This is a genomic window from Microcystis sp. M079S1, assembly GCF_020246425.1.
GTDB lineage: Bacteria > Cyanobacteriota > Cyanobacteriia > Cyanobacteriales > Microcystaceae > Microcystis > Microcystis aeruginosa.
Genome location: NZ_JADBSZ010000176.1, coordinates 1 through 43,228 on the forward strand (window position 1 = coordinate 1; position 43,228 = coordinate 43,228).

Annotated in this window: 29 protein-coding genes, 2 pseudogenes and 1 riboswitch; of the genes and pseudogenes, 13 read left to right on the plus strand and 18 right to left on the minus strand. The window is 42.7% G+C overall.

The genetic code is table 11. The features are described from left to right. Window positions 1-254: 254 nt before the first annotated feature. Together IM456_RS11355 and IM456_RS11360 are read right to left on the minus strand one after the other, a co-directional pair. Complete coding sequence (locus tag IM456_RS11355) at window positions 255-1,223, minus strand: cysteine synthase A (protein ID WP_149986323.1); 969 nt, start codon at window positions 1,221-1,223, stop codon at window positions 255-257. A gap of 6 nt (window positions 1,224-1,229) precedes the next feature. After that, window positions 1,230-1,448 (minus strand): annotated as a pseudogene (locus IM456_RS11360) (PhoH family protein); the annotation flags it as partial. Window positions 1,449-1,656: 208 nt separating this feature from the next. On the opposite strand from IM456_RS11360, the gene IM456_RS11365 reads away from it, so the two are divergent. Next, a complete protein-coding gene (locus tag IM456_RS11365) occupies window positions 1,657-2,577 on the plus strand; it encodes a hypothetical protein (RefSeq protein WP_149986324.1) in 921 nt (306 codons plus the stop codon). Window positions 2,578-2,798: 221 nt separating this feature from the next. Here IM456_RS11365 and IM456_RS11370 read toward each other — a convergent pair whose 3' ends face one another. The 3 genes from IM456_RS11370 to rpmI are packed head-to-tail and all read right to left on the minus strand — an operon-like array spanning window position 2,799 to window position 4,351. Beyond that, window positions 2,799-3,755: a PhoH family protein gene (locus IM456_RS11370; RefSeq protein ID WP_002772048.1), complete on the minus strand. Its 957-nt coding sequence runs from the start codon at window positions 3,753-3,755 to the stop codon at window positions 2,799-2,801. A gap of 13 nt (window positions 3,756-3,768) precedes the next feature. Further along, window positions 3,769-4,116: a 50S ribosomal protein L20 gene (gene rplT, locus IM456_RS11375; RefSeq protein ID WP_002739593.1), complete on the minus strand. Its 348-nt coding sequence runs from the start codon at window positions 4,114-4,116 to the stop codon at window positions 3,769-3,771. 31 nt (window positions 4,117-4,147) lie between these two features. Beyond that, window positions 4,148-4,351, minus strand: a complete 204-nt coding sequence (rpmI, locus tag IM456_RS11380) for a 50S ribosomal protein L35 (protein WP_002740108.1) — start codon at window positions 4,349-4,351, stop codon at window positions 4,148-4,150. Window positions 4,352-4,560: 209 nt separating this feature from the next. Between rpmI and IM456_RS11385 the strand changes: the two genes are divergently transcribed. Then, a complete protein-coding gene (locus IM456_RS11385) occupies window positions 4,561-5,736 on the plus strand; it encodes a transaldolase (protein WP_287691364.1) in 1,176 nt (391 codons plus the stop codon). Window positions 5,737-5,783: 47 nt separating this feature from the next. On the opposite strand, the pseudogene IM456_RS11390 reads toward IM456_RS11385, so the two are convergent. Then, window positions 5,784-6,620, minus strand: a pseudogene (locus tag IM456_RS11390) (RNA-guided endonuclease InsQ/TnpB family protein); the annotation flags it as partial. Window positions 6,621-6,706: 86 nt separating this feature from the next. Continuing rightward, a riboswitch (TPP riboswitch) is annotated at window positions 6,707-6,803 on the plus strand. A gap of 8 nt (window positions 6,804-6,811) precedes the next feature. On the opposite strand from IM456_RS11390, the gene thiC reads away from it, so the two are divergent. Beyond that, window positions 6,812-8,194 (plus strand): phosphomethylpyrimidine synthase, encoded by a 1,383-nt coding sequence (thiC, locus tag IM456_RS11395; protein WP_110544450.1) that lies wholly within the window; start codon window positions 6,812-6,814, stop codon window positions 8,192-8,194. Window positions 8,195-8,281: 87 nt separating this feature from the next. Here thiC and IM456_RS11400 read toward each other — a convergent pair whose 3' ends face one another. Continuing rightward, on the minus strand, window positions 8,282-8,821 hold the full coding sequence (locus IM456_RS11400; protein ID WP_287691367.1) for a phycobiliprotein lyase: 540 nt from the start codon (window positions 8,819-8,821) through the stop codon (window positions 8,282-8,284). Between the two features lie 379 nt (window positions 8,822-9,200). Here IM456_RS11400 and IM456_RS11405 point away from each other — a divergent pair, with 379 nt between their 5' ends. Further along, a complete protein-coding gene (locus IM456_RS11405; protein WP_149986326.1) occupies window positions 9,201-10,121 on the plus strand; it encodes an NAD(+) kinase in 921 nt (306 codons plus the stop codon). Between the two features lie 365 nt (window positions 10,122-10,486). Here the strand turns inward: IM456_RS11405 and IM456_RS11410 are convergent, their stop codons facing one another. From IM456_RS11410 to IM456_RS11440, 7 genes are all read right to left on the minus strand, one after another. Beyond that, entirely contained in the window at window positions 10,487-11,554 is a 1,068-nt protein-coding gene (locus IM456_RS11410; protein ID WP_002757166.1) for a ribonucleotide-diphosphate reductase subunit beta, read from the minus strand. 53 nt (window positions 11,555-11,607) lie between these two features. Continuing rightward, a complete protein-coding gene (locus tag IM456_RS11415; protein WP_110544455.1) occupies window positions 11,608-12,060 on the minus strand; it encodes a DUF29 domain-containing protein in 453 nt (150 codons plus the stop codon). Between the two features lie 37 nt (window positions 12,061-12,097). Continuing rightward, on the minus strand, window positions 12,098-12,550 hold the full coding sequence (locus IM456_RS11420; protein ID WP_110544457.1) for a DUF29 domain-containing protein: 453 nt from the start codon (window positions 12,548-12,550) through the stop codon (window positions 12,098-12,100). A gap of 12 nt (window positions 12,551-12,562) precedes the next feature. Continuing rightward, window positions 12,563-13,015, minus strand: a complete 453-nt coding sequence (locus tag IM456_RS11425) for a DUF29 domain-containing protein (RefSeq protein ID WP_079210017.1) — start codon at window positions 13,013-13,015, stop codon at window positions 12,563-12,565. Between the two features lie 3 nt (window positions 13,016-13,018). Beyond that, window positions 13,019-13,495, minus strand: a complete 477-nt coding sequence (locus IM456_RS11430) for a DUF29 domain-containing protein (RefSeq protein ID WP_147069396.1) — start codon at window positions 13,493-13,495, stop codon at window positions 13,019-13,021. Between the two features lie 38 nt (window positions 13,496-13,533). Further along, the gene (locus tag IM456_RS11435) at window positions 13,534-14,025 is read right to left on the minus strand and encodes a DUF29 domain-containing protein (RefSeq protein ID WP_079210015.1); all 492 of its coding nucleotides are present in this window, start codon (window positions 14,023-14,025) and stop codon (window positions 13,534-13,536) included. A 62-nt stretch (window positions 14,026-14,087) separates the two neighbouring features. Continuing rightward, window positions 14,088-17,447 carry a ribonucleotide reductase barrel domain-containing protein gene (locus tag IM456_RS11440; RefSeq protein ID WP_149986331.1) on the minus strand — a complete coding sequence of 1,120 codons (3,360 nt, stop codon included), beginning with the start codon at window positions 17,445-17,447 and terminating at the stop codon, window positions 14,088-14,090. Window positions 17,448-17,932: 485 nt separating this feature from the next. On the opposite strand from IM456_RS11440, the gene IM456_RS11445 reads away from it, so the two are divergent. After that, window positions 17,933-20,926: a plasmid replication protein, CyRepA1 family gene (locus IM456_RS11445; protein ID WP_149986332.1), complete on the plus strand. Its 2,994-nt coding sequence runs from the start codon at window positions 17,933-17,935 to the stop codon at window positions 20,924-20,926. A 25-nt stretch (window positions 20,927-20,951) separates the two neighbouring features. Here IM456_RS11445 and IM456_RS11450 read toward each other — a convergent pair whose 3' ends face one another. Both IM456_RS11450 and IM456_RS11455 read right to left on the minus strand, forming a co-directional pair. Continuing rightward, a complete protein-coding gene (locus IM456_RS11450; RefSeq protein ID WP_149986333.1) occupies window positions 20,952-21,443 on the minus strand; it encodes a GNAT family N-acetyltransferase in 492 nt (163 codons plus the stop codon). A 150-nt stretch (window positions 21,444-21,593) separates the two neighbouring features. Then, window positions 21,594-27,731 carry a translocation/assembly module TamB domain-containing protein gene (locus IM456_RS11455; protein ID WP_287691369.1) on the minus strand — a complete coding sequence of 2,046 codons (6,138 nt, stop codon included), beginning with the start codon at window positions 27,729-27,731 and terminating at the stop codon, window positions 21,594-21,596. 458 nt (window positions 27,732-28,189) lie between these two features. Here IM456_RS11455 and IM456_RS11460 point away from each other — a divergent pair, with 458 nt between their 5' ends. The 4 genes from IM456_RS11460 (at window position 28,190) to IM456_RS11475 (ending at window position 33,581) form a co-directional block, all read left to right on the plus strand. Continuing rightward, window positions 28,190-29,380, plus strand: coding sequence for a DUF3747 domain-containing protein (locus tag IM456_RS11460; protein WP_149986335.1), 1,191 nt, complete (start codon window positions 28,190-28,192; stop codon window positions 29,378-29,380). A 344-nt stretch (window positions 29,381-29,724) separates the two neighbouring features. Then, the gene (zwf, locus tag IM456_RS11465; protein WP_287691371.1) at window positions 29,725-31,254 is read left to right on the plus strand and encodes a glucose-6-phosphate dehydrogenase; all 1,530 of its coding nucleotides are present in this window, start codon (window positions 29,725-29,727) and stop codon (window positions 31,252-31,254) included. A gap of 126 nt (window positions 31,255-31,380) precedes the next feature. Continuing rightward, entirely contained in the window at window positions 31,381-32,736 is a 1,356-nt protein-coding gene (gene opcA, locus IM456_RS11470; RefSeq protein ID WP_287691372.1) for a glucose-6-phosphate dehydrogenase assembly protein OpcA, read from the plus strand. A 260-nt stretch (window positions 32,737-32,996) separates the two neighbouring features. Beyond that, the gene (locus IM456_RS11475; protein WP_287691373.1) at window positions 32,997-33,581 is read left to right on the plus strand and encodes a Uma2 family endonuclease; all 585 of its coding nucleotides are present in this window, start codon (window positions 32,997-32,999) and stop codon (window positions 33,579-33,581) included. 132 nt (window positions 33,582-33,713) lie between these two features. On the opposite strand, the gene IM456_RS11480 is transcribed toward IM456_RS11475, so the two are convergent. Continuing rightward, window positions 33,714-34,922 carry a phosphoglycerate kinase gene (locus tag IM456_RS11480; RefSeq protein ID WP_287691375.1) on the minus strand — a complete coding sequence of 403 codons (1,209 nt, stop codon included), beginning with the start codon at window positions 34,920-34,922 and terminating at the stop codon, window positions 33,714-33,716. Between the two features lie 163 nt (window positions 34,923-35,085). Here IM456_RS11480 and IM456_RS11485 point away from each other — a divergent pair, with 163 nt between their 5' ends. From IM456_RS11485 to IM456_RS11495, 3 genes are all read left to right on the plus strand, one after another. Beyond that, window positions 35,086-35,496 (plus strand): universal stress protein, encoded by a 411-nt coding sequence (locus tag IM456_RS11485; protein ID WP_045361308.1) that lies wholly within the window; start codon window positions 35,086-35,088, stop codon window positions 35,494-35,496. Window positions 35,497-35,775: 279 nt separating this feature from the next. Beyond that, window positions 35,776-36,258 (plus strand): photosystem I reaction center protein subunit XI, encoded by a 483-nt coding sequence (locus tag IM456_RS11490; RefSeq protein ID WP_061432019.1) that lies wholly within the window; start codon window positions 35,776-35,778, stop codon window positions 36,256-36,258. A 56-nt stretch (window positions 36,259-36,314) separates the two neighbouring features. Next, a complete protein-coding gene (locus tag IM456_RS11495; protein ID WP_004162778.1) occupies window positions 36,315-36,431 on the plus strand; it encodes a photosystem I reaction center subunit VIII in 117 nt (38 codons plus the stop codon). Window positions 36,432-36,603: 172 nt separating this feature from the next. Here IM456_RS11495 and IM456_RS11500 read toward each other — a convergent pair whose 3' ends face one another. Beyond that, the gene (locus IM456_RS11500; RefSeq protein ID WP_149986339.1) at window positions 36,604-38,805 is read right to left on the minus strand and encodes a hybrid sensor histidine kinase/response regulator; all 2,202 of its coding nucleotides are present in this window, start codon (window positions 38,803-38,805) and stop codon (window positions 36,604-36,606) included. Window positions 38,806-39,297: 492 nt separating this feature from the next. Here IM456_RS11500 and cobN point away from each other — a divergent pair, with 492 nt between their 5' ends. Continuing rightward, window positions 39,298-42,939, plus strand: coding sequence for a cobaltochelatase subunit CobN (gene cobN, locus IM456_RS11505; RefSeq protein WP_149986340.1), 3,642 nt, complete (start codon window positions 39,298-39,300; stop codon window positions 42,937-42,939). The last annotated feature ends 289 nt before the right edge of the window (window positions 42,940-43,228 follow it).

Consider the following 43,228-nt stretch of genomic DNA (forward strand, 5'->3'; position numbering starts at 1 on the left):
ACTCGATTGTCTATCTTTTGGTATTAACTTGTTTGTGCCTTAAGTCCTTCTCTATATGGATTTCAGCTACTTTTGAGCGTAGGCGCTCTCATCGAATTTTATTTTAAGTTAATTATTTGCATAACAATTCCCGAAGAGCCTCTTGTCTCAAGTGTTTGCCCAACCGAAGCGCCTCATTTTCCCTTGCTGCCTTCCCTCATTGTTGCCCTCCCCCTACCATTATCTCAACTAATTTATGAGCCGATAATTCCTGATTAAGCCAATCCTTTCTCAGCCAACCATCGAGGATTATATAAACGAGATTGATAACGGGCCCCACCATCACAAAGAACAGTAACGATGGTGTGTCCCGGCCCCATTTGTTTAGCTAAAGCCACGGCAGCAGCCACATTAATACCCACAGAACCCCCCATAAATAAACCATCTTTTTGTAATAGTTGATAAACAACTTTAATGGCAGTGGGATCATCAATTTGAATGGCATCATCTATGGGTGCGCCTTCCATATTAGCCGTAATACGACTATTACCAATCCCTTCAGTAATTGAACTACCTTCCAGGGTAATTGTCCCGGTTTTCACATAACTATATAAACCGCTACCCATCGGATCCGCCACCACACAACGCACCTGCGGATTTTGGTCTTTTAAAAACATCGCCACCCCCGCATAGGTTCCCCCGGTTCCCGTGGCAGCCACCCAAGCATCAATTTTACCGTCGGTTTGTTCCCAGATTTCCCGGGCGGTGGTTTCGTAGTGAGCGCGACGATTAGCCAGATTATCGAATTGATTAGCCCAGATAGCATTTTCCATCTCACTGGCCAATCTCCCCGATAATTTAACGTAATTATTGGCATCTCGGTAGGGAACGGCGGGAACAGTACGCACTTCCGCGCCAAGGGTTCTTAAGAGGTCGATTTTCTCTTGGGATTGGGTATCGGGAATGATAATCAGGCATTTATAACCTTTAGCATTGCAGATATGGGCCAAACCGATGCCAGTATTGCCGGCGGTTCCTTCGACAACGGTTCCCCCCGGTTGGAGAGTACCGGCTTTTTCCGCTTCTTGAATAATATATAAAGCGGCGCGATCCTTGACCGAACCACCGGGGTTAAGAAATTCGGCCTTACCGAGAATCTCGCAGCCGGTTTCCTCGCTAAAACTATTGAGACGAATTAGGGGAGTATTACCCACCGCATCGACGAAACCATTTTTAATATCCATAATCTGTTATTTTTCGTGCTGTTCGTAGGCTGAGACGATTTTTTGTACTAAGGGATGACGCACCACATCGGCCCGCGATAGGTAACAAAAAGCGATCCCTTCTACTGATTTTAGGATTTTTTGAGCGGCAATTAACCCCGATTCCTGTGGTTGCGGTAAATCGGTTTGGGTGACATCTCCAGTTACTACCATGCGCGAACCGAATCCCAAGCGAGTTAAGACCATCAATGCGATCGCCCTTTCTCAACCGGGGAATTGAATCGTTGGCCAAATTCTACCACTTTAGCAAAAGCGACGGGAGCGAGGACGGCTAATTAGTCCAAAATTTTCCGATTGTTGTCTTAGCTGGAAATATTGATTAAATTGGAAGTTTTTTAGCTGTGATTAGTTACCTAACCTAATATAGTGGTGGCATTCTGTAAGGAGTCCCACCGTGACTAACAATTCCATCGAGCCTTTGAATATTGGCAATACGATTAATACTGCCTTCCGTCTTTATCGTGATCGCTTCCCAACTTATGTATTCTTTGCTGTCCGCGCCTGTTTGTGGTCGCTTCTTCCCTTAGTTTTGCAATTAATTCTCAGTCAATTACTTTATCAAACAATTACCCCCGAAGAAGGCAGCGATATTGGTTTACGTTTATTTCTTTTCCCAGTACAAATTTTCTCGGCCGCTAAGTCTCTTTTTAATAGTGCGGTTATCTCACGATTAGCTTTTCAAGACATCATTTATCAGCCGGAAACTGCCGGACAAGCGGAAAAAAAAGTTAAGCCGAAAATGTGGCGCTTGTGGTGGATGCAGGTTTTGCTCGGTTTGTTGGGAGCGGCAATAATCTTGCCGATAATGCTGTCTCTGGTGCTAGTCAGTTTTATCCCCATCCTTGGTGTATTGCTTATTTTACTGGCTTCTTTCTGTCTTGCTTTTTTCTTCCTTTGGTTATCTGCTCGCATTTGCATTGCCGAATTGCCCTTAGTAATTGAAGATAATTTAGGCAGTTGGCAAGCAATCAAGAGAGGTTGGCATTTAACTAAAAACTCGGCTTGGAGAATTGTGGGAGTGATATTTATTGCCAGTTTATTAATTATTCCAGTTTATATTCTGTCATGGGCTTTGGCTTCAATTCCCTTTTGGGTCAATTTTTCCTCTTTTTATAGTAGTTTGGAATCGGTGGAGGACTGGCAAACGCTCGCAGAAAATCCTCTTTTTTTCCAACAAATGGCGATGTTTCCCTATGGTCTGACTACTATTTTCTTACTTCTGAATATTTTATTAGTTCCTTTTTGGCAATCTCTCAAAAGTGTGATCTATAATCATCTTTTAGACCAGAAAAAAAATGATGGGGGAGAATACTAATAACTGAGCGGCTGTTGATGTATCTAAATTACTTGTTAAGACTGTCTATGAGAGGGGAGCAGGAGGAGGGGTTTTGAGCATTTGTACTAAAAAACCCTGTAGGTAGTTTAAATACAGTACAGCTTAACAGAATCACTAATTACTAAGTACCTAAGCAAAATTAATTAGACATCTTGCTAACCCTCTCGCAAGATTACAAGAGCGACTATCTCAACAATCTGTTATTTTTCGTGCTGTTCGTAAGCTGAGACAATTTTTTGTACTAAGGGATGACGCACCACATCGGCCCGCGATAGGTAACAAAAAGCGATCCCTTCTACTGATTTGAGGATTTTTTGAGCGGCAATTAACCCCGATTCCTGTTGTTGCGGTAAATCGGTTTGGGTGACATCTCCAGTTACTACCATGCGCGAACCGAATCCCAAGCGAGTTAAGACCATTTTTAACTGTGCTGGGGTGGTATTTTGGGCCTCATCAACGATAACAAAAGCATTAGCTAGGGTTCGTCCCCGCATATAAGCTAAGGGTGCGATTTCGATTTTACCCCGTTCCATCAGGTCGGGAATTTTGGCCGCTTCGATAAATTCGTATAAAGCATCGTAGAGGGGACGCAAAAAAGGATCGACTTTTTGCTGTAAATCCCCCGGGAGAAAGCCTAATTTTTCCCCCGCTTCCACGGCCGGCCGGGTGAGGATAATCCGTTCTACTTTATCTTCTAATAAAGCTTGTACTGCTAAAACGGCGGCTAAAAAAGTTTTACCTGTGCCGGCAGGTCCAATACAAAAGGTGATATCGTGACTTTGAATCGCTTGGATATATTGACGCTGACGGAAGGTTTTCGCCCGAATTAGCTCCCCGCGACGGGTACGAGCGAGAATATCCTGCTGTAGTTCTTTATACTCGCTAGAACGCCCCGTATCGAGGGCATGGATAGCGGTCATAATATCGGCTTCGGCGATTAACTTGGCCTCTTGCCATAAAATACTTAAGGAGCGCACAATCGCTGTGGCACGCTCCACCGGGGTCGGTTGCCCCGCAATCCGCAATTCCATGCCTCTGAGGACTAAATTCGCCCCAGTTTGCCTGGCGATCAATTTGAGGTTAGCTTCTTGATGACCCGCTAAAGCGATCGCACTTTCTGAACTGGGGAATTGAATCGTTTGCCAAGTTTCCGTCATGCTTGGGGCTAAATTATCCTTTGGCTGTTTCTACCACTTTAGCAAAAGCGACGGGATCGAGGACGGCTAATTGGGCCAACATTTTCCGATTCAGGAGGATATTAGCTTTCTTTAATTGTCCGGTCAGTTGGCTGTAACTGATGCCCTGTTGACGGGCAGCCGCGTTAATGCGGGTAATCCAAAGACGACGAAAATCGCGTTTACGTTTGCGACGGTCTCTATAGGCATTCCGCAAGGCCTTCATTACCTGTTGGTTAGCTGTACGGAATAAGCGCGAGTGAGAACCGCGAAAACCTTTGGCTAATTTGAGAACTTTTTTGCGTCGCTTGCGGGCGACATTCCCCCGTTTTACTCTAGACATGATAATCCTTTAGACGATTTTTCTGGAAAATTTACAAATAGGGCAACATTAAGCGCACTTCCTTCTCGTCGCGCTCGTCCACTAGGGTAATCTGGGACAAGCGACGGCGCTTGCGTTCGGCACTTTTATGATCGAGTAGGTGATTTTTGAAGGCTTTGCGACGTTTGATTTTTTTGCCGCTTCCCGTGGCCTCGAATCGTTTGGCCGCCGCCTTTCGCGTTTTTAGCTTGGGCATAAACTCCGTTTTATTAAATCGACACAATCACTAATACTATCACAAATAAAGGACTTTGGGCAAGGAGTGGCCAAAAGATTCCCCGGCTCATCCTTACTTTGGCCAGGTCTGTGCTTGGGAATTAAATCAATCGGGAATTTTCCCCTTCCTCTCGATCGAATCGCTAAGATCCAGATAAAGTCTTGCGTTAACACGCATCTGGAGAAGTTATGGCTAAAACCCTACTAGAACAATTACGGGAATTTACAGTGGTTGTTGCTGATACTGGCGATATCCAAGCGATCGAAGCTTTTACACCCCAGGATACCACCACTAACCCCTCCCTGATTACGGCCGCGGCCCAAATGCCCCCATATCGGCCGATTGTCGATCAAACCCTGCAAGCGGCCAGAAAAGAATTGGGAAAGCAGGCCACCCCGGAAGATGTGGCCAAATTAGCTTTCGATCGCCTAGCGATCGGTTTTGGTCTGCAAATCCTGCAAATCGTCCCCGGCCGCGTCTCCACCGAAGTAGATGCTCGTCTTTCCTACGATACCCAAGCTACCATCGACAAGGCCCGTTATCTCATTTCCCAGTATGAAAAAGCGGGTATCTCTAGAGAAAGAGTCTTAATTAAAATTGCCTCGACTTGGGAAGGGATTAAAGCCGCAGAAGTCCTCGAAAAAGAGGGAATTCACTGTAATTTAACCCTATTATTCGGTTTCCATCAGGCGATCGCCTGTGCGGAGGCGGGAGTAACCTTAATTTCTCCCTTTGTCGGTCGGATTCTCGATTGGTATAAAAAAGAAACCGGTAAAGACTACGTTGGCGCTGAAGATCCCGGAGTCCAATCCGTTACCCAGATCTATAACTACTATAAAAAGTTTGGCTATAAAACCGAAGTTATGGGGGCAAGTTTCCGCAATATCGGTGAAATTTGCGAGTTAGCTGGTTGTGATCTTTTAACCATTTCTCCGAAACTGCTCGAACAATTGCAAGGGACAGAAGCCGATTTACCCCGTAAGCTCGATCCAGCACAGGCCGCAACCCTTGATATTGTCAAAATTGCCATGGATCAAGCCACTTTTGAGAAAATGCACGCCGAAGATGCCATGGCTTCCGAAAAACTAACGGAAGGTATTCAAGGTTTTACCAAAGCTTTAGAATTATTAGAACAATTGCTGATTCAACGTTTAACCCAGTTGGAAGGTCAGTCAACCCTAGAACACGCCGCCGAAGATATTTTTCGAGTCTATGATCATGATGGGGATGGTTTCATCACCCGGGAAGAATGGGCGGGAACCGATGCGGTATTTGATGCGATCGATATTAACCATGATGGCAGAATTTCTCCCGATGAGATCGCTGTCGGTTTGGGTGCGGCTTTTCGTTTAGTGGAAGCTTGACTCTCCCCCGCTAAACCGCTCGCGCGGTTTAGCGAGGGATTCTTGGTTCATAGGCTCTTGACTAGATCAAACAGGTTTAACTGAACGACCCCCAACCGACCGCCTCCGCAAGCGTTTTCTAACACGGTCAGTCCGACCGCGTTTTTTCCTCGGTTCTCGATTACCTTCGCTGATGCCGTATCTCTTGGTTCAATGTGGCCGCAAGAATCACACCGGTGAACTCTTTCCGATAAGGCTTTTTTACCGGTAATTGCGCCACAATTCGGACACTCTTGCGAAGTTCCGTTTTTATCGACTTTAAGATAATATTTTCCCCGTTTCCAAGCGACAAACGGTAGTATCTCGTTAATAAAACTACCGATGCCCGAATCTAGAGATTGTTTTCTAACAATCCCTCTAGACCAGGAAACGAAGTTAATATCCTCAACGAAGATATTATCGGCAAGATCACAAAAGTAATGAGCTAGTTTAAAGTGCCAATCTCTACGGGTATTAGACACTTTTTCGTGTAATCTTGCTATCTTCTCCTGAAGTTTTAACCAATTGTTCGAGCCTTTAGTTTTCCGTTTCAAGCGTCTTTGTAGCAATTTAAGCTTACTCTGTACTTTCAACAAAAATCGAGGGGCTTTGATTAAATCTCCCCGTGAAGTAGCGACAAAACTTTCAATTCCCGCGTCAATTCCTAAACAGGTCTTCCCTACTGTCATATCGGGAACTAATTCCGTAGATTGGAAGGAAACCGAAACGTAAAATCCCGACGCTTTTTGGATAATTCGAGCTTGTTTAGGCTCGAACCAGGGCGGGTACTTTCTGGATTTCCTAATCCGAATTTTTCCCAATTGTGGAAAATTTAAGTATTCGTCACCTAAGAAGTTTATTGTAGGGGGTCTAAGTGGGTTTTAGCCTAACTGCCCAATCAAACAACAATCTTAAGCTTTATCTCCTCAGTCCTCAACAGTGGTACAATTGCCGTCATAGCTAGGGGTGTCTGAGGCAATCAGGCTGAGAAAGACCCTTAGAACCTGAGACTGGGTAATTCCAGCGTAGGGAAGCTGTTTACAGAGGAAATAAAATTATGAGACAAGAATGGGTTGCCCCCCGGCGCGGACAAGCAAATGTATCGCAAATGCACTACGCCCGTCAGGGGATAATTACCGAAGAGATGGCTTATGTGGCAAAACGGGAAAATCTCTCTCCCGAATTGATTCGCAGCGAAATCGCCCGAGGAAGACTGATTATTCCCGCTAATATCAATCACCTCAACCTCGAACCTATGGCGATCGGTATTGCTTCTAAGTGTAAAGTTAATGCTAATATCGGGGCTTCCCCTAACTCCTCGAATATTAACGAAGAACTGGAAAAATTACACCTAGCGGTCAAATACGGCGCGGATACGGTGATGGATCTCTCCACCGGTGGCGGTAATTTGGACGAAATTCGCACTGCGATTATCAATGCTTCTCCCGTCCCCATCGGTACTGTACCCATCTATCAAGCGGTGGAAAGCGTTCACGGCAATATTGAAAAACTCACCCCCGAAGATTTCCTCCATATTATCGAAAAACACGCCCAGCAAGGGGTAGATTACATGACGATTCACGCGGGAATCCTCATCGAACACCTGCCTTTAGTCAAAACCCGTCTGACCGGGATTGTCTCCCGGGGCGGTGGTATTATTGCTAAGTGGATGCTGCACCACCACAAGCAAAATCCTCTCTACACCCATTTCGATGAAATTATCGAGATTTTCAAGCGTTATGACGTTTCTTTTAGTCTCGGTGACTCCCTGCGTCCCGGTTGTACCCACGATGCTTCCGATGCGGCCCAATTAGCGGAATTAAAAACCCTCGGCCAACTGACGCGCCGCGCTTGGGAACACGATGTACAGGTGATGGTGGAAGGACCTGGCCATGTTCCCATGGATCAAATTGAATTTAATGTGAAAAAACAAATGGAGGAGTGTAGCGAAGCACCTTTCTATGTTCTTGGTCCCCTTGTCACCGATATTGCTCCAGGGTACGATCATATCACTTCGGCGATCGGGGCGGCTCTGGCGGGTTGGTACGGGACGGCGATGTTATGTTATGTCACCCCGAAAGAACATCTCGGTTTACCCAACGCTGAAGATGTGCGAAATGGCTTAATTGCCTACAAAATAGCGGCTCATGCGGCAGATATCGCCCGTCATCGTCCCGGAGCGCGGGATCGTGACGATGAACTCTCCATTGCTCGTTATAATTTCGATTGGAATCGTCAATTTCAGTTATCCTTGGATCCCGATCGCGCTAAGGAATACCACGATGAGACTTTACCCGCAGATATCTATAAGACGGCGGAGTTTTGTTCGATGTGTGGACCGAAATTCTGTCCCATGCAAACTAAAGTCGATGCCGATGCGATTACGGAATTAGAGAAGTTTCTCGCTAGTCAGAATCAAGACAATTTAACCCCGGTTTAAAGGGGAGTTAAGGGAAGGGCTGATTTGATTTCAGCCCTATTACTAGGATAGAAGTCAAAATTATGGGAATAGCCGCCGATTTTTTGACTAATTGACCCGTTTTTCTAGATATTGACCGATCATCAATTCTTGACCGGCGCGAGAGATAATAGTTTGTCGGGTGCGATATTGTTGACCGATGAGTTTAATTTCTTCTTCAAAGACAGAACCGGCGTATTCTGTTCTCAGACAGAGAGTAGAGGGGTTAGGAAAGGTATAAATAGCGCTAACGGGTTTATCCGTCGCAAATCCCCGATCGCGATAGAGAATATTATCTAAAATGCCGAATATAGTCGAACCGTTGGAGGGTTTTTTACTCTGGGGACGGAGATAATTACTTTGCCAAGTGACTTCCGTACCACCTAATAAGGCTGTATCTTCCAGATTATGTAAACGGGCAAGTTGAATTAATGGCTCGCTGCCTTGGGGTAAATATTTAATCTCGATGGTGCTGATAACTTCTTGGGGTTCCGTTTCTTGGGTGAGGGTGTAATAACGTCTCTGGGATTGCCAGCGTCCTTCTGTCTGCTTAAAAAAGGCTAAAGCCGAGGTTTCCAGCGATAATTGGGCGGTTTGAATTAATGTCATAGAAATAAAACCTTTCCTGTTTTTTGGGAGAGCAGATTTGTTATCCTTGGTCAAGAGTTTGCCAGAGAATTGTTACACATCTTAATAGAATTATAGCCCTGCATGGAAATTAAGTGGTAGGTGTGTTGAGAGAGATAATTGGGAAAAAGCCGCATAGATACAGCATTTACAGGGAAAAAACGGGATAACATTGCTAAAACCTGCGAGCTTATCCTAGTTACTTCCATCTACCCCTATCTATCGATTAATTCTGTCAAATTGGCTACAGTGAGGCCGAGGTGATTCCCCCAATCCCCTTTTTTACCTGTTACTTTTCACCCGATCTGCCCAGTCTTGGTATTGTTAAAAATATAGAACCTCCGAACAAGGTCTCAACTCCGTGCAGTTAAAACAAGTAATCATTGCCCATAAGGCCAACCATCCCCAAAGTAAAGCATGGGCGGAAAAATGCGCTAAACAGTTAGAAGCCCGTCAGTGTAAAGTTTTAATGGGACCCAGTGGCTTTAAAGATAATCCCTATCCAGTATTTTTAGCCTCAGCATCGGAAAAAATCGACCTCGCCATCGTTTTGGGCGGAGATGGAACCATTTTAGCCGCCGCTCGCTATTTAGCTCACGAAGACATTCCGATTTTAGCGGTGAATGTCGGCGGCCATCTGGGATTTTTAACGGAACCTTTTGAGATTTTCCAAGATACGGAGACGGTCTGGGAGCGTTTACAATCCGATCACTATGCGGTACAACAACGGATGATGTTAAAGGCCAGAATCTATGAAGGGGATAAAAGAAACCCCCAGGCAGTGAGCGAGGCATTTTATGCCCTGAATGAGATGTGTGTGAAACCCGCTAGTATCGATAGGATGCCCACCTCGATCCTGGAAATCGAAGTGGACGGGGAAGTAGTAGATCAGTACCAAGGGGACGGCCTATTAGTGGCTACTCCCACGGGGTCCACCTGTTACACCGCTTCCGCTAATGGCCCGATTATACACCCCGGCATGGAGGCGATCGCTGTCACCCCGATTTGTCCCTTGAGTCTCTCCAGTCGGCCGATTGTCATTCCCCCAGCATCTCTGGTCAGTATTTGGCCTCTGGGAGACTACGAATTAAACACTAAACTCTGGATGGATGGTGCTTTAGCCACTTCCATTTGGCCCGGGCAATGGGTGGGAGTTACCAAAGCTGAAAAATTCGCCCAATTTATTATCCTGCGGGAAAGCTATTCTTTTTATCAGACTCTACAGGAAAAATTACAATGGGCCGGGGCGAGAATTCATTATGATGGCAATCGTCATAATTAGGGTTTGCGGCAAAAAGTTTTTCGTGGGTGTAGGGTGTAGGGTGTGGGGTTTTACCGATTTTCAGGGGGTCAATTAGCTAATTTTCAGGGAAAAAGTGCCTAAATTTCCCCCCCGATCACTCCAAGGGCTGGCACTTTTTGATTTCAAAAAAGCCTAAAAATATTATCCAACAAGGTTTTTAGATTTATTCAGCAACCCCTACTTATAATTACCGAGATACCGGTAGGGATCGTTAAAGGTTGAGCGGGGGCCAAGGAGCAAAAGGCCCCTTGGCTCCCAGCAAATAGAGGGTCAAAAGTTGTCAAAATATTTGACAAAATTGCCACTTTATGGTAGGGAATTGGGTTATTCTTGTCCCGTAAATTTTAAATTTCATCCCATCCAGTTAAGCCAGAAGACATAACATAACTGGTAACGGTTGCTTCAAAAAAGTTCGCTTTGGTGTGGCCTTCTTTTTTGGTATCGGAGAAGCGTTCTAGATGGTTATAGGGACTTTTGTTATACTTTTCTTCCTTGTATAAAGGCTCAAGTCCGATCGCTTTCAGCCGAATATTAGCGAGGTATTTGGTGTACTGTTCGGTACTGTATTCGGTAATACCTAAAATGTCGTTGCCAACAATGTGATTTGTCCAGCGACATTCGTGTTTAACGGCCGTATCGAACATCTCATAAATCTGTTCAACGGAATGGGAAAAAGTTGCCATGGCTTCGGGAATAAGTTTCTGATACAAACGGACGTGACTTAATTCGTCCCGGTTGATCATTTTGAAAACGTCAGCACTACCGGACATTAGCTGTCGAGAAGCGAGATTATAGAAAAAGATAAAGCCGTTGTAAAAATACAAACTCTCTAGCAAATAATCGGCGACAAGGGCGATAAAATAGCTTTCAGTAGTTTGTTTATCGATATATTGCTGGTAGAGACTAGCAATAAATTCACAGCGATCCTTGAGAACTTTATCGGTACGCCAAAAGTCATAAACTTCGCCTCTGCGATCCGAGGGAATAATGGTTTCAATTAAGTATTGATAACTTTGATTGTGCATGGCTTCTTGGGAAATTTGTTCCGCCATACAAAGACTAATTTCTGGCGCAGTGACGCTACCTTTTAGGTGGGGAATATTACAGGTTTGCACGGAATCAAGAAAAGTTAGATAGGATAAAATACCATCATAAGCATATCTTTCTTCGTCGGTAAGATGCCCGTATTCAGTTACGTCTTGAGTGATATCTAAGCGTTGCGGAATCCAGAAATTTTCGCGCATTTGTTGATATAAACCCACGGCCCAGGTGTAGCGGACATCGTTTAACTGCATCAGGTTGGTGGTGTTACCAAACCAGATCGAACGGTTTTCGATCGCATCATCTCCCGCTGGATTGAAGATCGGGGAAATGGGCATCGAATGGCAAGAATTAACTAAATGTAAGGACATGATTACTTGGATATTATGGCACTTTTAGGTTATAATAGATTTTCGGTAAAAAGTCAAATGTTTTGATTTTGATTAGGAATAAATTCAAAATCTAGGGCTTCTGCCAAAGTAAATGGGCAATCCTTCGGGAATTTCTCTAGGTTTATCCCTGTTTCAATAGCGGCTTTTTTTCTGGCCTTATTATAGCATTTTTTTAAATTGTCTTCTGTTAAAAAACTCTTAAGACTAGGGCTATTTTCTAAATCTTCTTCGATTCTCTCGCGATGCTCAAAAAGGGTTAATGCCCAGCTTCTGGTTTGTTTTTCTGGCTCTTGTAAGTATTTTAGTAAATGCCATAAAATTACGATCAGATTGCTTTTTAATGCTTTCTGTTGACTGATAGACATAGATTTTATTTCGTCAATTAAATTCTCTAAATCTAAATCAGAAAATTGATGATTTTCTAGTAAAGATATGGTTTTCTCTAGCCAGAGATAGTAGTCCTTTTCGTATAATTTCTTTTCCATAATTACCCACTTCACTTGCTTTTATACTCTGTCAATATTATTTTGAGATTTCAGGAAACCAATCCTCATTTAAAGCCTGTTCTATAGTGCAAATTGGAGCTAAACTGACCAAATTTTCAGCCATTCCAGATAATTCGATCAAAGAAATACGAGCTTCTTGAAAAGAGTTGTTAAAAATTTCAATTAGATAAGGCTGTAAACTAGGACTATCGGCAATAATTCTTTTTATGGCACGACGGAAATTCCTAATTTCATTTTTCCATCCTCTTTGATTATATTCTAATTCCGATTCCCAGTAAGCTAGTTTCAGCAAATGTTCTAATAACCGAGTTAAATAACTTTCTAAACTTCGTTTCTCACTTTTACCCATGCTACTAATTTCGTCAATTAAATTCTCTAAATCTAAATCAGAAAACCGATTATTTTCTAGTAAAGATATGGTTTTCTCTATCCAGAGATAGTAATCTTTTTCGTATAAGTTCTTTTCCATAATTATCCCCCATTATTTTGATATTTCAGGAAACCAATCCTCATTTAAAGCCTGTTCTATAGTGCAAATTGGAGCTAAACCGACCAAATTTTCAGCCATTCCAGATAAATCCAGAAACAATTTACGGGCATTTTGATAACAGGACGAGAAAATTTCCGCTAGATAGGGCTTTAAACTGGGACTGTCTTCAATAATTTGTTGAATTCCTAGGCGAAAGTTACGAATTTCATTTTTCCATCCTCTTTGATTATATTCTAATTCCGACTGCCAGTAAACCAGTTTTAGCAAATGTTCTAATAACCGAGTCAAATAACTCTTTAAACTTTGTCGTTGGCTTTTGCCCATGTCGCTAATCTCCTCGATGAGATTATCCAAATCTAAATCGGAAAATTGATGATTTTCTAGTAAAGATATGGTTTTCTCTATCCAGAGATAATAATCTTTTTCGTATAAATCACTCTTCATTGCTTAATCCTCTCCGAGAAACTCAGGAAACCAATTTTCATCTAAAATTTGGTCGATTGCTCCCATAGGTGTAGCACTTAAAAGTCTTTTATCGATGCCAGAACCTTCGACAAATAGATGGCAAGCATCCTCATAACATTGCTCAAGAATCTCGGTGAGGTAAGATGCTAAGTTTGTATTATAAGTTCCATCCTTTTTGTTGCTAATAATTCTTTTTATTTGAATGCGAAAATTTAAAATCTCCCGTCGCCACTTGTTTTTATTGTAATCGCGCTTAGATTGCCAATAAGTTAATTTAAGTAAATGTTCCAAGAGTTTAGTTAGTAAACTCTCTAACTTCTGACGTTCTCTTCTGGACATATCTTTGATTTCTTCAATTAAATTTTCTAAATCCAACTCAGAAAACTGGCGATTTTCTAGTAAAGATATGGTTTTCTCTAACCAAAGATAGTAATCCTGTTCGTATAAGTTCGTTTCCATAGTCCCTCACCTTAATTAACTATACTCCAACCAAATCATCAGTTATTATTATCCTCATATTCAGGAAACCAATCATCATCCAAAGCTTGGGCAAGAGTGAGAATTTTTTCCCTGGGCAAAGTATTGATTTTTACTCCCATTTTTCTAGCTAGGATACGAAGGGCTGACTGATAACATTTATCAAAACTATTCTCTAGATAGGACTTTAAACTTGGATTATCATCAAGAACTTCCCATAAATCAATTCTAAAAATAGTAATTTCTCCTTTCCAGTGATTAGCATTATATTGGCTTTCCGATTGCCAATAAGCGAGTTGCAGCAAATGTTGGATTATTCTAGTCAATAAACTTGTTAAGGTATGTTTTTCCTTGATACCCATACTTTTAATCTCCTCGATGAGATTATCTAAATCTAAATCGGAAAATTGATGATTTTCTAGTAAAGATATGGTTTTCTCTATCCAGAGATAGTAATCCTGTTCGTATAAAGTCTTATCCATAGCTGTGATTAGGTGATCAATAAAACTCATTTTATCAGTCCTAATCTTTGATGTAAAAAAATTAAGGTGGGCATTGCCCACCGAAGTTAACCTTAATTAGCGCAACTAGAACAACTATCGTCAGACTCTCGAAAATTGTCCTTTTGTACGGTACGGATATAATAAATCGCTTTACACCCCAATTCCCAGGCCATAACTAGGGTATCAAAGATATCTTTGGCAGTGAGACAACGGTTGGGTTCTTCGGGGAAATAAACCCCTTCATTGAGGTTGAATAATAACTCCATAGAAATCCCCGTATCGATCCATTCTTGCATAGTAGCGATCGCTTTCACCACTTGCTGCTGTTCGAGATTTTTGTTCTCTGAATAAAACCAGAAAGCTTCTTCAATAAAAGGTGGTGCGATGGGAACGGTTCCCTTTGCCCATTTATCGTAGAAAAAGCGACTATAAACCGGCAAAACACTAGCGGTACATCCCTGTACCAAACTAGAGGAAGTATTAGGAGCAATGGCGGTAATATGGGAATTACGGATGCCAAATCGTTGAATATCTGCGGCTAATTGTTGCCATCTTTGCGGTTGCACCGCATTATTTAAAAACCATGCCACTGGTTTTGCTCCGATTAATTTACCTTGGCTCCATTCACTACCCAAGAAAGCTTGATAAGCACCGCGTTCTTTGGCTAATTCCATCGAGGAATAGGTACACCAATAGCCAATTTCTTCAAATAAATTACTAATTTCTGACAGGTTATTGTAGGATAATTTCCGTTTAGCTAACCAGTCAGCCAATCCCATCGCCCCTACCCCAATAGTGCGATATTTATCGTTGTGGTTTTTAGCATTATCAAAGGGAGGATTAGTGATATCGATAGTATTGTCGAGAATCCTGACAGCGATTTGACAATTAGACTCGATTTCTTCCCTGTCGATATTGGCTAAATTAAGGCTAACTAAATTACAGCAATGGGCAGTTTTATCGGGGGTGACATTGCTGAAAGATTCGGTGCATTGTCCTGTTAGAATGCCGTTAAACATTCCCAGATGACGCTTGGGTTCTGTAAAACAGTAGGTGTCATCTCGACGACAGGTTAACTCTACCGATTCAATGCGGATAAACTGAGTGGCCGAACGTTGGGGTTCTTTTAAAGTCCATTGTAAGCGATGAGTTTTAAGTCCCAATTGACCAAGTTGAAATAGTCCGACAGAATTAATCAGTAAACGATATTTTGGTTGACAGAGATATTCTTGATAATTTCCCTTTCCATTTGGCATCAATTTATAGCCACCGTCATCCATAACAGTAACTTTGGAATCAACTCCTAAAGTCTGTAACATTAGGCGAATATCGAGCAAAAATTGCCGGTTAACAGAAGCAATCTGGAGAGACTCGTTAGAACCATTGCGGGCAACTGTTCCATCGGCATCAAGTAAACCAGCTAACCATTCTAAACGAGATTTAATTGTGTAACCATTTAGAGGAACTGTAAATTTACTGGGAATATCTAACGGGAGTTTACAGACGATCCGATCTTGTTTACTGTCATGATAGACCGCTAGGGTATCGGTTTCTTTTCTCCAAAAAGTACCTTTTTCAATAGAGCCATTTCCCTGATATTTGTTACGAATAGCCAATAAGGGAAGTAACTCTTTTTTAACTCCGTATAGGTCAACTTCTGGCATTCCATTGTTCCCGTAACTCCCATCTCCAGAAAAGAATCCTGCGGTGTAGGCGTAGGGAAAGTCAAGATCATTTTCTGACTGGATGAGAGGCAGCTGGTATTTAATTAATTTATCCCCTTGTTTGAGGTCTTTTGCCTCCACAATTTCCACGGTTCCCTTGTAGTTTTTCTGAACGTAAAACTTATGGTAGTAAGTACATTCCAAGGACTCTCCGTTAGAGAAATTGACCTTTAATAAAGGCTGGTTTTCTCCAGTCTTTTTAACTAATACTTCTGACCACTCCAATCCATTCCAGACATTAACATATTCCCCCACCAAATCAGCGATTGCTATTTGTCCTCGGTCAGTGAGAATTTTTGTTTCTCCCGCGACGCATAAATTTACACCAGGGATATAGCCATCGTGTTTATTAGGATTAGCGCGATTGATGGTATCTTTGAAGGCAATGTAGGGCATTCCTGTTTCTACTTGGGAACGCATGATACTTTTAAATAAGTCCCGGGCATTGATTTTTTTATAGAGGAGAATCTCTTGATCTAAATTAGCTTCTACTAAACGATAGGCCTCTTCAAATTCTTCCCCCCATAGTTCCGCTAATTCTATACCTAATTTATTGCGAACTTCGTAGGGATCTACTAATGTCCACTCGGCTTTATTTATCACCCGACGCATGAATTCATCGGTGATAACTAATTGGGGAAAAACATCATAAGCTTTACGTCTTTGATCACCGTTTTCTGTCTGCATTTCCAGAAATTCTGGCACATCTAAATGCCAGATGTCAACACCGATAGTTACTGCCCCGGCGCGTCTTCCCCCCTGATTTACTGCAATAGCTGTATCGTTGAGTAATTTAATCCAAGGAATAATCCCCCCGGAAGCATTAGCTTTCCCCATTACCCAGCTACCAGTGGCGCGAATTCTACTCACATTCACCCCGACACCGCCACCATTTTTTGAGATGCGGGCAGCATTAGTAATCTCGTCGAAAATGCTTTCTAAACTGTCGTCAATGGAGAGGATAAAACAACTGGTTAGGGAACCTTTGGGAGTGCGTAAATTGGCTAAAATTGGGGTGGCGAGAGAGATTTTTCTTTGAGCAATCGCTTGATAAAATTTCTTCGCCCAGGGGAGTCTATTAGCTGGTTCTTCCACAGTGGCAAGCAGCAAGGAACAGGTTAATAATGCCTCTTGGGGTAACTCATTTTTGAGTAAATAACGGCTAGTGATTAACAATGCCCCTGCGTAATCATAATCGATGTCCCAATCAGGATTAATCCAAGAACCAGCTTCTTTTAATTCTGCCTCGGAATAGATGAGAATCCTTTCGTCGTATAGCAACTTTTTAACTTGAGTTTTGACAGTTTTCTCGTAATTTCCGTACTGATAACCCCGGGCTACTAAGGTATCTTTCCAAAGACTCCAAATATGCAATCTTCCCGCCACATAGCGCCAATCCGGTTCCTCTGGACTACACATTTCTAGGGCGCAATTAATTAAATTATCCTGTATTTCCCTAGTGGTAATCCCATCCCGCAGGCGTGTGGTTAAACCCGCTTCTAAGGCGATTGAATTGACTTTTTTGCCCTCACAAGCCCACTCTACCACGTCGCGAATTTTGCCGATATTTAAGCTTGTGGTGGAACCATCGCGCCGAATCACTCTAATTGCATGGCTGCCCATATTAGCTAAAGGGGTAGAACGAAAGGGTATTACTTCGTTATTTTTGTGAATGGAAACGGCAGTAGTCAAGGGCTTCGATTGCATAATTGGAAAATTGCGGCGTTAAAAAACTTGACAAATTAATCTATTTGTACTAGGATATTCTATCAGATTTTCTGGGAAAACACAACATCTAGCGTGTTAAATAATCCTATCACTCTATATATGGTATAGCCAGGATTATTTTGTTCCCTAAAAACAGTGTTTTGGATGACATTTTCTGGAAAAAATTCTTGATTTTTCCCAGAAAACAGTTCTTTTGTATGCTTGACAAAAGAACTATTCTTTGATAACGAAAACAGATTGACAAAATACTTTTGATCCGATTCTGCTTGACTGCTGAGGAGGTTGTGGTCAGACTTTATTTGTTCTTAACTTTTCGATAATTTAAGACAAGAGTGGATTAAAAGTCAAATTTCCTCTGAGAACCTCTGAGAGAGGAAATTTTCTCTTTTCGCTATTTAGTGGCTTACCGCTAGAATAATAGGACAAAAACGCTATATATAGCGTCTAGCGAGTAGAGGACAAGGATGAAATATTTAGAAGAATGGCGTGATAGCGGGGTGGACGCGGAGTTAATCGATCTCAATGTCACCGGTTTAGCGGGGTTATCTCCCAGTGAATACCTACTCTACTCCCAAGAATTACCGCGACGCAATGATGGCAGAGTTAGGGATGATATTCTCAAGCGTTATGAACATATCAGTCAAGGCGGTTGGTGGTGTTCAGGAATTGACTTATTAACGGGTAATTATGACCTTTGGGGCTGTTTTAAGCCCGATTTTCCCCGTTTAAGCCTTGATAAGGCTAAACCGATTAAGTACGAACATCCTCCCCAAACCCCTACGGGAGTCTTTGCCTTGCGGGTTCCCCTGAAAATTTGGCAAAGGATAGCCCAGCATATCAGTATTAATATTTTAACTGAAGAAGTGGATAATAAGCAAGAGGATCTCGGTTTTTGGTCCTGGGTAATTAAACATCCAGAGATACCTATTTGTCTTACGGAAGGAGCGAAAAAAGCGGGGGCATTACTAACAGCAGGTTATGTGACAATTGCCTTACCCGGAATTCACAATGGTTATCGTACTCCCAAGGACGAATTAGGTAGAAGAATCGGCAAATCTCATCTAATTCCGCAGCTAGAAAAATTAGCTAATTCAGGACGAAAGATTTATCTAGTTTTTGATCAAGAAACTCAACCAAAGAACCAACAAGCGGTTAATTTAGCTTTACAGAGAATGGGTTATCTATTCAGTCAGGCTAACTGTCAGGTAAAGGTAGTTACTTGGGATGCTGCTGACGGTAAAGGGGTGGATGATTTACTAATCAATCGAGGAGAAGATTACTTCCAACAAGTCTATCAAAAAGCTACCTCTTGGGAAATTTGGAAGGCAGCGAGTTTAAATAGTTTAACTCTCCCACCTCATCTAGAGTTAAATAGCCGTTACTTGCCAGATATTGCTATCCCTACATCAGCGCAGTTAATGGCGATTAAATCGGCTAAAGGTACAGGAAAAACTGAGTTTTTAGCTAAGATAGTTAAACAGGCTATTGCCAATCAACAAAAAGTTTTAGTTATTGGTCATCGAGTCAAACTGGTAGAGGAGCTATGTCAACGCTTTGGTTTAAACTATATCAGCAAAATTAGGGATAATCCTGCGGCACAAATTTACGGTTATGGTTTATGTATTGACTCTCTCCATCCCCAATCACAAGCTAAATTTCAAGCGGAAGATTGGCAAGAAGCTATGATTATTATCGATGAGATCGAACAAGTCCTATGGCATGGGTTAAATGGGGATACTTGTAAAGCTAATCGAGTAGCAATTTTAAAGTCTTTAAAGTCTCTGCTACAAACTGTGGTCAGCAGTGGGGGAAAAGTCTTAGTTGCCGATGCTGATTTAAGTGATATTTCCCTAGAATATCTAACTTCTTTAGCGGCTATTAAACTAGAAACTTTCTTGATTAGTAACGAGTGGAAACCTAATTATCAGCAAGCTTGGCAAGTTTATAACTACTCTGATAATACTCCCCAACAGCTAGTTAAGGATTTAGTTAAACATATTAAAGAGGGAGGAAAACCTTTTGTTTGTCTATCAGCACAAAAATTAACCAGCAAATGGGGGACAATTACCCTAGAATCTTATCTAAGAAAGCAATTTCCTCAGAAGAAAATTCTGCGGATAGATTCAGAGTCATTGCCAGATTCTAGTCACGCTGCCTATCAAGCGATTGGCAATTTAAATCAGTTGTTGCTTAACTATGATATAGTTCTAGCTAGTCCTGCGATCGAAACGGGAATTAGTATTGATATTCAGCAACACTTTACCTCGGTTTGGTGTTTAGCACAGGGAATTCAAACTCCCACTTCTATCGCTCAATTTTTAGGGAGAATTAGAGAGAATATTCCTCGTTATATTTGGTCAGCAGTGTACGGATTTAATCAGGTGGGTAATGGTTCCACTTCTATCCCCAAACTTCTCACCTCTGGACACCGATTAACGGAGGTTAATATTCGCTTACTACACCAATCAGATTTAGAATCTCTTGAGGATTTAGATACAAATTTTCAAGCGGAATCTCTCCTCTGCTGGGCAAAAATGGCTGTGCGAGTAAATGCTTATATGCTTAATTATCGTCAGTCAATTCTAGGTATTTTACAAGCAGAAGGTCATAGAATTAAAGAACGGACTCAGGAAGAAGAACTAGAAATAAATAATCAGTTAACGGAAGCAATTGAAGAAATTAGGGAACATAATTATCGTTCTGAATGCGAGGCAATTGCCAGTGCTTCTGAGATCACGGAATCAGAATATCGTTGTCTTAAAAAACAGTTAATTAAGTCAGTGAAAGAAAGGAGAATTATCAGGAAATATGACCTATACAAACGCTATGGAATCCCCGTCACACCGCAATTAGTGATTAAAGATGATCAAGGATGGTATCAAGAACTACGCTTACATTACTTTTTGACAATTGGGCGACAATTTTTGTGCGATCGAGATGCTTTAATTGCCCGTAAACTGATAGAATCAGGTCACGGAAGTTTATTTATTCCCGATTTTAATAGTAGTCAATTAGGAGTGATTATCGGGACGTTAGAAGTGTTGGGAATTCCCGTATTATTAGCTAACCCTGAAAGAGAATTAACTAATCATGATGCCGATTTACAAAAAATGGCCGAAATCGCCATTAAAAACCGCAACGAGATTAAAACTATCACCAAGATTAACCTCTCTAATGCTTCCCGTCCTCTGACGATTATTCGTAATTGTTTGAACTTGTTAGGTTATCAATTAACCAGCAAGGGCAGCCAGAGAATTGCTAAAAAATCTCTAAAAGTTTATCAGATTGTTGCCCCTCAGGATGGTAGAGAACAAGTGTTTCAACAATGGTTATTTAGAGATGAAAAATGTGCGGGAAGTTCTGAGATTTGGTATGAGGACTATCTCTTTTCTCTCACCCAGAAAACATCTCTAGGCGAACCGGAAAATGCTTATATTCAATTAAGTCTAGAATTATAGTCTAGCTATGGGGAAAATTGCCTATTTAAGCGACTTTTTTGCCTAAAATGACCACATCAGCCAGAAAATCGTCTAGATCGGCAATTTGAGGTAAATAACCCCATCGTTGAAAGCCGAATTTTTCAAAGAGACGAATACTGGCTTGATTGTGGGCAAAGATAATACAGATAAGATTAGATATACCCAATTTGGGACAGCGATTCAGGGCATATTCTACTAATAATTTACCGATTCCACGACCTTGATAATCGGGGGCAATATATAAACTAACCTCTGCCGTTTTTTGGTAAGCGACACGACCATAAAACATCTGTAAACTCAGCCAACCCAGCACCCGACCTTCGATCGCTATTACCCAGATGGGATACTGTTCAGGATCGTGCTTTTTAAACCATTCTCGCCGACTTTCGAGGGAAATAGGCTTTAAATCTGCGGTTGCCTTGCGAGTGGGAACAGCAGCATTATAAATCTCGATAATTGTTGGTAAATCTGTTTCTTTAGCCTCGCGAATAATCATAGAATATCAAGTAAAAAGTCAAAAGTAAAAAGTAAAAAATAATATTTCTTATTTTCTATCTACCTATCGGGTTGATTCTCAGGATGAAGTATAACCTAATTTTGCCTTGTCTCCTAACTTCTGAGTTCTGCTATATCTCTCAATCTTACTTTAAAATTGAGTTTGATAGCGGACGGTAAACTCATTCAAATTGTAATCGTAGGAAAAGCGGATAAAAGACTGGGAATTGACTCGATAGACGGTTTCCAAATTGGGAAGAATATTAAAATCCGTTGCCCCGATCGCATTACTAACCGCATTCTCCACATCATACACGACTCCTTGGGCTAAGAGGGGAATCGCCAACTGAACCACTCCAAACTGAATTAATTGTTCCGTATTTTTCCCCTGTAAACCATTAAAAACCGACAGCAATTGTTCCCCCAAAAGTCGAACGATTTCCCCTTGGCTGCGGGGGGGAGTGCTGGTTAATTTAACTAGGGGAGTATTAAGCAATCCCTCATCTTCACCTCTAGCAAAAGCCAATGCTTGTAAACAATTAGCAGCTTTTTGTAATTCTGTATCTGTATAGTTTTCCTCTAGGGGAAAAGGTGGACTATCGGGACGAATTTGGCACACTTCATTGATATTACGGCCTAAATTTGGTAGCAAGCGGTTTAATTCCCCTTCGACGCTGAGGGTGACATCGATCCGTTGAATGCGATTGAGGCTATCATCGGGAATTTCATTACTAGGAAAATCCCCCCCCGGACGGGAGATAGCAAAATCGCGAGATTGAGAAAATTCGCTGAGAATTGTTCGCAGTTGAATATCAACAAAGGGATTAAAAAGTCCCAACCCGCGACTAGAATCGAAAACAATAACATTTTGATTGCGTCGGTTAAGAAGAAAACGAGTATCGATGTAACTAACCCGTCCTCGATCGAGATTAATCACTCCATTGGTTTGTAATTTCTCCAGTGGAGTGAGCGGACCGTTCAAGGTTAAAGCACCACTAAAATCAAATTGATACAAAGGTTCTTGTTCAATTGATAATCCCGCTAAAGACACTTGGAAATTATTTAAAACTGGAGTAATATTGGTCGTCTGAGGAATGTTGAGAGGCTGCAGCCAGCGACTCACTGGTTTATCCGTTTCTTGATTAATTTCTGCGGTGCGAGGAAGAAAAACTTTACCCCTAGAAAGACGCACATTCCCCCCGATAATTGGTTGCTGAATTGTTCCCGTTACCATGGCATTCCCAGCAATTAATCCCCGATAAAGACCATTAATTGCTATATCTCCTTCTTGAATATTAACTGTTAAGGGATTAGGATTATTTTTGATGGCTTGAAAGAAAGGTAAAACTCCCACCACAGAAATTTGTCTGTCAGCGATCGAGCCTTGTAATTCCTCTACTGTTAAGCTTTCAGGGGTTAAACCAATGCGGCCATTTACGGTTAAAATCTCTGGAAAAGCAACACTGCGGATAGCGGCATTATCGAGAGTAACTATACCATTTGCTTCTAAATCTTTGATTTTTAAACCCTCTTTTATATCTAATCTTCCCGTCGCTGAAAGAACTACCTCTCCCTCACCGTTAACCCATTCGATGGCGTTTTGACTGATAGCTTCAATTAATTTGATTGCATCGGTTCCCAATTTTGCTTGGATTTTTAATTGATCATTACCCGGTAAGGGAGGATAGGGAATGCTGGCATAGATTTGGATTGATTCGGAGGAGGTTGTTCGCAAATCAAAACGATACTGATTATAGGTAAATAAACCAATTACATCTTGATTAATATTTTGGGCATTAATTGCACCATCAATAAAGGCAAAATTACCCTGAATACGAGGATTTAATAAGGTTCCTGCAATTTGTCCTTGAGTTTTTAGACTACCGGATACATCCAAGGGAAACTGCACAAAATTTCTCAAGATATCCAGAGAAAGATTTTCCACGGCAAAAGTTCCCTCTACTTTGTTTAGGGAAAAATCACCCGCTAAAAATACGGAAGAATCCCGTGATTTTAATCTAATCGGTTCTATCCTGAGCAACTGACGATTTAAGTTAAGATTAATTGTTACTTCATCAATCGGAATTAATTGGGTATCGGTGGTGACAATTCCGAGAGGGTTAACAATATTTACTGTCGGTCTTTGGGGTCGCCATTCCCATCTATTGCCCTGAAATTGTACGCTAAGATCGGGATTTTTTAAAGTCCCGGTTAAGGCTATATTTGCCTGATAACGGCCGCGAAAATCTAGTTCAGAAGGTATCCCGACCACCCCTCTTTCCCCTGCTAATTGCTGGATTATTTCTTCAATTTTTGCCCGCAAATTTACCTGTTGTGCTAGGGAAGCTTCGGGATTACCTACTTCTAGGGGACTAAGTTGAATAGCCTGGTTATTCTCGGAGGAGAAAAGGGTGATTAAACTGGTTAAATCATAGATACTAGCAACTGATAATAAATCTTGAATATAACCTTGATCTACCCTGAGTTTAGCTTCTATTGCTTGGGTTTGCCAATTAAATAAACCTTGCAGATTATATTGACTTGCACCCGCTTGTAAACTACCTTCTTGCAGTTGAACTATAGAATCCCGATAAACCAAATTTGCCGTTAATTTTTCCCCGATTAAGTTACCTAAACTAGGTTGATTAATCTCTAGTTGTCCCTCACCCTGTAGGTTAAATAAATTGATGTCTAGATTAGCATTCACTTGTCCAGCAATAATCCCCGGAATATTGTAGGCTGCCGTGGGAGATATTTTCAGGATTTCTAGGGGAAAATTGGCAATCTGAACATTTAAATTTTCTCCGCTTCGTTTAGCTGTTGCTAAAAAAGGAGTTTTATTTCCAAAAGCTTGGCGGATATTTATCCCTAAGGGAAGATAGGGCAGCAGACAATTATTTTGTTGACAAGGATCGAAAGTTAGGTCAATAATGTCCTGATTTCCCCGCATATTTAAACTAATACTTTGACCGATTCCTGCTTGAATTTTTCCTTTTAGTAGGGGTTCAAAGAGTCGCTCATTAATGCTAAAGTTAGCTAAATTTATATCTCCTTTGATTCGTATATTTCCCACTTTTTGCCAAGCACTTAAGAGATTTTTTCCTGTGATTTGTCCTTGAAATTCTCCGATCCCTGTTAGTGTCGATTCTTTGGGTTTTAGGTTAGAATCAATCGGTAAAAGCGATATAATCTGAGTTAGCGGTACAGCAGCAAGGTCGGTTTTTGCCTGTAGATTTAAGTTAACCTCAGCGATATCGGGTTGACTGGTAAGATTAGCTAAAAGAATATTTCCTCGCACATTAAAGCTATTTTCTCCCCACTGTGCCGAAAGATTATTAACCTGAATCGGTGTTACTCCCTGCCAAATTTCTTGAATGTTTCCCGCTAAATTGGCACTAAAATCTAATTTTGGAATCGAGATTGATTTTATTGCTGGTAATTGTCTTAGTACGGCAGCGGGATCGAGATTAGCAGCAATAATATCACTTTGCCAGAAATTATTATTCAGTTGTGCCTTAGCTTTAATTTCTCCTTTGGCTACATTAATACGAGAGTTAAAAACTGCTTTGATACTGCTTAAGTTGAGTCGTTTTTCTAGCAGGGAGTCGAAAATAGTTTGGGCATTTCCTGCTGCTTGAAACCTGGTTTGGGAAATATGCAACGGTATGGGAATATTAGTCTGAAAATTCTCTAAGCTACCGAGAATATTAAAAATACCGTTGTTTAACTGAATATCAGTATTAATCGGATTATTATCCACTAACAACCGAGTATTTACCCTAGCATTGACGGTGGACAAATTAGGGATTTTTCCCGCTAACAATTCCTTGATTGCACCAGTGAAATTGACTTGGGTTTTTCCTAAACTAACAGGAATATTTATATTGGGTAAAAACGGATTTAAGTTAATGCCAGCCGTATTAACTATACCGCTTAAAATACCTTGTTCCAGTTGGGTTGTCGTTCTTAGGGATTGATTATTGACAAATAACTGTATATCTCCCTCTCCGCGCCAAGTTTGTAAATCCGTTAAAGTACCGCTAATCAGAGAATTTATCCTGCCAGCAAAGCTGATTTTTGCTCTGCCTAAACTGACGGGAACTGTTAAATTTTCCACTAGAGGATTAAGACTAATCCCACTGGTATTAACTGTTCCTGTCATGAAACCTTGATTCAGTTTGGCTGTGGCAATTAAAGGATTATTATCTACTAATAACTGCATATTACCTTGACCTTGCCAACTGCTGAAAATATTATTTTTATTATTTAGTAATTCTCCTAAATAACCTTGTAAATTAATCTGTGATCGTATTAATTTAACCTGGGTTGGTAAGTTAGGCAATAGGGAATTAATCGGCAATCCCGCTAAGAAAGCGTTAGCCTGAAGATTTCCTTGCAATACTTGACTATTGACTAAAATTGTGCCTTGTTTACTGCTAATTTCTAAGTTGGCAACTCCGTTTAAAGTATTAACATTAAGTTGGTCAATTTTGCCACTAACTTGAATATTAGCTGTCTCTAAATTTAAGGGTTCTAAGGTTTCTAGGTAGGGGCAAATACTATCTAAATAGTTACAAACAATAGGCACAAAAGGAGTCAATAAAAAGTTATTCCCCGTGATTTTTGCCTGGACTAATTTGCTAGTAAAATCACCATTACCATTAACCTGTAGGTTGCCGCCATTTGTTTTAATGACCGTATCGGTTAAATTTATTTTGTTGCCCCCTAAAAATACTTTCCCCTCCCCGGCAACATTGATTAATCCTGACTGATTAACCGTGGGTATTTGCCAATTAATTAATAATTGTGGCAGTCCTAAACTACCCTTAGCTTTAATATTAGCTTGCAGATCGTTTATATTAATTTTAGCGGAAATTGTTGCCAATTGAGATAAAATTTTTCTCGTGGGAAAATGCGCTTTTAAATTCAAATTCATCGGCATTTTTGTCCCGTCAAGAGGTTGATTTTTTTGCAGGGATTGCAGAATATTTAACTGCAATTTTCCTTCCCCTTTAATTTCTCCACCTGCGACGGGTTTAATTTGAATTTTATCTAAATTAAGACGATTGAGATTTGTTTGAAAATTACTGGTTATTGATTTAATAGGAATTTGCTCAAAAATAATCGGTTTGCTGCTGCTAACGGTTCCTTTAATTAGAGGTTGATCTAATTTTCCCGTCACTTGAAAAGTAGAGCGTGCTTCTCCCCGTAAATCTAGAGGTGATTGCAGATAAATAATTCTTAAAAGCTGTTGTAAATCCACTGATTCTAGAGCGACATTGAGATGATAACCAGTTTGCCAATTTACTTCTCCTCTCACCTCAGTTTTAATCTTGCCAATACTTGCGTTCGCCTGTTCAACTAATACTTTATCTCCCTGTAAATTTAACTTAGTTGTTAGCTTAATTGGATAGGGGAAAGGGTGGAATTTTCCCGCTACTTCCGTCACCTGAAAATTGCCATTACCTTGACTTTGATTTAGCTTTGCCCAACTGGGAATATTGAGAGCAATATTAGCATTTACTTGTCCTTGATTTAATTGAAAATTGCGATTAGGAATTAAAGTTAATAGTTCACTTAAGTTCAAACGATCAATCTGAAGATTAGTTAGGCTTTCACCCGTTTTTAACGCCGTTTCTCCTTGAATTTTTACTTGACTTTTGAGGATTTCTGCGCTAAAATCGTAGGTGAGAGGCTGCCTTTGATTATCAATAAATCTTCCTTGACCATCGGCCTTAATTTCTATCGGTTTTTTCAGGGCATAGGGTTGGATAGTAATAGCTGCCTTCTCCACCTGAAAACCCAGATTTAACTTAATGGGTGCTTCCCGATCTAAGTTACTAGCTATTTTTTCTAAATTATCGAGCCATTGACCATTTTTATCCTGATCGAGATAAATACTGGGATTAATTAACTTGACATCAACCGGCAGCGGCAGACCTAAAAGTAAGGGCAGTGGATTTAATCCCAATTCGATCGCATCAATAGATAAACTATCAGCAGAATTGGCCGTAGCTGGAATTTCCGATTTACCGATACGAATGCGATTAAAATAAAAGCCTTCTATCTTACCTACCCTGACAGGTCTGTGCAGCATTTCACTGAAGATATTGTCTAAAATTGGGGTTAGACGTTCATAAACTAAATAACGAGTCGTAAAATAGCCAAGGGAGGTAATTCCTAGGAGAGTAATTCCCCCGACAATTAAAGTAGAAGGCCGGCGGACAAATCGACCGATACTCAGAAAAAGATTAGGACGAGGAGAAGGATCACCGGGGGAGTTACTCATAATTGTTTACCTCACACACACCAAAGAAAGGGCAATGGCTCACCAGAGCTAATGAACTATGATAATTCACCGCAGCACTGATAGCCCTCAATCGATTAATTGCAATTTTTTAGGCAATTATTGGGCTTAAATCCTGTGAGGAAGTCAAGGGCTGCGGCCAATTAAAAGCCTCTCTCCCCATCTTAGCCTAAGACTCGAATGGCTGGCTAAAATTTTCAACAATTCGCCAAAATCTCCCCAGTTTCAACAGCTAACCGAATTAATATTGATCAACCCACCAGTTCCATCAGAATATTGCTCAGATCAATAGGTTCGGAAATTGAAGATTGAGAGAAAAGTTGTGCGGACAGACAACAATCCGGCGCAGTCTGGAACAACGACCGGAAGCATTCAGTCATAGAATATTGGGATTAGCACGTCTATTTTTACTGCAAAAATCGTCTTATAGATTAAAGATTATGAAAGCCAGATTATCGATCGCCCTAACCGCCCTAATCACCTTGGGCATAACTGCCACACCAGCGGCCAACTTTGACGAACAGGACATCGAGCAGACCCAGGTAGTAGCGATCGCTCGTCCCTACGGAGGTAATAAATTTGACCTCCTAGTATTGGAACAAATCCAGGGAAAACAGAAGTGTTGGAGCGAAAGCGGCTCAAATCCCGTCATGATCGACCCGCTGCTTCTCAACTTTGACTTTACCGGCATTTGTCGCCGCGCCACCGATAGTAATGGTTATTCTATCCGTCTCGATGGCCGGGATTTTGGGCTAGATTACATCCTGCGTATTGTGGAACGCAATGGCGAATTATACTTAGTGGGAACTCCCCGGGATGCTCGCAGACCGGAATTAGTGGTGGGAAGAACCCGAGGAATGCAAACAGGATTTATGAAAATTATCCTCGAACCGGGTTGGAGATTTAGCCGTCGTACTTTCCAAGGCAAAAGTTTAGGCCACTTCTACTTTAGCGGCAAAGAAGCGGAAGTTCTCGCAGCCACCGGCAGACCTCCCCTCAGCGAAACCACTCCTCCCCCCACTGCCGGGGCCAGTTTTGGGGATATTAGCGGCGATATCTATAAAACTGAGATTGAAAAAGCGATCGCGCTTGGGGTAGTGGCCGGTTTTAAAGAAGATAACACCTTCCGCCCCGAAAATCCCGTCACCAGGGAACAATTCGTCTCGATGATTATTGAAGGGATGGGAACTGTCACCAAAATTAACCTAGAAGAGATTCCCCCCGGCAGCGGCAGTTTTAACGACGTAGAAGCGACGCGCTGGAGTGCCAAAAAAATCCAATGGGCCCGGGCCAATGGTATTGTTGCCGGCAAAGCTAACGGCGAATTCCGTCCCACCGACCCCATCACCCGGGCCGAATTGATGGCGATTCTCAAACAGGCCGCCACCTACCTGAAAACTCAGCAAAAACAAGCCCCCGATTTAGCCCAAACTAAAACCCCCGTCAATTTTTCCGATACTTCCGGTCATTGGGCCGCCAGTTTAATTACCCAGATGTCAGGATTTTGCGGTGTGGCCTCTCCCTTGAACGAACGGGGTAGTTCTTTTGTACCAAATGATCCCGCCCGTCGTAACTACGCAGCAGCCGCCATCGTCCGTACCCTCGATTGTGTTAAAACCGCCAAAAAATAAGGGCTTTTCCTCAATCAGGGTTTGCGGCAAAAAGTTTTTCCTAGGGGTAGGGTGTGGGGTTTCACCCATTTTTGGGTGGTCAATTACCTAAAATTCAGGGACTTTTTCCCTGAATTTTCCCCCCGCTCACTCCCATGCCCAGAACTTTTTGATCTCAAAAAAGCCTAAAGATATTATCCAATTACTGATGACTGATGACCGATGACCGATGACCGATGACTGATTACTGATTACTGATTACTGGTTACTGATTACTGATTGTGGTTATTAATTTTTACTTTAGGTATGCCGTCGAGTATTCCCGCTAGACTGGAAAATAATGCACCTCGGCTAGACAAAATCCTATGGTAAAGCTGCTCGAAAATCCTCTCCGAGTGGGATTGCGACAAGAAAGAACCCCAGAACCCTTAATCTTAGTCATTTTTGGGGCATCGGGAGACTTAACCCAAAGAAAACTGGTTCCTGCTCTCTATCAACTGAAACGGGAAAGACGACTACCGGCCGAATTAACCATCGTCGGTACAGCGCGCCGAGAGTGGAGTCATGATTATTTTCGCCAACAGATGCGCCAAGGCATCGAAGAATTTTCCGACGGGATTGGTAGTGAGGAATATTGGCAAGACTTCGCCCAAGGGTTGTACTATTTCCCCGGCAACATGGACGATCCGGAAAGTTACGCCAAAATGAAATTCTTTCTGGAAGAATTAGACGGAATCAGGGGAACCCGCGGCAATCGAGTCTTTTATCTAGCGGTTTCTCCTAATTTCTTCCCCCCCGGTCTTAAAAACCTCGGCGCGGCGGGAATGCTGAAAGACCCGATTAAACACCGGTTAGTGATCGAAAAACCCTTTGGCAAAGATCTCAGTTCTGCCCAAGTTCTCAATCGAGTCGTACAAGAGGTTTGTCAGGAGAACCAAGTCTATCGCATTGACCACTATTTAGGCAAGGAAACCGTCCAAAACTTGCTGGTGTTCCGATTTGCTAACGCCATCTTTGAACCCCTCTGGAATCGTCAATTTATCGATCACGTCCAGATTACCGTGGCCGAAACCGTGGGAGTGGAGGATCGGGCCGGATATTACGAAAAATCGGGAGCTTTGCGGGATATGGTGCAAAATCACCTGATGCAGTTATTCTGCTTAACGGCGATGGAAGCACCCAACGCTATTAACGCTGATAGTATCCGCGGCGAAAAAGTCAAAGTCCTGCAAGCGACTCACCTGGCCGATATTAATAACCTAGAAAAATCCGCCATCCGCGGCCAGTATAAAGCCGGTTGGATGAAAGGAAAACCCATTCCGGGCTATCGGGAAGAACCGGGGGTTAATCCGGAATCCACCACTCCCACCTACGTCGCCATGAAATTAATCGTCGATAACTGGCGTTGGCAGGGTGTCCCCTTCTATCTGCGTACGGGTAAACGTCTGCCCAAAAAAGTTTCCGAGATTGCCATCCAATTCCGCAATGTGCCGTTATTAATCTTCCAATCGGCAGCGCAACAAACCAATGCAAATGTACTGAGTATGCGGATTCAGCCTAACGAAGGTATTGCCCTGCGTTTTGAAGCGAAAATGCCGGGGTCGGAATTACGCACGCGCACGGTAGAAATGGACTTTAGTTATGGTTCCTCCTTCGGTATTGCCAGCGCTGATGCCTATAATCGCCTACTTTTAGACGCTATGCTAGGAGATCAAACCCTATTTACCCGTTCTGACGAAGTAGAAGAAGCATGGCGCATCGTTACTCCCGCTCTCGCCGCTTGGGACGCTCCCGCCGATCCCGCCTCCGTACCCCAATACGAAGCGGGTACCTGGGAACCCACAGAAGCGGAATTTCTCCTTAACCGCGATGGCCGTCGTTGGCGACGACTCTAATACAGTGAACAGTAATCAGTGAGCAGTAAACAGTAAACTAAAAACTCACATCTGATAACTGATAACTCACATCTGATAACTGGTAACTGATAACTGATAACTGATAACTGATAACTGATAACTGACATGACTACCCAAAGCCCCCCCATTGTCTCCCTGCAAGCACCGAAAGATGTTTCCATCGATGTGATCGAGCAGGAACTGCGCGATATCTGGCAATCCTATAATAATAATGAGGATGGTATGGCCGCCACTCGGGCCACCACCTTTAGCTTTATTGTCTATGAACCCGATGCGGTACAGGAATTGTTAACCCTTCTCGGCTATTACACCGGCCCGATTGATGGTATTGCCGGTCCGCGGACTCACGCCGCCATCAAAGTCGCCCAGAAAGACCTAGAACTAGAAGTAACCGGGCTTTCTAGCGATGAATTTGTCACCCGCCTAAGGGCAGCCTGGGAAGCGGAAAAAAACGCCGAGGATGGGGCTAATCATCGTCAATACGCCGCCGATTTGGATGCGATTGGGGTGGCAGATGCGATCGCTGCTTCCAATCCCTGTCGCATTATTACCCTCTGTCCCACCGCCGAGGCCGATGAAGGGGTAAAAGCCTCCGTTTCTGCCTATTGTCCCGTTAACAAACGTAGTCAGAACACTTTAGTTTGCTGTGAATACGTCACTTTAAGCGGTACGGCGGAAGCTTTGGAACGAATTGGCGGCATTATTTCCGAGTTAACTATTCCCAGTTTGCCCAAATTTCTCTGGTGGAAAGCCAGTCCCGATGGGGAATATGGACTATTTAAGCGTCTGGCCAGTCAATGTGATACGATTATCGTCGATTCCAGCACTTTTCGGGAACCGGAAACGGAACTGCTGCAAGTGGGGGATTTACTAGCAACAGATGTACCATTGGCTGACCTGAACTGGAGTCGTCTCGCCCCTTGGCAAGAACTAACCGCCGAGGCTTTTGATCCCCCAGAGCGCCGGGATGCTATTCTGGAAGTCGATCGCATCACTATTGATTACGAAAAGGGCAATCCTTGCCAAGCTTTTATGTTCCTCGGTTGGATGGCCAGCCGGTTACAATGGCGACCGGTGGGATATAGTCACCGGTCGGGAGATTACGCTATTCATCGGATTAGCTTCCTCGGTCAGGACCAGCGTTTAATTGAGGCGGAATTAGCCGGTATTCCCGTGGCCGATTGGGGTGAGATACAAGGGGATCTGATTAGTATTAAACTCACTTCTACTAATCTTCAGGCCGATTGTTGCACGGTAATTTGTTCGGGAACTACCGGCTGTATGCGGATGGAAGCTTCGGGAGGGGCCCAATCTTGCCGGGTTGAACAAGTGTCCCATCTGGAAGACCAAAAAACAGAAACTCTCCTAGGTAAACAGTTACAGCGTTGGGGCCAGGACGTGCTTTATCAAGAAAGCATGAAAGTCACTAGCTCTATCCTCAAATTATCCCAACCAGACTAGCAAATTAGCAACAATAATCCCACCCACTTTGGAGAGACCTTGTTAACAAGGTCTCTCGATATTTATACAGCAGTCAGCACCTGATTAAAACCGATAATTATAAGTAGGTAGGCGTTAAAAATTATCAGACACCCCCCTTATCAAGGGGGGCAGGGGGGATCTAACCTAAAATCCATTTTTAATTTAATTATAACCAGCTACTTACCTTTTGGTGAAAACAGGTTATTATAAAGACAGAGCTTTGCTTTCAAGGGGTCAATATGGTCGCAACCACTGAGAAACGCTACACAGTCGCAGAATACTTTCAACTAGAGGAAGCTGCCACCGACAGACACGAGTATCGAGATGGAGAAATTATTATTATGACTGGGGGAACTCCTAACCATAATCGCATTGCGGGAAATTTTTATAGAAGATTTCCCTTAACTATCCAGAATCAAGCCTATGATATATTTATCACCGATCTACGCTTGGCAATACCCGCCTATAATGTGTACACCTATCCCGATCTTATGATCGTTAAGGGAGAACCAATTCTTGAAAGAGGACGCACCGATACGATTACCAATCCACAGGTGATTATCGAGGTTTTATCAAAATCTACTCAAGACTATAATCGGGGTGATAAGTTTAAATTTTATCGCTCTCTTAATAGTTTTGAAGAATATATTTTAATCGATCAATATGGTTATTATATAGAACAGTTTCATAAAAGAGGCGATCATTGGGCATTCCGGGATTATCACGATCAAGAAGCGATTTTAACTCTGTTTTCTCTAGATTTTCAAATATCCCTGACAGATTTATATCAGCGTGTCGATTTTACCGCGATTGAAGTATCCTAGTGGCTCAACTATTTTTGCCGCAAAAGTCATGGTATGATTAACTCCCAATCCAACTTTAAAAACCCACTCCCTAATTCATAAAAAAAGGTGGGGCAACACCCACCTTGTTTAAACCTGAGATATTAGCGATAATTAGGCTTCATCGAGAGCGGCAATACCGGGTAAAACCTTCCCTTCGAGTAATTCCAAACTAGCACCGCCACCGGTGGAAATATGGCTCATTTTTTCCGCCACTCCCACTTTTTCCACCGCCGCTACCGAGTCACCACCACCGATAATAGTAGTTGTACCCGTAGCGGTTAAATCGGCTAAAGTGTGAGCGATCGCATCTGTACCTGCCGCAAATTTATCGAACTCGAACACCCCCATGGGGCCATTCCAGAGGACAGATTTACAGTTAGATAAAGCTTTTTGGAAAACTTTAACTGATTCAGGTCCAATATCCAATCCCATCCAACCATCGGGAATATTTTCGACCTTGACGATTTGGGACTCGGCATCCTTATCGAATTTATCCGCTAAGACCACATCGGTGGGAAGGAGGAATTCCACCCCTTTTTCTTTAGCTTTTGCCTCTAGGGATTTAGCTAACTCTAGTTTGTCTTCTTCCACCAAAGACTTACCAACACTTAAACCGCGGGCCTTGTAGAAAGTAAAGATCATACCGCCACCGATGAGCAGTTTATCGCACTTTTCTAATAGAGTTTCGATCACGCCAATTTTACTAGAAACCTTAGAACCGCCGATAATCGCCGCTAGGGGACGTTGGGGAGTTTCAATAGCTGACTGTAGGTAGTTTAATTCTTTTTCAATTAAATAACCCGCCACCGAGGGGCTGAGATAGTGGGTAACGCCTTCCGTAGAAGCGTGGGCGCGGTGGGCGGTACCAAAAGCATCATTAACGTATAAATCGGCATTAGCGGCTAATTGTTTGGCAAAATCGGGATCATTTGCCTCCTCTTCACCGTGGAAACGCAGATTTTCCAAAAGGGCCACTTGACCGTTAGACATTTGACTAATCGCTGCCGTAACTCCCTCACCAATACAATCGGGACACATGATTACTTCTTGGCCCAATAATTCCGAGAGACGTTTAGCTACAGGGGTCAGACGCAAATTTTCTTTAACTTGACCGTCGGGACGACCCATGTGGCTGCATAAAATAACCTTAGCCCCTTTTTTGATTAAGTCCTCAATGGTTGGTAGTGCCGCCCGAATGCGGGTATCATCGCTGATTGCCCCGGTGGCTTTGTCCATGGGAACGTTAAAATCGACCCGGACTAAGACCCGTTTACCCGCTAAATCAGCTTCTGTTAAATTGGCTACTGTTTTTTTTGGCACAGCCCATAACCTCCTAGATTGCTTACCGTACAATAAAGATTAAATCAGGGTATCGCTACTTGCGGCAATTACTTTGACAAAGATTATTTCAGATTTGGGGATCAGTTTTGCAGTTCCAAGACCGATTTGCCCAGAAAAATTTGATTGGAGAGACTTGCTAATTATGTTTGAGACGATTTTATTTCCCATCGACCACAGCCGCGAAAGTCGTGACGCGACCAGTAGTGTGATCGAATTAGTCAAAATCTTTGACAGTCGTTTGGTGCTGTTGTCGGTGGTGGAAACGACACCCACCGGAGAAATTGCCCCCGACGATAAGATGAGTTCGATCGAAGCGGTGGATAGATTGTTACAATCGGCGCAAGCGATTTTCGCTCAAGCTGGTATCAAGGCGGAAATGATTGAAAGGGAGGGAATACCTTCTTTTGTCATCTGTGATGTGGCCGATGAAGTTAATGCCGACCTGATCGTTATGGGTTGTCGCGGTTTAGGATTAACCAGCGAAGGTGTCTCCGAAAGCGTCACCACCAAAGTTATTAACCTTGCCCCCTGTCCAGTGTTGATTATCCCTTAATCAGTGATCAGTGATCAGTGATCAGTTATCAGTGAGCAGATTTGAGTTATCAGCCGTCAGCCGTCAGCTTTTTTCTCCCCCATCTCCCCACTCCCTGCTCGGAGTCTCGGAGTCTCGGAGTCTCCCGAGAGAAATGTAACGAATTGTGAGAGTTTCAGCCGTCAACCCTTGAAAACTCGATCGATGGGGTTGCTTGAAGTAATTCTTAGGCCTAAAGTGTAATCTTAAAGTTTTATGATCAATTTTCCCGTTGATCGGAAAAAGGAGAACTCAAACACAATGGCTGAAACTGGATACAAACAGGTGGTGACACCCTACAATGATGATCCGTTCATTGGTCATCTAGCTACCCCCATTTCCGCTTCTGGTTTTACCAAAGCTTTTATTGGTAACTTACCTGCCTATCGTCCCGGTCTAGCTCCGATTCTGCGCGGTCTAGAAGTGGGTATGGCCCACGGTTATTTCCTCGGTGGTCCCTGGGTTGTCCTGGGCCCCTTGAGAGACTCCGAATATGCCAATATCGGCGGCTTAATCCCCGCTTTAGCCATGGTTCTCTTGGCTACGGGTTGTTTAGCTAGTTATGGTCTTGTCTCTTTCCAAGGTAAGGCCGCTACTGGTGATCCTCTGAAATCGTCCGAGGGTTGGAGTCAATTCGCCGCCGGTTTCTTTATTGGTGGTATGGGTGGTGCTTTTGTGGCCTATTTCCTCCTAGAAAATCTTGGTGTCGTTGATGGCATCATGCGCGGGGTTTTTAATCAATAATTAACCCTTTTTCTACCTGTTATCATTTCCTTATTTTTTTACTAGGAGCGTTTGACATGACTGGTGACTACGCAGCTTCTTATCTGCCTTGGATTTTAATCCCGATCGTCTGTTGGTTAATGCCAGCCGTGGTTATGGGTTTGTTATTTATCTATATCGAGAGTGAATCCTAATTTAGCTCTAGGATTCCTACAATTAAGAGCTTGAAAATTAGCTATTTAATAGTTAGTTTTCAAGCTCTATTTTCTGGGGAAAAAAGAAGATGAAAATTGGTAAAACCCTACACCCTACACCCCACACCCCACACCCTACCCGCACCGAAAAACTTTTTGCCGCAAACCCTACTTATAAAGCGGTTAGATAGCGGATTTTTTCCAACAATAGGGAGGGTTGAATGGGTTTGAGGAGATAGTCGTCAATGCCATGACGACCGAGAAAATTAACGCTGATTTCAGGGGTATCATTCAAGATTAGCACTTTACTGGCTTGAGTTTGGCTAGATTTTTTTAAGAGATGACAGAGATGATATATATCGGGCATTTTTCGATCGACAATTATAATACTTGGCTGCACGATCTCAATTTTTTTGATAGCGGAGACACTATCGATTAACCAAATAACTTGATAATGTGCCACCATCAATAACTCACAAATAAGATTGGCAATTTCTTCGTCACTTTCAATCAAAACTATAGTGGGATTGTGGTGATTAAAATGGGGATTATTATCCGAGGGTTGGGGTTGGGATTTGGGGGGCTTTTGTTGAGGTAAACGGACGGTAAAGATGGAACCTTTATCTAAGCAAGATTCTACCTCGATCGTGCCGCGATGGAGTTCCACTAATTGTTTAGTTAAAGCCAATCCTAATCCCACACCACCATAACGACGTTTGCGAGAGCCATCCAATTGGGTAAATTTTTCAAACAGAAGCGGTATTTTTTGAGCAGGAATGCCGATGCCCGTGTCCTCTACCTGAAAAATGACCTGACTGCCTTCTTTCCACAGTCTCAGCGTGACAGCACCCTGTTCGGGGGTAAATTTCAGGGCATTTTTTAACAAGTATAAAAGTATCTGCTGAACTCGATCATAATCGGCGTAAAAATAATGCTCTTTTTCGGTGATTTTCATCTCTAACATCAGATTAATTTCTTTAGTTTCTGCCTCTGTTTTAATGATTTCTAAAACATGATTACAGAGATATTTTAGCGAAAATTGTTTAATATCTAAAACAGCTTTCCCCGCCGAAAGTTGCGAGAAATTAAGCAAGTCATTGATTAATTCTAATAGTTTATTGCCGTTATCCTGAATAACTTTTAGATAGTTTTTTTGTTTGTCGGGGGGTAAAAAATTATTGGCTGCCGAGCATTTTTGCAGGGTACTGGACAAACCGATAATACAAGTTAGGGGAGTTAATAACTCATGACTAATATTATTTAAAAATTCACTTTTGCAGAGGTTAGCGGCTTCCGCAGCCATTAAAGTATCTTGTAATTCTTGGGTTCTTTCTATTACCCGGCGTTCAAAAATATCTTTTTGTTCCTGTACTTGAGAATATAATTGCGCTTGATAGATAGCGATGGCGAGATGTTCACCAATCTGACCTAAAAATTTCTTTTCTTGCGGCAACCATTGGCGTTTTTCTTGACATTGATGGGCAATTAATAAACCCCACAATTCTTCTTGTACCACAATCGGGGCGATTAATTTTGATTGCACTTGGTGTTGTCGCAAAAATTCGGACAAACAGAAGGAAGAAGAATAGTTAGCATCCACATCATCTACGGACAGAATTAATCCTTGACGGTACTTTTCTTTGTATTGGGGAATATAGGAAAAACAATCGTCTTCGGGGGTTAAATTTAACACCGAATTTATCTGGTCAGAAATGCGCGACTCGGAAGTTATTTTTCCCTTTACCTCACCAGTACTGGGGAAAAATTGATAAATTAACAATCGGTCCACTTGCAGAAACTCTCGCGCTTCCCTGACTACGGTTTCCAGAATCACCGGTAACTCCAGACTCTGACGCATTTGGGTGATGACTTGGTTTAATAATCTTTCCTGTTGGATTTGTTGGGATAGGGCAGCTTCTACCGGTTGACAAACGGAGAAGATGCGGGAACAATCTCTATCAGCAGACGGAGAAGAAATTATCGAGAGAATTTTGACTAAAATTTTATTTTGAAAACTGCTGACATTAATGGATAGAGGCAGATTTAAAATTTGATAACCCTGCTGAATTTTTGGGTTGTGGAGAGACTTGACAGCCAGTCCTTGCAGAAAATTTTTAATCGTGTTCGCTTCAAAACTAATGCGGACTTCGTACTGAAAATTATGCCCTTGGGGACTGGCTAACAATAAAGCTTGTAGGTCAGTGGAAAGCAAGAGTTGATAGATTTCCCCCGTCTTTAGGGGCAGCTCTCTTTCACTTAGACTAATCCTCGGTGCTGTCACCTGTATTGCCAACTGTCCCCACCAAGAACGAATTTGTTCGAGGTGAGTAGATGACAACACTTGACAGCAAACATAAGCGGGAGCAGCATTCATTTATCAGTTATCAGTTATCAGTTATCAGTTATCAGTTATCAGTTATCAGTTATCAGTTATCAGAAGGCAGGAGGCAGGAGGCAGGAGGAGATAGGGTGATAGGGTGATAGGGTGATAGGGTTTTGGGGTTTTAGGGTTTTAGGGTGATAGGGTTTTAGGATGATAGGGTTTTGGGGTTTTAGGGTTTTAGGGTTTTAGGGTTTTGGGGTTTTAGGGTTTTAGTTGAAATTCCCCCACTTCCCACTTCCCACTTCCCACTTCCCACTTCCCACTTCCCACTTCCCCACACCCCAGTCATCAGTAAGGGGATGGGGGTTTGGGTTTTGGTGAAGTTTTCTTAATCCCTATCCCCTACTATTCCCTAATCCCTATTGCCTGTTCTTTAAATTGCCGCAGACAGATATAATCATCTCTATCTACCTAAGAATGATCCCTCGATCGAGACCCTGATTCTCAAAACCTAATCATTATTTAACCTGACTCTCAAAACTTATGCACCGAATTGCTCCCCAAGCGGGTGGTTGGACAGCAGATACCGAAGGGGTGATTATTATTGACCAAAATCCGGCCCCGATTGTTCTCCTCACCATGGCCGATACCGATATTCAAACTCTAGCGGCAGCTATCGACCATCTACCCGATAATTTTCCCGCAATTCGCGCCCTGAATTTATCGCAGTTACAGCAGCAATACAGTATCGATAACTATGGGGACAAGGTACTATCCCAAGCAAGAGTGATTATTCTTCGCTTATTGGGGGGACGTGGGAGTTGGTCCTACGGATTGGAAGTAGTTAAGGAAATTGTCGAGGACACCGGTGCGACTTTATTTGTCCTCCCGGGAGAGGATAAACCGGATTTAGAGTTGATGAGTCATTCCACTGCTTCCCTGACTACTGTTAATCAGTTATGGTGCTATTTCACGGAAGCAGGGATAGATAACTGGATTAATGCTGCTAAATTTATCGCGCATACCTGTCTCCATCTCGACTATCCCCCTTTTCCTCCTAGGGTTGTCCCTCGGTTGGGAATCTATTCCCAGACAACCCTATCCCAACCCCAAGCACGGACTTGGATACTTTTCTATCGTTCCCATTATCTCGCGGGTAATACCAAAGCTATCGATGCTTTAATCAGCGCTTTCACCCAAAGAAATATGGAAACTGTCCCTATCTTTCTCTCCTCTCTGCGGGAAATTGAAGTGCAAGAGGAACTATTAACCCTCTTTTCCCACCATCCCCCAGACCTAATTCTCGACACCACTAGCTTCTCTATCCAACGACCGGAAGACAAACAAAATCATCACTTCTGGCAGTCCCTCAATAAACCCATCTTCCAAGTTATCCTCAGCAGCAGCAGTTTAGAAGCTTATCAACAGGGTTATCAAGGTCTTTCCCCCCGGGATGTGGCCATGAATATCGCTTTACCGGAAATGGATGGCAAAATTATCACCCGCGCTATTTCCTTTAAATCTGTCCTCACCCGACATCCCAAACTAGAAACGGAAATAGTTATCTATCAACCCCTCCCCCACCGGGTTGATTTTGTCGCTGATTTAACCGCAAACTATTGTCAACTCTCCTCCCTTCCCAACTCCCAGAAAAAAATTGCCCTCATTTTCCCCAACTATCCCAATAAGGATGGTCGTATCGCTAACGGAGTCGGTTTAGATACCCCCGCTAGTGGTCTGGAAATTCTTCGCGCATTACAAACCCAAGGTTATACCCTCACCGACCTCCCCGACCATAGCGACGAATTAATGCGATTGCTTATTTCCGGTATCACTAATGACTTGGAGACAAGGGAATTAAAACCTATCTATCAATCTCTCTCCCGGTCAGCATATCTAGATTATTTCTCCTCCCTTCCCCCCGATAATCAAAGCGCTCTGCTTGACCGTTGGGGATATCCAGACAAGGATTTTCCTATCCCCGGCATCCAGTTAGGTAATGTCTTTATCGGTATTCAACCTTCTCGCGGTTATGACCTTGACCCGACTCTTAATTATCATTCCCCCGACCTGGAACCTACCCACAGCTATCTCGCTTTTTACCATTGGTTACGACAGGAATTCCAAGTCACTGCTGTGATTAATCTCGGTAAACACGGCAATTTAGAATGGCTACCCGGGAAGAGTCTCGCTCTTTCTCCCCATTGTTATCCCGAAATCGCTTTCTCGTCGCTGCCGAATTTTTATCCTTTTATTGTCAATGACCCCGGGGAAGGTTCCAGCGCTAAAAGACGTTCCCAAGCTGTTATCATCGACCATCTCACTCCCCCGATGACGCGAGCGGAATTGTATGGGGATTGGGAAAAGTTAGAGTCCCTCATCGATGAATATTATCAAGCAGAATCTCTTGATCCTTCTCGTTTAGCTCTGATTCGCGAGCGGATTAACGATCTGGTGGCGAAAACTAATCTCGATCGAGAGCTAGGCACGATCTCGCGTAGCGAGCGCGTTGCGACCAGCGCCTCCTTTAGTCAATTTCTCACCCTCGTGGATGGTTATCTCTGTGAACTCAAGGAAGCACAAATCCGCGACGGTTTACATATCTTCGGTCAATGTCCCCAGGGTCAGCAGTTAATTGATTTAATCCAATCGATCGCTCGTTCTCCTAGTCCTGACCGCCCCGGTTTAACCCGTTCGATCGCCCTTGACCTCCATCTCGACTGCGACCCCCTGACGGAATATAACGATACTACTACCTATCTGGAAAGTCTCGCTCAGGATTTAATTAGCCAGAAAATTGAACCTCTAGGCGAAAATACGGCAAAAGAATTGGTTTGGCTAGAAAATCAGTTAATTCCTGCTTTAAAACAAACCCCCGATGAACTTACCTATCTCTTAAAAGGTCTCACTGGCCAATACGTCCCCAGTGGCGCTTCTGGCGCTCCTACCCGCGGCCGTCCCGATGTTCTCCCCACCGGCAGAAATTTCTATTCTGTCGATACCCGCGCAATCCCCACAGAAACCGCGTGGGAAGTGGGAAGAAAGGCTGCAGAGGCACTAATTGAACGTTATACCCAAGAAAATGGCGAATATCCCCGCACTTTGGCGATTTCTATCTGGGGAACTTCGACGATGAGAAATAGTGGCGAAGATGTGGCCGAAGCCATGGCTTTACTGGGAATTCGTCCCCTTTGGGATGGTTTTTTCCGTCGGGTAGTCGGGTTTGAAATCCTTACCCCGTCTAGCTTAGGCCGTCCTCGCATTGATGTGACTGTTCGGGTATCGGGCTTTTTTAGGGACAGTTTCCCCAGCATACTACATCTTCTTAATTCTTGCATAAATGCGGTAGCTTGTCAAGAGGAAGAGGAAAAAATTAATCCTTTAGCGGCGAAAGTGAAGACAGAGAGGGAGTTTTGGCTAAGTCAGGGCTTAGGAGAAAAAGAGGCGAAACTGAGAGCTACTGCCAGAATCTTTGGCTGCAAACCTGGTGCTTACGGGGCCGGTTTACAGGGGTTAATCGAGTCACAAAACTGGCAAAATGATCAAGACTTAGCTAATGCTTATATTAACTGGAGTTGTTATGCCTATGATAGTCAAGGAACTGCCCATTCTTTACCGGAAGTATTGAGAAATAGACTGCAAGAATTAGAGATAGTGCTGCACAATCAGGACAATCGGGAACACGATATTTTCGACTCCGATGACTACTATCAATTTCAAGGCGGCTTAACTGCCAGTGTCCGGGCTTTAACCGGCAAAAATCCCGTCACCTATTTTGGTGATCATTCCCGTCCGGAAAATCCCCGCATCAGAACCCTAGAGGAAGAAATTCGCCGCGTTTACCGCTCGCGAGTGGTTAATCCCAAATGGATAGCGGGAGTGATGCGACACGGCTATAAAGGCGCTTTCGAGATGGCCGCGACCGTAGATTATATTTTTGCCTACTCTGCCACTACTCACCTAGTGGAGGATTTTATTTATCAGGGAGTAGCCGAAGCTTATTTATTTGACGACAAGGTACAACAATTTATTCAGGAGAAAAACCCCTGGGCATTGCGAGATATGGCCGAAAGATTATTAGAAGCTCAACAACGGGGATTATGGACCCAGGTGGACCAGAAAACTTTAGATCGATTGAGGGCAATTGTCCATGAGGCCGAAGGAGCGATCGAATCGGGTCAGTAATTAGACCTCTTGTAAAAATCAAAAATCTGACCTTAGGTGAGGAGTCAGTAGCCAGTAGTCAGTAGTCAGGAGAATTAAGAATGAGCATTAATCAATTAAATGCTCTATCTAAGGATTTTATGCAATTTTATGCCTATTTTTCTCATTTTTGGCTCTTCGTTACTTGGTATGGTTCGATATGGGGGCATAAATCGACTAAATCCTTATCTGGCAAGAGATTTAATTGATTAGTTCGCTCCAGATCGCAAACAATTGACAAAAATTGCGGTAATGTCTGTTTCTATAAGGG

Bases quoted from the DNA above. Each gene is read 5' to 3' on its own strand.
- IM456_RS11455 (WP_287691369.1), bottom strand. From the start codon at position 27,731: ATGAGTAACTCCCCCGGTGATCCTTCTCCTCGTCCTAATCTTTTTCTG.
- IM456_RS11435 (WP_079210015.1), bottom strand. From the start codon at position 14,025: ATGAGTTTTATTGATCACCTAATCACAGCTATGGATAAGACTTTATAC.
- IM456_RS11495 (WP_004162778.1), top strand. From the start codon at position 36,315: ATGACTGGTGACTACGCAGCTTCTTATCTGCCTTGGATTTTAATCCCG.
- IM456_RS11420 (WP_110544457.1), bottom strand. From the start codon at position 12,550: ATGGAAAAGAACTTATACGAAAAAGATTACTATCTCTGGATAGAGAAA.
- IM456_RS11440 (WP_149986331.1), bottom strand. From the start codon at position 17,447: ATGCAATCGAAGCCCTTGACTACTGCCGTTTCCATTCACAAAAATAAC.
- IM456_RS11415 (WP_110544455.1), bottom strand. From the start codon at position 12,060: ATGGAAAAGAAATTATACGAAAAGGACTACTATCTCTGGCTAGAGAAA.
- IM456_RS11355 (WP_149986323.1), bottom strand. From the start codon at position 1,223: ATGGATATTAAAAATGGTTTCGTCGATGCGGTGGGTAATACTCCCCTA.
- IM456_RS11490 (WP_061432019.1), top strand. From the start codon at position 35,776: ATGGCTGAAACTGGATACAAACAGGTGGTGACACCCTACAATGATGAT.
- IM456_RS11445 (WP_149986332.1), top strand. From the start codon at position 17,933: ATGAAATATTTAGAAGAATGGCGTGATAGCGGGGTGGACGCGGAGTTA.
- IM456_RS11370 (WP_002772048.1), bottom strand. From the start codon at position 3,755: ATGACGGAAACTTGGCAAACGATTCAATTCCCCAGTTCAGAAAGTGCG.
- IM456_RS11425 (WP_079210017.1), bottom strand. From the start codon at position 13,015: ATGAAGAGTGATTTATACGAAAAAGATTATTATCTCTGGATAGAGAAA.
- cobN (WP_149986340.1), top strand. From the start codon at position 39,298: ATGCACCGAATTGCTCCCCAAGCGGGTGGTTGGACAGCAGATACCGAA.
- IM456_RS11500 (WP_149986339.1), bottom strand. From the start codon at position 38,805: ATGAATGCTGCTCCCGCTTATGTTTGCTGTCAAGTGTTGTCATCTACT.
- IM456_RS11400 (WP_287691367.1), bottom strand. From the start codon at position 8,821: ATGACATTAATTCAAACCGCCCAATTATCGCTGGAAACCTCGGCTTTA.
- zwf (WP_287691371.1), top strand. From the start codon at position 29,725: ATGGTAAAGCTGCTCGAAAATCCTCTCCGAGTGGGATTGCGACAAGAA.
- IM456_RS11410 (WP_002757166.1), bottom strand. From the start codon at position 11,554: ATGTCCTTACATTTAGTTAATTCTTGCCATTCGATGCCCATTTCCCCG.
- IM456_RS11460 (WP_149986335.1), top strand. From the start codon at position 28,190: ATGAAAGCCAGATTATCGATCGCCCTAACCGCCCTAATCACCTTGGGC.
- IM456_RS11430 (WP_147069396.1), bottom strand. From the start codon at position 13,495: ATGGAAACGAACTTATACGAACAGGATTACTATCTTTGGTTAGAGAAA.
- IM456_RS11450 (WP_149986333.1), bottom strand. From the start codon at position 21,443: ATGATTATTCGCGAGGCTAAAGAAACAGATTTACCAACAATTATCGAG.
- thiC (WP_110544450.1), top strand. From the start codon at position 6,812: ATGAGACAAGAATGGGTTGCCCCCCGGCGCGGACAAGCAAATGTATCG.
- rpmI (WP_002740108.1), bottom strand. From the start codon at position 4,351: ATGCCCAAGCTAAAAACGCGAAAGGCGGCGGCCAAACGATTCGAGGCC.
- opcA (WP_287691372.1), top strand. From the start codon at position 31,381: ATGACTACCCAAAGCCCCCCCATTGTCTCCCTGCAAGCACCGAAAGAT.
- rplT (WP_002739593.1), bottom strand. From the start codon at position 4,116: ATGTCTAGAGTAAAACGGGGGAATGTCGCCCGCAAGCGACGCAAAAAA.
- IM456_RS11485 (WP_045361308.1), top strand. From the start codon at position 35,086: ATGTTTGAGACGATTTTATTTCCCATCGACCACAGCCGCGAAAGTCGT.
- IM456_RS11475 (WP_287691373.1), top strand. From the start codon at position 32,997: ATGGTCGCAACCACTGAGAAACGCTACACAGTCGCAGAATACTTTCAA.
- IM456_RS11385 (WP_287691364.1), top strand. From the start codon at position 4,561: ATGGCTAAAACCCTACTAGAACAATTACGGGAATTTACAGTGGTTGTT.